This is a genomic window from Pseudooceanicola sp. NS-SX9 (assembly GCF_057380705.1).
In genome coordinates this window covers 170,068-227,082 of sequence record NZ_JBXXRN010000003.1, presented here as the reverse complement: position 1 = coordinate 227,082, position 57,015 = coordinate 170,068, and the positions used below count along the sequence as shown (strand labels likewise).

Here is a 57,015-nt window from a genome sequence, read left to right as displayed (position 1 = left end):
GAGAGACCGCGCCCCGCCCCTCAGCCCGCGCGCTTGATCAGCTTGGTGACGACGTAGGTATAATAGCGCTCGATCTGCAGGTCCTGATCCAGCAGGGTCTCCATCAGGCGCTGGTAGTCATCGACCGAAGACGTCTTGACCTGCATGATGTAATCGATCGGCCCGCTGGTGGCATAGCAGGCCTCGACCTCGGTCAGGGCAGCGATGTGGGTTTCAAAGCGCGTCATCACGGCTGCCGTGTGCCGCGCCAGCGCGATCTCGACCATGACGCGCTGAAAGCCGCTGACGCCCGCCCAGTCGACCTCGGCCCGATAGCCGCGGATGATGCCCAGCTTTTCCAGACGGTTGACCCGCGTCCAGGTCGGCGTGACACTCAGGTTGATGGCCCGCGCCAGGTCGGTCTTGCTGATCCGGCCGTCCCTTTCGAGAATCCGCAGGATCTGCAGATCGAAGGCATCCAGCCGCCCCGGGGGCGTCGTCTCTTTCATGTCGGTCGCACTTGTCACGGATGGACCCTGCCTGCGCAACGCTGTCCGGCCCTTGGGAGAAAAAACCTCAACCTTCCTGCCATATTCCGAAAAAAATCACAAGTTTCTGGTGGTTGAAAAGAAAATTCCCCGACAGCACCGGCGCTAAGCTGGGCGTGACCCGCAGGCCCTTGGCCGAGATCGCGGCTGGAAGGAAACTATATGTCTGAAATGAACAACGGGACCGGTTCGGTCTGGGCCGGAGAAGAGTCGCTGTTCTCCGAAGGGGCGGTCTGCGTGCCGGTCTACAATTCCGTCTGCTTCGGCTACGAACAGATGGACGAATGGTTCGACGTGGCGCTTGGCCGGGCGCCGGGCCACATCTATTCGCGCAACACCAACCCCACCGTCGCCGTGCTGGAGGAAAAGATCCGCCTCTTCGACGGGGCCGAGGCCGCGACCAGCTTCTCGACCGGGATGGCGGCGATCAGCAATACGCTTTTCGCCCTGCTGCACCCCGGCGACCGGGCGGTGGCGATCAAGGACACCTACGGCGGCTCGAACAAGATCTTCATCGAGTTCCTGCCGGCGCTGAACGTTGACGTGGCGCTGTGCGACACCACCGATTTCGACGCCATCGAGGCCGAGATCGCAAAGGGCTGCACGCTGCTCTATCTGGAATCCCCCACCAACCCGACGCTGAAGGTCACCGACATCGCGCGTCTGGCCAAGGCCGCCCATGCCAAGGGCGCCATTGTGGTGGTCGACAACACCTTCGCCACCCCGATCAACCAGAAGCCGCTGGCGCTTGGCGCCGATCTGGTCCTCTACAGCGCGACGAAATACCTGAACGGGCATTCCGACGTGATGGGGGGGCTGGTCTCGGGGCGGGCGGATCTGGTCCAGAAGATCTACCATTACCGCGAGATCACCGGCGCTACCCTGCACGCGCAATCGGCCTACATGATCCTGCGCGGCATGAAGACGCTGGAATTGCGGATGCGGCGCCACAATGAAAACGGCATGAAGGTCGCCACCCATCTGGCCGCCCATCCGAAGATCGAGAAGGTCTTCTACCCCGGCCTGCCCGACCACCCCGGCCATGACATCGCCGCGCGCCAGATGGCGGGCTTTGGCGGCATGATGAGCTTTGCCGTCAAGGGGGGCTTCGAGAACGTCGTGACCGTGCTGGAATCCCTGCGCTTTGCCCACAAGGCCGCCAGCCTTGGATCGGTCGGTACGCTGGCGGGGCCGCCCAAGGTCACCAGCCACGTCGAGCTGACCGCCGAGGAACGCGCCGCCGCCGGCATCCCCGAAAGCCTGATCCGCTATTCCTGCGGCATCGAGGATGCCGAGGACCTGATCGCCGATCTGGATCAGGCGCTGGCGCGCATCTGATCCCCGCCTGCCCCCTTCGGCAGATCCTGCCAGTGCAGGGGGCGGGATCGGCATCTTCGGGACGCGCAGGCGTGCCAGACTTTCCCCGCGCCCCCCGCGGGGCCCAAGGACAAAGGACAGCCCCGATGGCCCAGCCCCTTCCCCGCCCCGCCCTGCGATCCGGCGGACAGCCATGAAACCGGCTCTGCGCATCAGCGGCCTGCACAAGCATTACGGCCGGGTCCATGTGCTGCGCGGCATCGACCTGCGCGTCGAGGCAGGCCAGGTCGTGTCGCTGGTCGGCGCCTCCGGCTCGGGCAAGAGCACGGCCCTGCGCTGCATCAACTTCCTCGAAACGCCAAGCGCCGGCACCATCGAGGTGCAGGACCACGGCGTTTCGGTGGAAACCGATGCGCGCGGCAATGTCTCTTACGTGAACCGAGCCAATATCCAGCTGTTCCGCCGCCAGATCGGCATGGTGTTCCAGAACTTCAACCTCTGGCCGCACCGGACCGCGCTGCAAAACGTCACCGAGGCGCTGATCTACGTCCAGTCCCTGCCCCGCCCCGAAGCGCGCGAGCGCGCCATGGCGGCGCTGGAAAAGGTCGGCATGGCCGAGTTCGCAGCCCGCTACCCCGCCAGCCTGTCGGGCGGCCAGCAGCAGCGCGTCGCCATCGCCCGGGTGCTGGCCACCGAACCGCGGATCCTGCTGTTCGACGAGGCGACATCGGCGCTGGATCCCGAACGGGTGGGCGAGGTGCTGAAGGTGATCCGGCGGCTGGCCGAGGACGGCAACACCATCGTCCAGGTCACCCACGAGATGCGCTTTGCCCGCGAGGTCTCGGACCGGATGGCGTTCCTGCGCGACGGGCAGATCCTGCAGGACGCCCCCCCGGACGAGCTGTTCAACCATCCCGCCGATCCTGCCATCGCAAGTTTCCTGGCCCGGGTGACGGGCCAGGCCGACTGACCACCCCAACCATAAAACAAACTACAGGGAAGACCGATCATGAAAAGACTTCTTGCCACGGCTGCGGCCGTTCTGATGCTGGGCAGCCTGTCGGCGCAGGCCGAAGAGGGCGTGCTGCGCGTCGGCACCGAGGGCGACGCCCCGAACTGGAGCATGGCCAAGCCCGACGGCAGCGTCAGCGGCTTTGACGCCGACATTGCCAATGCGCTGTGCGAGCAGATGAAGCTGAAGTGCAAGTTCGTCGTGCAGTCGTTCAGCACGCTGATCCCCTCGATGGACAGCGGCCGCTTCGACGTGATCATCTCGGGCCTCGGCATCACGGACGAGCGCGCCAAGAAGATCGGCTATTCGATCCCCTATGCCACGACGCCGCAGTATTTCGCCGTCGCCAAGGATGCCCCCGCCGCCAAGGCCACCACCTTTGACCAGCTGAAGACGATGCTGGCCACCGCCAAGATCGGCGTCGTCAACGGCACCACCTACGCGGCCTTCGTGCAGAAATTCTTCCCCAAGGCCAAGATCATGACCTATGACGCCACGACGGCGGAACTGGCCGATTTCACCGCCGGCCGGGTCGATGCGGTGTTCAGCGACAGCCCCACCTGGACCGATTTCTTCAAGACGCCCGAATCCGCCGATTTCGCCCGCGTCGATGTCAAGATCGGCCCCGATACCGACAGCGAGACCCTGGGCCACGGCATGGGCGTGGGCCTGTCGAAATCCGACACCGCCCTGAAGGCCAAGGTCGATGCGGCCATGTGCCAGGTCATCAAGGACGGCAAGGTCCGCGACGCCAGCGAGAAGTGGTTCGGCGACGACTACACCATCCCGTGCAAGATGTAACAATGGCCCCGTGCCGCCGGATCCCTTCGGCGGCACGGATGGAATCCGACGCATGAACGACAGTCTGTGGACCTTTCTGATCACCGATGGCTGGGGCCTGCAGATGCTGCGCGGCGCCGGGATGACCATCGTGCTCAGCCTTATCGGGATGATCGCGGGAATGGTCATCGCCTTCCCGCTGGCGGTGCTGCGCTGGCGCAACGTGCCGGTGCTGGCCCAGCTTGTGACCTGCTATTCGATCCTGGTGCGCGGCATCCCCAGCCTCCTGGTGATCTACCTGATCTTCTTCGGCACCATCCAGCAGGTCGAGGCGCTGCTGCGCGTCTTCGGCTACAGCTCTGACGGTCAGGGGCCGGTGGAATTCCTGATGGGGGTGGCCTCGATCAGCGTGATTTCCAGCGCCTATTCGCTGGAGGTCTTCCGCGGCGCCCTGACCACCGTGCCGCGCGGCCTGCAGGAAGCGGGCTGGGCCGCGGGCTTTTCCGAGATGCTGGTGTTCCGCCGCATCGTCTTTCCGCTGGCGATGCGCGCGGCGCTCGGCGGCCTCAACAACGTCTGGCAGAACACGCTCAAGGACAGCTCGCTGATCTCGGTCGTGGGGTTCCAGGAGGTGATGCGCGTCGCGGCGCTGGCCGCCGGCATCACCCGCAGCGCGCTGGTCTTCTACCTGCTGGCCGCCTGCGCCTTCCTGGCGATCACCCTGGTCAGCCAGGCGGGCTTTGTGCTGGCGGAACGCCGGCTGGAACGCGGCCGCACAAGGGGGGCGTCGTGATGGACATGGACATCCTGCGGCAGGCCCTGCCGCTGCTGCTGGAAGGCAGCAAGACGACACTGCTGCTGACCGCGCTCGGGGTGGTGTTCGGGCTGCCGCTGGGGCTGGGGCTGGCGCTGATCCGGCTACGGCCCCGCCATCCGCTGGCCTGGGCCGGGGACCTTTACAGCGGCATCTTCCGCGGCACCCCGATGCTGGTGCAGATCTTCGTCATCTACTACGGCCTGGCCGAGGTCCACTGGATCCGCCACAATGCCGTCGCCTGGTGGGTGGTGGGCGATGCGATGCACTGCGCCGTGCTGGCGATCGTGATGAACACCACCGCCTATACGTCCGAGCTGTTCCGCACCGCCTTCCGCGCCATCCCCCAGGGCTACCTGGAGGCCGCCGATGCCTGCGGCATGTCGCGCCTGACCCGGTTCCGCCGCGTCTCTCTGCCGCTGGCGCTGCGCCAGGGCCTGCCGGCCTATGCCAGCGAGGTGGTGATCATCGTCAAGGAATCGAGCCTCGCCTCGACCATCACCGTCCTAGAGATCACCGGCTACGCCAAGCGCCTGATGAGCCAGACCTTCGCCGTGATGGAGATCTTCGTGCTGGCAGCCGCGGTCTATCTGGTGATCAACCTGGTCTGCATGGCGCTGATGCGCCTGCTGGAACGCCACTACTCTGCCCATGAAAGGCCCAGCCTGCGATGAATGCCCCCGCGATGCCCAAAGCCGCCTCTGCCCTGCCCTACTGGTGGGATGCGGCCCCGCCCCGCGACCTGCCCCCCCGGGACCTGCCGGCACAGGCCGACGTGGTGATCATCGGCGGCGGCTACGCGGGCCTTGGCGCCGCGATCCCGCTGGCGCGGGCCGGGAAATCCGTCGTGGTGCTGGAACGCGACCGCTTCGGCGAAGGCGCCTCGACGCGCAACGGCGGCATGACCAGCGGCAGCATCCGCGGCGGCTATGACGGCGTGGCCCGCCGCTTCGGCCCCGAGCGCGGCGCCGCCATCATGCGCGAGGGGCGCACCGCCCGCGAGGACCTTTATGCCTTCCTGCAGGCCGAGGGGATCGACTGCGATTTCGACCTGACCGGCGATTTCGACGGCGCGCTGACGCTGCGGCAGTACGATGCCATGGCGCGCGGCGCCGAGCGTCTGGCCAAGGTCATCGGCGTCCCAATGGAGGCCGTGCCGCAGGCGGGTGTCACGCGCTTCATCGGCACCGATCTTTATGCAGGCGGCGTGGCGCGGCGCGACTATGGCGGGCTGCATCCCGCCAAGCTGCACGCGGGCATGGTGCGGGTGGCGCAGCAGGCGGGCGCACTGCTGCTGGATCACACCGCCTGTCTGGGGATCGCGCGCGATGGCGCGGGCCAGCAGGTGACGACGGCGCGCGGGGTGATCCGCGCGGAGCAGGTGATCTACTGCGTCAATGGTTATGCCGACCGGGCGAACCGCTGGCTGCAACGGCGGCTGGTGCCGGTGCGCAGCCGGATCATCGCCACCGATCCGCTGCCGCCCGGGCTGATGGACCAGCTGATGCCGCCGCGCTTCATGTATGGCGATGCCCGTCGCCTCAGCTACTACTACCGCCCCTCGCCCGATGGCACGCGGATCCTCTTCGGCGGCCGCGACGGCACCACGGTGGGCGACCCGCAGGCGCCGACCCAGCACCTGTACGAGCAGCTGATCCGCATCTTCCCGCTGCTTTCGGGCATCGGCCTGTCGCACAGCTGGTTCGGCCATGTCGCCATGAACCGAGACATGATCCCGCGTCTTTTCACCCGCGACGGGGTGATCTATGCGACAGGCTTTTGCGGCTCGGGCGTGGTCTGGGCGCGCTGGCTGGGGACCAAGGCCGCCCATCTGGCCCTGGGCGAAAACGACGCGGCCCACAGCGCCTTCGCCGCCCCGCCGCCTGCAGCCGTGCCGCTCTATGACGGTCGCCCCTGGTTCATCCCCGCCACCGTCGCCTGGTACCGGCTGCGGGATCGGATCGAGGCGCGCTGACCCCACCCTGTTTCCGCCCGGGGCCAAGGCAGCAGGCGCTTGCCGGGCCTCCGATGAAGACGACTGCACGCTTTGGCTTGGCCGGCAGCGTTTGCCTGACCGGCCTTGCGTCAGCCACCCAGCCTGCCCTGACAGATCGCAACAGCCTTACCCGCCAGGACGCATTTGCGGAGGGATGCGGCGGCGCCTTGTACACCCATCGGCAAGGTGCAACCCCCTCGCCTGGATCCAGGCCGGGACCTCAGACGGTCCGTGGCCTGCCGTGCCAGGATTGCGTCCTTGCCACCTTCGCCAAGATGTCGGCCGCAGGACCATCCGCATCCTTTTCCGACAAGAAGACCCTTGGGGCCGGAAAATCAAGGCGGCGCTTATTGGAGAAATTTTCTCCTATAAGCGCCTCCCACCCCACGATGACATTATGTCCGATAAGGCAAGAAATACGCCTGAGCCCCACAATCAGCTCAGGACGAACTGCATGAGGATCCGAACCACAATACCGCACAGACCCGCCGCAATCGCCGGAAGGCACATGCGCCCCAGTGCAGGAACAGCGGAACAGAAGATCATCAGCCCCGGCAGGTCCAGCGGCTGGATAATGTAGGACGCTGCCCAATCCAGGGTCGCCGCAGAAAGTTTGCCATCGGCAACCAACGTGCTGGCCAGGCCGACCAGCGCGGTGCTGCCCGCCAGGATCTTGGTGATCAGCGGAACGATCAGGCTTTGGTCGACGCCGATCATCGCCAGCCCCGGGGCCGCTGCGGAAACGATCCGGGGCATCACGCCGAACTGCTCAAGACCCATCACCACCGCGAGCGACAGCAACAGCATCGGGATCAGCCCGACGACCATGCGGATTGCCTCCATGCCAGCAAGGTTGATCAGCGTCAGGATCGAACGCGATTGTCGCACGGCCTCCTCCTCGGGTCCCTCCGGGCGGATCACATCCGGGATCCTGCGGCCGAAAACGTGATAGGCCAAAGACGAGGCCACCAGCCCCCCGACGAGAGAGCCGAGAAGCGTGGTTCCGAGGTTCAGACCGAAATGGGTCAGCGGAAAGCTGGCATTCGCGGGGGCCATGCACAACACTGCGGCAAAAGCTGCGCACATGTGGCGGCGCGACACCCCTCGGCTGTCCATCACCGCCAGAGAGGCGATCGGCGCGGCAAAGCTGACGAAACTGATCTGGATCATGGAAAGGACCCCAAGTCCGGTCAGCCCGAAGGGCCGCGCGACCGGGGCCAGAAGACGGATGAGCCAGTCGAGCACTCCCTTCTCTTCGAGGATACGCATCAGAACGAGCAGAACGACCATGACGGGCAAAAGGGTATAGAGGGCCGTGTCGACGGCGCTCTTGCCCGCCTGCATGACGACGGCGATGAGGGCTTCCATGAGTGGGGGGCTCCTGCCTGGCTGGAAGGGACGCGGACATAGCCGCGCTGTTTGCCCTGTCATGCGCCCTGCCCGGCCGGATCGCAACCGTCCACCCGCGACCTGCATTCCTGCATATCTCCGCGATGGCCCTTACCCGGAAACCGCTGTTTTTCTCAGGATCGGTGATGCCTGTTTTGATCGGCCCTTGCACACTTGCATGCCCAAGCGACGCTAAAGGTACAGGCCAAAGGACCTGGGTCCAGAGGTTTCCGGGCTGATCTGGTGTCAGACCTGTTTGCCTGGCCGCTGGGCCATGTCGTGACGGTTAGGTTCCGACAACGTTCAGTATCCAGACAGCCGGGGCGAGATGACCGAAGGTCTGGTTCCTGAGAGGATGCTGACCTTCGATCCCGGTTCGATGCAGGCTTTGGCCGGGGATTTTCGGAAGGCATGCGATGGAGGGCCAGGCATCCTTGATCTGGGAATTACAGCTGTAATCATGGGACCCCTCGATTTATTACGGGTGTAATGACGCCATGCCTCGGGACCTTGTACTCTGGGGCAGCTCGGACCCAATCCGGTTTTGTGCAAAAGATCGGATCATCTGCGCCAGATATCCTGCGGGATTGCCGATCTGATCCAATCGTCCCGACATCCTGTCGAGGCATTCCAGCAAGAGCATCGCATCCATCTGGCGAAGACCATCGAGAATGCATTGTCTTCCCAAGCCAAGATAGGTCGAGAATTCAAACAGAATGCGGGTCTGGTCAACGGCGGTCGTCGGAGGGTCGGGAAAGAATTGCGGCACCGTGGTCATCTTGTGCCAGATTTCCTTGGAGGGCCTGCCTTGGCGTCTTGGGTCTATATTTGAATCTTTAGGTTTCGACTCTATGTGCCGGACAGTTTGTCCGGCATCGACGGCAGTTTCGTCCGGCGCCGGTGCTGGTTCCGGCGGGGTGTCCAGGTCGTTAAGTCGGGCTTCGAACTGCAGGAATTCGGTCAAGGTGACGTGGACGCGGCGCAGAACCGAGCGGATGGCCAGGCACAGCTCGGCGGGAACCGCTGTTTCGCCAAGCCGCCGCTGCAGGTCGCGCAGACGGGCGCTGAGGCGATTGCGGGCTTGTTTGAGACGCCGCGCATCCTCTTCGATGCGGGCGTGAAGCGCAGTCAGTTCCCGGATGCGGCCGAGCAGGGGGGCAAGGTCGATGCCATAGGCGGCAAAGATCTGACCCTCGGCATCGCGCTCTGGAAACCGTCGGCCATTGGCGCTCAGATTACGATGTACCAGGCCCAGTTCTTCCAGCCGGACCTCTCCACGGCGGAACCTGCGTTCGTCCATGCCGCAGGCCCGCGAGAGGATCTCGGAGACCTCCATGAAGCTGACATTCAGGCGCGAGGGATCCAGCGCCCCTTTGGGCAGGACCGTCAGATGGGCGCGCAGAACCAGGATGTCGCGATCCTTCAGGCCCAGTGGCTTGCGCAGGGCCGTTACCAGATCCAGCACCGCCCAGCGGTCCAGCAGGGCAGGGGCAGCGGCCGGGCAAGCCCGTTCCGCCTGCCGACGCGGCACAGCCGCGGGCATTACATGCATCATCTTTCCATTCAGACGGCACAAAACGACCGTTCACCGGAAACCGGTGTTGAAAGAGATCCCGAAACGCGCTAGACAGAATTTGCTACAAGACTGTCAGGGCTCTCCGGATCATATTCGGGGGGTCCTTTTTCTGCCTGGGTCTGCTCCTTGTTGCTCGTTCATCCTCAGGGGGAAATTACACATGTAATTTCCGGTCTTTCAGGTCAGATGCTAATTTTTTGTTTCATTTTCAGCATCTTGTGCGGCATCATTCTGCTGTGACCTGAATTCTTCGACCAGTTCCGGCAGGCGATCCTCCAGGAAATCCAGGAAGCTCGTGTCGCTGCCGCGGGCCATTTTGATCGCGATTTCGCGGGCGGATCGGGTGCTGCTGATCGCACCGTCCAGCGGCCGTACCAGGGGGGCCGGCTTTTCCCGCACGGGGGCAGGGCGGTCCTTCAGCGCCTTCAGCAGCGCCTCAAAGCGCTTGGTGCTGGCAGGCATCGCGCGCTCGTCCAGCGTGCCGGGGCCGCTGGCCTTCTGCCAGGCTTCCTCGATCCGGTCGCCATGCAGCGCCAGGGCCTTTTCCATCGTGGAAATCACCTGTTTCGGCTTCAGCCCTTGGGCCTCGATCTGCTTTTGCAGCGCCTGCCACTTGCCGCGCCCGATCGAGGGCGCATCGCCGATGGCGGCGATCACCTCGGGGCCGACGCCGCGGTAGACCCGTAGCATGAAGTTGACCAGTGTCTGGGAAATGCCCAACGACTTCGCCACAGCGTCCTGGGTATAGCCCTCGGACAGCGACAGATGCGCCAGATGGGCCCGGCCGATAAAGCTTGTTTCCAGCCGCCCGGCATTCTCGGATCCGAGGGCGCGCAGCATTTCCTCGTCCGAGATCTTGACCACGAAGCCGCGGATCGAGGGCCAGCCCAGTACGCGGGCGGCGGCCAGGCGGCGGCGCCCCACAACGATTTCATAGGGGGTCTCGCCCGAGGTCACACGGACCTTGATGGGCACCTCCTGGCCGGTGTCGCGGAACGAGGTGATCAGGTCATCAAGCCCCTCGTTCAGGTCGATGCGGTCACGGATGACGGAATCCCGGATCTGGTCGATCGGGATTTCCTGCACCGAGGCCTGGGCCAGATCCTTGAGGCTGTTGCGCATCGTCTGCATTGGCCGGGTGGCGGGCATGTCAGCGGCGGGCAGGGCGCGCGGCGGCGGTTCGGCGGCGGGGTTGGGGGCACCTTCCCCGGCAACCAGGGAATCGAACAGCTTCTTGCGTGCCATCAGTCGGCCTCCTTCACGCTGCGGCCCCAGGCCGCCTGGACCAGGTCCTCCAGCTCGCCCGCGGCCGCGTTCATGCTGGCCAGGGCGCGCTCCAGCGTCTTCTTGTTCACCGAGGTCGGCGGGATCTCGTAGATCGTTTCCTGGGTGCTGGAGGCATCCAGGATCACCGTCGACTTCAGCACCGGATTCTGCATCACGTTCTCGCCGAACATCATGCGCAGGAAATGCGCCATCTGGCTTTGCGCCCCGTCGTGCTGTTCATAGCGCGACAGCAGGTATTTCATAAAGGCCCAGTCCGTGCGGATGCCGGAATCCTCGATTGTTCTCATCAGGTTAGCTGCCAGCATCAGGAATTGCGCCATCGAGGCCACGTCGTACATCGCGGGAATGATCGTGGTCACGACACCGGTTGCAGCGGTCAGCGCCGTCAGCGTCAGAAAGCCGATCTGCGGCGGGCAGTCGATGAAGACGATGTCGTAATATTCGTCCACCGTCAGCAGCGCCTGGGTCAGACGGCTGTAGAAGGGCACACCGATCCCCTCGCCGCGCGCCGACAGCGACAGGGCGGTCTCGGTCTCGTATTCCGACAGCATGATACCGGCGGGTGCCAGATCGAGGTTCGGGAAATAGGTCTCGCGGATGATCGACTGCATCGGCACGGGATCGGAATAGGTCAGCACATCGTAGATCGTGCCGCTGTCGTTAAACTCGATCTCGGGGCGGTAGCCGAACATCGTCGTCAACGAGGCCTGCGGGTCCATGTCGACGGCCAGCACCTTGTAGCCGCGCAGGGCAAAGCGCTGCGCCATGTGGATCGTCGTGGTGCTTTTGCCCGAGCCGCCCTTGAAGTTCGCCAGCGCCACGACCTGCATGTGGTCCTTGGGGCTGCGCCGTCCGGGGCGGAAAAGATCGGTATTACGGCCTTCAACGGCCAGGTAATCGCGGATCGCGTGGATTTCCGGCGCCGTGTACAGCCTGCGGCCCCTGGCATCGAGCTCGACATCGGGGATCTTGTTTTCCGAATGCAGCTTGCGCAGGTTGGAAGGGGAGGTCCCGATCAACTCCGAGGCTTCGGCGGCGGAAAAGCTGCGCAACACCTTGGAACTGTCCGGCGCGAACGAGTTGAACATGTGCCGATTGAGCTCCTGACTCAGGCGTTCTGCCTGGGCCTGAATGTAATCGGGAAGGGTCTGGTCCCGCAGTTGGGGCGCAGTCGTGTCTGCCATCTCGCTCCTGCCATCCTCAAGTGCGCGCAAATTCGCATTTATGTTCTAATGGCGCGCATTAAGGATGTGACATGGAGGAGGCGTCATGACAACGAAAATGTCACTCCGCGCGTGAGAGGTTGCGGGGCGATCTTCATCCATATCTTCAAGAATGAATGTTAAGCATCAGAAAATAATAAATAAAACTGAATTCAGGCCTGCTGTCTGAAAAAACGCCGGCGTGGCATTCGCGGAACATCTTCGGGGGGGCGGACGGCGGTGCGACGTGGAATCGCACCCTGCGCGCCGCGGCAGGTGGTGCAGGGCGGACCCGTCAGGATTGATTCCCGCCCCGCCTAAAGCCCGTCACGCAGGATCCGGGCCCGGCTGCGGACCCCGTCGAAGGTCACTTCGGTCAGGCTGGCGGGGATGGCCTCGGGCAGCGCCGCACAGGTGACCTCGATGGCCGGTTCCAGGGCCGCCAGAACCTCGTGCAGCAGCGCCTCCATCAGCGGCAGGCCAAAGCCGCAGGCCCGCGCGGTTTCCAGGAAATGCCGCGGCGCGACCTCGTTCATGCGGTAATGCGGGCTGCGGCCGACCGCCATTGCCAGTCGCAGCCTGTTCTGCCGGATCTGCCCGTCGCGCATGGCCTTCTGCGCACTCAGCACGTCGTAGAGAGGGGTCATGCGAAAACCGCCGCCGGGCCGCAGGGCCAGGCTGAAGTTCTTTGCGTGGCCGTCGCTTGCCCCCAGCAGCCAGAACAGCACCTGGGCGCGCAGGAAGGCGGTGCGATCCTGCAGCGGCTGGTCGCTGCCCTCCAGCAGCGCCGCACAATCGACAATGCCGGGCCCGCCGTCGGTCTGGTATTTCATCGAAGGTGCCACGCCGAGCGCTTGGCAGAAATCCTCCTGAGGCAGGCGGATCAGCCGGCCATCGGGGGTGCGGCGGCGGTCGAAGCGGGTGACGACAAGGGCGCGCAGCCCGTCGAAATCGCCGATGGCCACCTCGGCGGTTTCGGCGCCCATGGCACGGCAGAAATGCATGCAGAGGTATTCGTTCTCGACGCTGTCGGAGAGGTTGATGCCATTGGGCAGCACCCCGAGCTGTGTCTTGAAAATGTGGGTCGTCGGCGTCATCCCCGAGGGCCGCAGCCACCGCCCCCCGTGCCACAGCAGCGCGGTCTTCTCCTGGGCGCCGGCGATCGAGATACGGAAATCGTCATCGGCCTGAAGGCCCAGCGGTGCGCTGGCCAGATTGCGCAGCAGCGCGGCGATGGCGGCATCATCGATCGGCTCGCCGCTGAGGGCGGCCGGCGCCGGGGGGGGCTCGTCCGAGACGAACTGCAAGGCTCCGACACAGTCGCGGCCGATCTTCTGCAGCAGATGCCAGGCATCGGTGCCTCCGGCCCGGACCCGGGCGGCCAGACGCTCGCGTATGGGCTGGTAGTCGGGCAGCAGGTTTTCCAGATAGGCGGCGACGGCGGCGCCGTGATGCGGATCCTCGCGCAGCGGCAGCGACAATGAGATCGGCATGGCATGCGGCCAGTCCAGCCAGTCCTGTGCATAGCCAAAGCGCAGCCCGGCGGCCGATTGCGTCAGCGTGCCGACCAGGCGACCGTTCAGCAGCACCTGCAGGCTGCCGCCGCGCGGACGACGGGCCATCAGAAGATGTCCTCGGGCGCAGGGCTGCCGCCGCGCGGCGCAATGCGGAATTCCAGCCCGAGCGCCGCCATCACCGACAGCAGCGTCGCCATCTTGGTGCCCGGCTCGCCGTTTTCCAGGGACGAGATCGTGGCGATGCGCAGCGCGGTGCGGGCGCTCAGATCGGCCTGGGTCAGCCCCTGGGCGCGGCGGGCCCGGCGCAGGGCCGCGCCGATCTGGTCGGCGGTGCGGGCGGTCTGGTCCATGCTGTCTCCTTTACGCTGTGGCGTAATATGTCGGAATTTACGCTTAAGCGCAAACGGAAAGAAATTACGCTGTGACGTAAATCATTATCCATACCGAAATCGGTATCGAAGTGCGGTCTTATGCATTGGTCGTCAGCCGGCCCCTTCGCTATCCACTTGGGCACCAGGCCGGGGGGAGGCCGGGGCAGGGGCGGTCAGAGACCGGTTCTGCCGGACCGGCCGGAGGCTGTCCGCCCCGGCACGATCCAGGAGGAGACCCCATGACGGAAGACACCAAGACCGGCGGGCTGTCGCGCCGCGCCATGCTTGCGGGCTTTGCCGCAGGACCCGCGTTGATCGGCATCAGCCCGGCTGCCGCGACGGCGGACGAAGCCTTCAACCTGGCCTGTGTCGACAAGGGCACGGCCACCGTGCAGGCGCAGCTGAAGGGCCGCAAGGGCACCTCGATGGTGCTGCTGGGCACTGGCGCGGGCCCGGTGCCGGGACGCGCGCGGCACATGACTTCGGTGCTGCTGCAGCATGACGACCGGGCCTATATCCTGGATTTCGGGCTGGGGGCGGTGCAGCAGTTCGCCCGCACCGGCGTGCCCTTCGGCAACATCCGCGCCATGTTCCTGACCCACATGCACCCAGACCACAATGTCGATTACGGCCCCTTCCTGCTGATCGGCTGGATACACGGGCTGAAGCCCGACGTACAGGTCTACGGGCCGCCTGCGATGGGCCAGATGACCGAAGACTACCTGCGCGCCATGAAGACCACGATCGACTTCTGGAACCAGGACTTCAAGGGCACGCCCCTGACCCATGTCGATACCCATGATCTGGAGGATCAGGGCGCGGTGATGCAGGACGAGGTGCTGAAGGTGACCTCGATGTATGTGGAACACCCGCCAGTGAAACCGGCCTTCGCCTTCCGCTTCGAATTCCCCGACAAGACCATCGTCTTCTCGGGCGATACCGTCCCGCTGGAGAAGATGGCCGATTTCGCCAGGGGCGCCGACATCCTGGTGCACGAGGCCATGTACCTGCCCGCCGTCGAGGCCGAGGTCCGCCACCAGATCGCCAATGGTCAGCATGTCACCTACGAGGGCTTCATGAACCACATGAAGGTCGACCATTCCCCGGTCGAGGACGTGGGCCGGATCGCCGCCGAGGCCGGCGTGAAGGAGCTGGTGCTGTATCACCTGACCCCCAGCACCTCCTCGATCCCCGATGCGGACTGGAGCGCGCCGGCGGCCAAGCACTTCAAGGGCCGCATCATCGTCGGCGGAGAGCTGATGGTGATCTGATCCTCAGGCGCCGGCGGCCTGCAGCAGGCTGGCCAGCACCGCCGCCCGCCGCGGCAGCTTCAGCGCGCGGCGGCGGGTGATGCCCACCGCGCCGCCGGTTTCCTCCTGGCCCAGGGGCAGCGCGACAAGGCGCCCCTCGGCCAGATCGGCCGCAACGATGCCGCGCGGCACCAGCCAGACGGCGGGCGCCAGCCTCAGGTAGGCGCGGGCGAAATCGGGGGCCGCGCTTTCGATCAGATTGCCGAAGGTGCCGGCACCCGCCGCGATCAGCAGCCGCTCGGCCACCGGGCGGATGGCGGTGCCCCTTTCGGGCAGCACGACCTCGGCCGCGATCAGGCCCTGACGCAGGGCCTCGGGGTCCGGGCAATCCAGCAGCGGATGGTTGGGCGCGACGACCGCCAGCAGCGGCTCGGTGAAGAGGGGGGTGAAATCGAGGCCCGCCATGTCTTCCGGGGCGGCCATCCGGCCCACCACGAAATCCAGTTCTCCCTGACGCAGCGCCTTCAGCAGCTGGCGGTTCGATCCGCTGGTCAGGCGGACAGGAATGTCGGGGTGGCGCAGCTTAAAGGCCCGCACCGCCTGCGGCAGCGCCTGACAGGCGGCGGTGGGCAGCACCCCCAGCTGCACGGCCTCGCGGGCGTCGCGGCGCATCCGCGCCACCGCCTGCACCCCGTCATCCAGCGCCGAGACACTGGCGCTGGCGTGGCGCAGGAAGGTTTCGCCTGCAGGTGTCAGTACGATGCCCCGGCGCGAGCGTTCCATCAGCGGCGTGCCCAGCAGGCGTTCCAGTTCGATCAGGCTGCGCGACACGGCAGGCTGGCTGACCGACAGTGCCAGTGCCGCGCCTGCCAGCGTGCCCTGACGGACGATTTCCAGAAACAGCCGCACCTGCCGCTGCGAGGGGCCCGCCTCCATGCCACACCGCCTTCTGCCGGGATTGAGGTCACGTCCCAGAGGTACGACAGCCCGGCGCCCTTGGCTAGAGCACCCGCCTTGCGCCCGGCCGCGCGGGCGGGCAGGATCGCGGCGCATGTGCCGCCGGGGGACGGATGTTCAAGACTGCGTGCCCGGCTCGGTGTTGGGCTGCAAAGGGTGGCGAAACCGGTCATACCCGGCGGCGCAGCAGTCTCCGGGCCGCCCGGCAGACCCGGCACCCGGCCCCGAAGACGGCCCGACAAAGGAACGATGCGATGAAGAAACCTGTCCCCGGAATTGCCCGCTACGATCATCCCGCCGGGGGCTGGGGGGCGCTGCGGGCCACGGCCAAGGCGGTGCGCACGCAGATGGAGGCCTCGGATGCGGCGCTGACGCTTTTGCGCACCAACAAGCCCGCAGGCTTCGACTGCCCCGGCTGCGCCTGGCCCGACAAGGAGCACACCTCGACCTTCCAGTTCTGCGAGAACGGCGCCAAGGCCGTCACCTGGGAGGCCACCAAGAAGCGCGTCCCCCCGGACTTCTTCGCCGAACACACCGTGACCGAGCTTTTGGGCTGGAGCGACCATGACCTGGAAAAGCAGGGCCGGCTGACCCATCCGCTGCGCTATGACGCCGAAACCGACCGCTACCTGCCCGTCACCTGGGACGAGGCCTTTGCCCTCACCGGGCGCATCCTGCAGGCCCAGGCCGATCCGAACGCGGTGGAATTCTATACCTCGGGGCGGGCCTCGAACGAGGCGGCCTTCCTGTTCCAGCTCTATGCCCGCGAATACGGCACCAACAACTTCCCCGACTGTTCGAACATGTGCCATGAGGCGACCAGCGTCGGGCTGCCGAAATCCATCGGCATCGGCAAGGGCACCGTGGCGCTGGCGGATTTCGACACCTGCGAGATGATCATCGCCATGGGCCACAACCCGGGCACCAACCACCCCCGGATGATGGGCACCCTGCACGAGGTCGCCCGCCGCGGCGTGCCGATCGTGGTCTTCAACCCGTTGCGTGAACGGGCGCTGGAAAAGTTCGCCGATCCGCAGAACCCGGTCGAGATGGCGACCCTTTCGGGGACCGACATTGCCTCCAGCTACCATCAGGTGAAGGTCGGCGGCGATGCGGCGGCGCTGAAGGGGATCATGAAGGCGGTGCTGGAGATCGACGCCCGCGACGGCGGCGCGCTGGACCATGATTTCATCGCTGAACATACCGAAGGGTTCGAGGCGCTGCAGGCCGATCTGGACGCCACCCCATGGTCCGACATCGAGGCCGCAAGCGGTCTGACCCAGGCCGCGCTGCGCGACGTGGCGGCGGCCTATGTGAAATCGAACGCGACGATCATCACCTACGGCATGGGCATGACCCAGCACGCCACGGGCACGTCGAACGTGCAGCAGATGGCGAACCTTTTGCTGATGCGCGGCAATATCGGCAAGCCCGGCGCGGGCATCTGCCCGCTGCGCGGCCATTCCAACGTGCAGGGCGACCGCACCGTCGGCATCACCGAAAAGCCCGGGCCCCAGCTGCTGGACCGGATCGAGGCCACCTTCGGCTTCCGGCCCCCGGCGGCCCATGGCCATGACGCGGTGGCAGCGGTGAAGGCGATCGTGGCGGGGACGGCGCGGGTGCTGATCTCGCTCGGGGGGAACCTGATCGTGGCGATGCCCGACCGCGAGCAGACCTATGCGGCAATGCAGGACCTGGACCTGACGCTGTCGATTGCGACCAAGCTCAACCGCTCGCATCTGCTGGTCGGCCGCGAGGCGCTGCTGCTGCCCTGCCTGGGCCGGACCGAGGCCGACCTGCAGAACGGCGTGCCGCAATCGGTGACGGTCGAGGATTCGATGTCGATGGTCCATGCCTCGCGCGGGCGGCTGCCGCCGGCCTCGGACCAGCTGCGCTCGGAACCTGCGATCGTGGCGGGGATGGCGCTGGCGACGCTGCCCGACACCCGCGTCGCCTGGGCCGCGCTGGTCGCGGATTACGACCGCATCCGCGACAAGATCGAGGCCGTATTCCCCGATTTCCGCGACTACAACGAACGCATCAAGGTGCCGGGCGGCTTCCGCCTGCCGCTGCCGCCGACCGAGCGCATCTGGAACACCCCCTCGGGCAAGGCGCAGTTCCTGCCCTTCCGGGGCCTGGCCGAGGATCCGCAGACCGGCGATCCGATGGTGCTGAAACTGACGACGCTGCGCAGTCACGACCAGTACAACACCACGATCTACGGCATGGATGACCGCTACCGAGGGGTCTTCGGGCGCCGCGACGTGGTCTTCCTGAATGCCGCCGATCTGGCGGCCCAGGGGCTGGAAACCGGCGATCTGGTCGAGCTGGAAACCGTCTTTGGCGATGGCCGGACCCGTCGGCTCAGCGGGTTCACCGCGGTGGAATACGATATCGCGGCGGGCTCGGTCGGGGCCTATTACCCCGAAGCCAACGCGCTGGTGCCGCTGGGCTTCCATGATCCCGACAGCGGTACACCGTCGTACAAGTCCGTGCCCGTCCGCATCCGCGCAATGCCGCAGGCATGAAGGCGCAGGCGGCCCCCCCCGGGGGCCGCCGGGTCGGCGCAGCTGCGCGGGGTGTGCCCGCCGATGCTGGCGGCGGTTGTGGTCGCAACCGGTCATCTGGCGGTCGGCGGTCCCGCAGGGGATCTGAGGCGCGGCCGGAAAGTCCATGAGGCCTTGGATTGGATGCGCCGTGACGCGGTTGATATAGCGCATGCGGCCGGTTTCGGTCGCCTGGGCGGACACTGACGTCGGTGGGGCCATGCGCGAGGCCGCCTTGCAGGGCGGCAGGTGGGGCTATCTGCCAGAGGGCCCTGCCGGCGCAGGAAACCGCCATCCATCCGCTGCGCGCGCTGACCCGGCCCTCGGCCAGGTTCCGGGGGCCAAGCGAAGCGATCAGCGGCAGACCACCGCCTGGAGGCACGCGCGGGTCAATCCGCCGGGGCCCGGCCCAGCCGCCGCAGCAGGCCCATCAGCAAAAGCGGCACCAGCGTCGTCAGCACCAGCGCGCAGAATGCCATCGCCATGCCCTCGCCAATGGAGCCCTGGTCGAATTGCCGCCAGATGTAGACCGAGATCGTCTCGAACCCCACCGGCGCCACCAGCAACGAGGCCACGAGCTCCCGGGAGGCGATGGCGAAGACCAGGATCATCGAGGTCAGCACCCCCGGCGCCATGATCGGCAGCAGGATGCGGGCAAAGGCGGTGGCGGGTCCGGCACCGCCCACCCGGGCCGCGGCCTCCAGGCTGTCCGAGACCTGCTGCAGGGCGGCCCCTGCATAGCGCACCGGCTGCGGCAGCAGCAGGCAGCCATAGGCCAGCAGCAGGATCAGCGGCGTGTTATAGGGGCTGAGCGGCAGCCAGGGCTGGTTCCAGGCCAGGATCAGCCCGACGGCAACCACGACGCCCGGCATGGCATTCGGGATCAGCGACAGCCCGTCCAGCAGGCTGCGCAGCCGACCCTGGCCCTTGACCACCGCATGGGCGGTGACGGCCCCCAGCATCCCGGTCAGCAGCGCCGCCGCCAGCCCCAGCCCCAGCGAATGGCCAAGCGCGCGCAGCCCCTCGCTGCCGTGGCCCAGAAGGGCGGCAAAGTTGGCAGTGCCCAGGTTCTGGGGGCTCAGCCCGCCAGAGAGGGTTTTCGACAACGCCGCCGCCAGGATCGACAGCACCGGCACCAGGCAGGCAATTGCGGCGACGGCAGCAAACAGCAGCGTCACCGGCAACCGCCAGGGGCCCAGGTCGCGGCGCTCGGGCGCCTGTGGCTTGCCGCCGACGGTATGGTAATCGCGCCGCGCCAGCAGCCGGCGTTGCAGCGCGAAGGCCAGCAGCGCCAGCGCCACCAGCACCAGCGACAGGGCCGCCGCCCCCGGCAGATCGATCGGCCATTCCGAGACGCGCGTCTCGATGCCGGTGACCAGCACCTCAAATCCGATGCGGCGCCCAAGCGCGGCCGGGGTGCCATATTCCTCGATCGCCATGGCGAAGACCAGCAGCAGGCTGGCGGCAATGCCGGGCGCGGCAAGCGGCAAGGTGATCCGGGCGAAGGCCCGCCAGGGCCCGGCGCCGCAGACGCGGGCGACATCGGCATAGCGGGCGCCCACGGTTTCCAGCGTGCGGGTCAGGATGAAATAGACGACGGGAAAGCTGTTCAATGCCATCAGGATCATGATCCCCGGCACCGAGAACAGCAGCCCCCCGGCCTGCAGCCCGCTCAGCTGTTGCAGAAAGCCGCGCGGCTGCAGCGTCAGGATCCAGCCGAGCGCCGCGATATAGGGCGGGATCATGAAGGGCACCAGCAGCAGCAGGTCCCAAAGCCCCGCCAGCGGCACCCGGAACAGCGCCCGCAGCGTCGCCAGTGGCAGCGCCAGCAGCGCCGTCACCAGCACCGTCCCCAGGCCCAGCAGCACGGTGTTGCCGGTCAGCCTCAGCAGCGCCGGATCGGCCAGCGTCCGCCCCAGATGCCCGAAGGGTGCCGCCAGCGACCCGCGCCCGATGTCGGGAAAGACCGCGACCAGCGTCACCGCCAGGGCCGGGATCCCGACCAGCAGCGCCAGCCCGGCGGCGGGCAGCGCGGCGAAGATCCGGCTGCCCGCCCGGCCGCCCATCAGTCGAAGATCTTGCCGAAGGTGGCCAGGACCTCGTCGCGCGATGCGGCGCCGTCGCTCGACAGCAGCTTCAGCGCGCTGATCGGCGCCCGGCCGGTGGCGATGTCGCTGCGCGCGGGCATCAGATAGGCATCGGCCACCATCTTCTGCCCGGCCTCCGACAGGACGTAATCGACGAAGGCCTCGGCCTCGGCGGCGTGGCGGGTGGATTTCAGGATCATCATCGGGCGCGGCGCGATGACGGTACCGGAGGCGGGGAAGATCGCCTCGATCTTCTCGCCCTTGGCGGCATCGGCCAGGGTGATGTAGTCGACCCCGCCGAAGACCGCCGCCTTGGCGCCCTGCAGCACCGGGTTCAGGGCGGCGGCATTGGCGCCGGCCACGATGGCACCGTTCTGCGCCAGCCCCTGCAGGACGTCGGCCTTGCCATTGGCCAGCAGCGCCTCGACCAGGGTGAAGGTCCCACCCGAGGCCGCCGGATCCGGCAGTGTCACCAGGTCCTTGTAGGCGGGCGCCGCAAGGTCCGCCCAGTCCGTGGGTCGCGGTGTCCCCGAGGTCGGGTTCCAGGCGATCACCAGCCCCGATGCCCCCTGCGCCACGGCGCCGGGCATCTTCAGGAAATCGGGCACGGTGGCGGCATTGGGGCTGGTATAGTCCAGCAGCTGACCGGCCGTGGCGAATTGCGTCGCCGTGCCCCAGGCGGCCGAGATCACCACATCGGCGGCGGGATTGGCGGCTTCTGCCTCCAGGCGGGCCATGATCTTGCCGGTGGTGGCCTGGAAGACGTTGACCTTGGTGCCGGTGGCGGCGGTGTAGCCGGCGGCCAGATCGTTGATCAGACCGCCGGGGCCGGCGGAATAGACGGTGATGTCGGCCTGGGCGCTGCCCGCGGCCAGGGCCAGGACGGCAGCAAGAAGGGTCAGTTTCATCTTGGTCACTCCGATGCGGAAGGGGTGGGGTCGGTTTCGGGGAACCAGCGCAGCGCCCCGGGGGCGATCCGCAGGTCCAGAAGGGTGCCGGGTGGCGCCGGGTGGGGGGCCAGCAGCCGGACCTCGTGGGCGGTGTCGCCCAGGGTCAGCGTCAGCGCATAGCCTGCGGTGCGCACCTGCTGGCTGCGCACCCGTGCGGGCAGGGCGCCCTGTCCGGCGGGGCAGGGGCTGAGCGCACGTTCGGGCAGCAGCACCCGGGCCCGGCGGCCTTCGGGGCCGGGGCCGGGCAACACCATGGCGGTGCCCTCGATCACCCAGTCGCGGTCGCGGCGCTGCGCGGGCAGCAGGCAGCCCAGCCGCAGGAAGGCGGCGATCGCGGCGCTGGCGGGGGCATCGACCAGATCCTGCGGGGGGGCGATCTGCGCCAGCCGGCCGCCCTCCATCACCGCGATCCGGTCCGCCAGGGCCAGCGCCTCGGCATGGTCATGGGTGACGTAGACCGCCGAAACCTGCAGCCGCCGCAGCAACGCACCCAGCTCCTCGATCATGGTTTCGCGCAGCGCCCGGTCGAGGTTTGACAGCGGTTCGTCGAACAGCACCAGCGGCGGCTCGGCGACGATGGCGCGGGCAATGGCGACGCGCTGCTGCTGACCCCCCGACAGTTCCGAGGGCCGCCGCCCCGCAAGGCCCTGCAGGGCCACGCGCTCCAGCGCGCGGGCGGTGCGCAGGGTGCGCTCGGCCGCGGGGATGCGCTGCATCTCCAGCGGGAAGGCGACGTTGCGCGCCACCGTCATATGTGGCCAGAGCGCGTAATCCTGGAACACCATGCCCAGCCCTCGGGCCTCGGGGGGCAGGGCCAGGCCGCGCCCGGCATCGGCGACGGTGCGACCGGCGATCTCGATCTGGCCGGCGACGGGCTGCGACAGGCCCGCCAGCAGACGCAGCAGCGTCGTCTTGCCCGATCCCGATCCCCCCAGCAGCGCCAGCACCTGCCCCTTGGGCAGGTCGAGGTCGATGCCATCAAGGATGCGCTTGCCGCCAAGAGCCATGCCCAGGCCCCGGACCGACAGCGCGGCAGGGGTCTGCGGCGTCATGAAGGATCCTTTCGTCATCCTGCGCGGATAGGCGCCGGGCGTGACGCTTTTGCGACAGCCGCCGGAGTTTTGCTGCCACCGCCGCGGGAAAGTTGCAGCTGCCGCAAGGTCACGCGTCCGTGACCGGTTTTGTGCGCCGGAAATCGCGGTCCGACCCGTACCACCGTCACGTAATGTATTGGCGCAATCCCTGGTCTTCCGGACGGCGGGTCCCGGCCTGCGGTGCGGTGGCCGGGCTGGCCTCTGCCGCAGAGGGGCGGTTCGGGGGGCCGGCACAAGCGAATGACCACAATGACACAGTCCTCTCCCGGCCCGACGGCCCGGCGGCGCCTTCGGCCGCTGGTCTGGATCGGCCTTCTGATCGTGGCGGCCGGCATCGGCTATACGGCCTGGCAGGCCACCCGGCCCGCCCCCACCGCCCATATGCTGACCACCACCGTGACCCGGGGCGATCTGGAAACCTCGGTGCTGGCAACGGGCACGCTGAAGCCGAAACGCTGGGTGGCGGTGGGCTCTCAGGTGTCGGGGCAGATCAAGACGCTGGACGTGACCCTGGGCGAGCAGGTGAAGGCCGGCCAGGTGGTGGCCGAGATCGACAGTGTCACCCAGGAAAACACGCTGAAAAGCGACGAGGCGGCGCTGGAAGACGTGCGCGCCCAGCTGAAGGAAGCCCAGGCGACGCTGGTCTACTACACCCAGACGCTGAAGCGGAACCAGAGCCTGAAGGGCCAGGGCGTCACCCAGGCCGATCTGGAAGAGGCCGAGATGAACGTGGCCACCACCGAGGCCCAGATCGAGCAGCTGAAGGCCCAGATCACCGAGGCCGAGGTCACCGTCAGCACCGCCCAGGCGGACCTGGGCTATACCCGCATCACCTCTCCGATCGACGGCACGATCATCGCCATCGTCAGCCAGGCCGGGACCACGGTCAATGCCAGCCAGTCGACGCCCACCATCGTCGTGGTGGCGCAGCTGGATACCATGACCGTGCGCGCCAATATTGCCGAAACCGATGTGGTCAGCGTCAAGCCCGGGCAGGACGTGTGGTTCACCATCCTGGGGGATCGCAACCACCGCTATCAGGCCAAGCTGCAGGTGATCGAACCGGCGCCCGAGGATGTCACCAGCGACAGCAGCCTGACGTCCTCCAGCTCCAGCAGTTCCTCGTCCAGCTCCAGCAGTTCCAGCGATGATGCGATCTATTACATCGGTACTTTCGACGTGCCGAACCCCGACGGCCGGTTGCTGACCTACATGACCGCGCAGGTGCATATCGTGACGGCTTCGGCGAAGAACGTGCTGCTGGTGCCGTCCTCGGCGGTCAGCAGCCGCGGCAACGCCAGCTTTGTCGACGTGCTGGGCCCCGATGGCCATCCCCGGCCGCAGAAGGTGACGGTGGGCCTTGATGATCTCAGCCAGGCCGAGATCACCTCGGGCCTGACCGAGGGCGAGACGGTCGTGCTGGGCGAGGGCGGTTCTGACAGCACCAGCAGCAATACCCGGATGCGCTCGCCCATGGGCGGGCCGATGGGCGGTGGCGGCCCCGGCGGGCCGCGTCCGTGAGGCGATGATGGACATGCAATCGCAAGACGCCCCTGCCGCCGCCCGCCCCGATGCCGTGATCGAGCTTTCGGGCCTGGGCAAGGTCTATCCGGCGGGTGATGCCGAAACCTGGGTGCTGCGCGACGTCGACCTGACGATCCGCCGCGGCGAGATGGTGGCCATCGTCGGTGCCTCGGGGTCGGGCAAGTCGACGCTGATGAATCTGATCGGCTGCCTGGATACGCCAAGCGCCGGGCGCTACCGGCTGTTCGGCCGCGATGTCTCGGCGCTGCAGGCGGACGAACTGGCCACGGCCCGCCGCGACCACTTCGGCTTCATCTTCCAGCGCTACCACCTGCTGAACGAGCTGACGGCCCTCGGCAATGTCGAGATGCCCTCGATCTACGCGGGCCTGCCGGGGCCTGCGCGCCATGACCGCGCCGGGCGCCTGTTGCAAAGGCTGGGCCTGGGCGAGCGTCTGCGCAACCGCCCCGGCCAGCTGTCGGGCGGCCAACAGCAGCGGGTTTCCATTGCGCGGGCGCTGATGAACCACGGCGATGTGATCCTGGCGGATGAACCCACCGGCGCCCTTGATACCCAGAGCGGCGACGAGGTGCTGCGCATCCTGCGCGAATTGCACGCCGAGGGGCACACGATCCTGATCGTCACCCATGACATGGACGTTGCCCGCCAGGCCGAACGCATCATCGAGATCCGCGACGGCGTGATCATCGACGACCGCGCCAACCCCGCCTTCCGGCCGCAGCCCGCCACGCAGACCGATGCGGCGCCGCTGCGTACCGCGCCCGCGGCCGGCCTTGCCAGCCACCTGCGTCAGGGGCGCGACCGCCTGCGCGAAGCCTTCCTGATGGCGCTGCGGTCGATGAACGCGCACCGTTTGCGCACCGTGCTGACCATGCTGGGGATCATCATCGGCATCGCCTCGGTGGTCTGCGTGGTGGCGCTTGGGGCGGGCTCGCGGCAGATGGTGCTGAAGAACATCTCGAACCTCGGCACCAACACGCTGGAAATCTTCGCCGGGCGCGGTTTCGGCGATCCGCATTCCGGGCGGATCACCACGCTGTCGGTCGGTGATGCCGATGCGCTGGCGGCGCTGCCCTATGTGGCGGCGGTGACGCCGACGGTCTCGACCTCGGGGGTGGCACGCTTTGGCAACAAGGAGGCCAGCGCCCTGCTGAACGGCGTCGGCGCGGGCTATTTCTCGGTCAAGGGCACCAAGCTGGTCGAGGGGCAGTATTTCACCGAAAGCGCGGTGCGCAACTATACCCAGGACGTGGTGATCGACGGCAATGCCAAGACCGCGCTGTTCGATCCGCTGCATGTCGATCCGCTGGGCCAGGTGGTCATCGTGGGCCAGGTCGCCATGCGCGTCGTGGGCGTGGTCGAGGCCCAGGCCAACGGCTTCGGCTCGTCGGGGAACCCGTCGTTCTACCTGCCTTATACCACGGTGCAATCACGGTTTCTTGGCAGCAGCTCGCTGCGTTCGATCACCCTGCGGGTGGCGGATGATGTTGACATGGACAGCGCCGAACAGGCGGTGTCGAACCTGCTGAAGCGGCGCCATGGCACGGTTGATTTCAACATCCTGAACACCGACGACATCCGCAAGACCATCACCAGCACAACCGAGACCATGACCTTTCTGATTGCGGCCATTGCGGTGATCAGCCTGGTGGTGGGCGGCATCGGGGTGATGAACATCATGCTGGTGTCGGTCTCGGAACGGGTGGGAGAGATCGGCGTGCGCATGGCCGTGGGGGCGCGGCAGGCCGACATTCTGGTGCAGTTCCTGCTGGAGGCCGTGCTGGTCTGCCTGCTGGGCGGCGTCATCGGCGTCGGCATCGCGCTGGCGGCGGGGCCGGTGATTTCGCTGTTCCAGCCGAACTATGCCTTCATCTACTCGCCGGTGACGATTCTGCTGGCCTTCGCCAGCTCCAGCCTGGTGGGGGTGGTCTTTGGCTACCTGCCTGCGCATAGCGCCTCGCGGCTGGATCCGGTGGTGGCGCTGTCGCGCTAGGCCCGCATCCCCGGCCAGGGCGCCCTGGCCGGGGGTCGATCAATCCCTGCCGGCGCCGCCCTGCCGGCGCGGCCACGGGGCATTGATCCGACGGTCATCCTGGCGCATAGAGACGGTGATGGTTCCCCTTCGGGGGAGAATAGGGAATGCGGTGCCGTGCCTTTGGGCGCCATGCCGCGGCTGCCCCCGCAACTGTAGGCGGAAAGCCGGACCGATGATGCCACTGGGCCATGACCCGGGAAGGCCGGTTCCGGCGTCGATCCGCAAGCCAGGAGACCTGCCATCGCAAACGTCACGGTGGAAGTTTCGGGCGGGGTGTCCCGGAACGCCAGGGTCGCATGGGTGCGGCGCGGCTTCTCTGCTATGACACCGGATGCGTCAGGCAGAGGAGGACCAATGCCAAGCCCCTTGTCCCGTCTTTTCAACGAAACCGCGCCCGAGCTGCGTCCGCGGCTGATCGCGATCTACGCGCTGCTGCTGGCGATGAATGCAGGCGCTTGGCTTTGGGCGCTGGTCGCGTTCTGGAACCAGCCGACGCTGCTGGGGGTCGCGCTGGTGGTCTATGGGCTGGGCCTGCGCCATGCCGTCGATGCCGACCATATCGCGGTGATCGACAACGTGACCCGCAAGCTCATGCAGATGAACCAGCGGCCCGTGACGGTCGGTTTCTGCTTTGCCATGGGTCATTCCAGCGTCGTCATCATCGCCGCGACGGCGGTCGCGGTGGCGGCGACGGTGCTGGGGGATTTCCCGGCCTTCCAGGGCGTGTCGGGGGTGATCGGCACGCTGGTCTCGGGGCTGTTCCTGCTGCTGGTGGCGGCGATGAACATCGCCATCTTCCTGTCGATCTGGCGCAACTACCGCCGGATCCGCGCCGGTGGCACCTATGTCGAGGAAGACCTGGACATGCTGCTGGGCAATCGCGGGCTGCTGTCGCGCCTCTTTCGCCCGGCCTTCCGCTTTGTCACCCGCAGCTGGCACATGTACCCTCTGGGCGTGCTCTTCGGGCTGGGCTTCGACACCGCGACCGAGGTCGCGGTTTTCGGCGTGTCCGCGGCCCAGGCGGCCAACGGCCTGTCGATCTGGGTGATCCTGGTGTTTCCCGCGCTGTTCACCGCGGGCATGTCGCTGGTCGATACCACCGACGGGGTGATGATGCTGGGCGCCTATGAATGGGCCTTCGTCAAGCCGATGCGCAAGATCTACTACAACATGACGATCACGCTGGTCTCGATCCTGGTTGCGGTGCTGATCGGCGGGGTCGAGACCCTGGGCCTGCTGCGCGAACAGTTCCATCTGACGGGTGGCTTCTGGTCGCTGGTCGCGGGGCTGGACGACAACTTCAACAACCTCGGCTTTGCCATCATCGCGACCTTCCTGCTGGCCTGGGCGGTGTCCTGGGCCATCTACCGCCTGAAACGCCTGGACGAGGTCGAGGTCCGCACCGGCTGACGCCCGGCGCGGGACATGCCCCCGCCCGAATGCAAAAGGCCGGTCCCCGGAGGGGGGCCGGCCTTCGCCTTTTCGGGGCAGGGGGTATCAGCTGCGGCGGCGCAGGTGGCTTTCCAGACGGTCCGCGCCTTGGGTGACCAGATAGGCGATGACCATGTAGATCACCACCGCCACCACGAAGGCCTCAAGGTAGTAGAAGTTCAGCGCTGCGGTCAGCTGCGACTGGGCGAAGATGTCGATCACCTCGATGGCGAAACCCAGCGACAGCGCCTTCATGATCACCATGACCGAATTCGCCAGGTCCGGGATCGCCGAGACGATGATCTGCGGCAGCATCACCCGCCGGAACAGTTGCCAGCCGCTGTAGCCCAGCGATTTCGCCGCATCCGACTGGCCGGTGTCGAAGGAATTCAGCGCGCCCTTGATCACCTCGGCCTGGAAGGCCGCGACGCAGGCCGCCAGCGCCAGCACTAGCGTCACCCAGTTCGGGATCTGGCCGGTGGTCTCGATGCCGACCAGGCTGCCCAGGAACTCAAGCGCGTCGGGCAGGCCGTAATAGGCCAGGAAGATCACCACCACCATCGGCACGCCCTTGAAGGCGACCTTGTAGGCGGTGACCAGCTGGCGCAGCACCGGGATGCGGCGGTGTTCGCACAGCGCCAGCACCCCGCCCAGCAGCGTCGACAGGATGAAGATCGTCACCGCCATCGCCAGCGTCACCGGCACGGCCGACAGGATGCTGAGGAAATCGGGAAGAAGGATGGAAGCATCGAACATGGATCAGGTCCTTTCCGTCTCAGACGCCGGCCGAGGGACGCACCGCCAGACGCGGGCCCCCGGTCACGTAGCGGGCCGAGCGGCGCTCGAACAGGCGGATGATGGCCCAGGCGATCAGGCACAGCAGCGAATAGAGCACCGCAAGCACCAGGTAGGTTTCGAACTGATACTGGTTGTAGTCGCGTTCCATCACAAGGTGGGCGGTGGCCATGACGTCGGCGGCCCCGATGTACATCACCAGCGCCACGTTGTGGATCAGGTAGATGATGGCATTGCCATAGCCCGGCAGCGCGATGTGCACCGCCTGCGGCCCGATGGTGCGGCGCAGCTTCTGCACGAAGGTGTAGCCCAGCGAATCCGCGGCCTCGTGCTGGCCCTTCTCGACCGCCAGATAGGCCGGGCGCATGACCTCGGACAGGTAGCCGCCGTGATAAAGGCTGAGGCCCACCATCGCCGCCACGTTGGAGGTGAAGATGTCGGCCATGCCGAAGGCGGAAAACAGCACCGGCAGCCCGTAGAACACCACGAACAGCTGCAGCACCACCGGCACGCTGCGCGCATAGGAGACGTAAAGATCGGCCAGCTGGCTGAGCACCGGGATCCGGCGGATCCGCAACACCGTCGCGACCAGCGCCAGGCAGAAGCCCGCGGCCATGGCCACGAACATGATGGCAAGCGTCAGCGGCAGCGCCGACAGAAGCTCGGGGAGCATCGTGCTCAGGTCCACGGACTGGCACTCCTTTCCAGAGAGAGGGGGGGCCGGTCCCCTGGGGGACCGGCGCGTCGGATCAGTCCAGCTTCATGTACTTGGCGACGTCCTCGCCAAAGTATTTCTCGGACAGCTTGTCGAGCGTGCCATCCTCGCGCAGCTCGCCCAGGGCCTTGTTGACATCGGCCACCAGCTGCTCGTTTTCCTTGCCGCGGTGGATCAGGATGTAGGTGTTGTTGGTGACGACCGGTTCCGAGGCGGTGATGTCCAGCTTCTGCTGCGCGATCACCGTGGCTTCGCCCAGGTTCGACGGCAGGATCAGCGCGTCATACTTGCCGTCCTGCACTTCCTGCAGGCGGTTCGGATAGGGCACACCCGCCGACGAGGCCGTGACCTTGACCTTGTAGTCGGGGTTATCCTTCTGCCACTGGGTCATGAACTTGTAGACGCCGCCACCGGCGCTGACGGGCACGATCTTCTTGCCGACCAGATCCTTCAGCGTCTTGATGCCGCTGTCGGAGCGCGCGTAGATCTTCATCATCGAGGCGCCGATCGGGTTCTCGGGGATCATGAACTGCTTGGCGCGGGTCGGGTTGGTATAATAGCCGCCGGTGATCATGTCGTACTTGCCGGTGGCAAGGCCGGTTTCCTGGGCGATGTCGGCGGCGCCTTCCAGCTCGAACTTGTATTGCGGCAGCTTGGCGTTGATGGCGCGCAGCACGTCGGGCTCGTAGCCCTGCGGTTCCTCGCCCAGGGCGCCCCAGGACAGCGGTTTCGATTCCGCGGCGGTGGCGATCTTGATGGTGCGCACGGCATCCTGGGCCTGCACCGCACCGGCGGCAAACGCCATCACGACGCCGCCCAGAAGGCCCATCGCCGTGCGGCGGCCAAGGGTGGAAGTGGTCTTGAACATCCCTGTTTTCCTTCTCTTTGGTTACTGGATTTTCTGTTCCGAATTCAGGAACTGCGCCAGGCGCGGGTTGGAGGGCGCCTCGAAGATCTCCTCGGGGCTGCCGTCGGCGGCGACGACGCCGCCTTCCATGAAGACGATGCGGTTCGAGATGTTGCGGGCGAACTGCATCTCGTGGGTGACCAGCAGAGAGGTGATCCCCGAAGAGGTCACGTCCTTGATCACCTTCAGCACCTCGTTGACCAGTTCGGGGTCAAGCGAGGACGTGGGTTCGTCGAACAGGATCACGTCGGGCCGCACGGCGAGCGCCCGGGCGATGCCGGTGCGCTGCAACTGGCCGCCCGAAAGCTGCGAGGGATAGTGGTCCTGCCGTTCCGTCATGCCCACCCGGTCCAGTTCGCGCAGCGCGATCTGGCGGGCTTCGTCCTTGGTCTTCTTCTGCACCACGACGAGGGGGTCCATGATGTTCTGGATCACCGTCATGTTCTTGAAGACGTTGAACTGCTGGAACACCATCGCGGTGCGCAGCCGCAGGTCGCGGATGCGGCCCCTGTCGGGGCGGGCGAAATCCATGGTGATGCCGTCCAGCGTGATCTGGCCCGACTGCGGCCGGGCCAGGTAGTTGATGCATTTCAGCAGTGTCGTCTTGCCGGTGCCGCTGGGCCCGATGATCGACACCACGTCGCCGCGGCTGACCGACAGGTTGACGCCGTTCAGGATGGTGTTGCTGCCATAGGCCAGCTTCAGGTCCTTGATTTCAAGCATGTCCGGGTCCTTTCAGGCCTGGGGCTCGGCATGGCCCAGAACGTGCATCAGCCGGTTCGCCCAGCCGAAGATCGAAATCGCGTGGATCAGGTCGATGATTTCCTCGTCGCTCAGGCCAAGGGCGCGCAGGCGGGCGATGTCGGCCTCGGTCGCCTCGGAAGGCGCGGCCGACAGCTTGCGGGCAAAGTCGTAGACCGCGCGGTGATGTTCGTCCAGATCCGCCTCGCGGTTCCAGTAAAGCGCGCTGACCACCTGGTCGTTGCCCGCCAGCTGGGAATGCCGCCGGGCATGGACCACGGCGCAATAGGTGCAGCCATTCACCATCGAGGCCCCAAGCGCCCCCAGTTCCCGGTCGGCGCGGTTCAGCCCGCCTTCGACATACATGATGGCGTTGAACAGCACGGTCCGCGCCACGTAGCTTTCCGGGTCATGCGCCAGCGTGCGCACATAGGGCGACACCTTCTTGGCCGAGGGCGTGACCTTCATCGCCTCCAGCTGCTCGGGGGTGGCCTCGGCCAGGGTGACGGGCGCGATATGGGGCACCCAGTCGAGGGGCTTCAGTTTGACCTGGGGGATCATTTGGACCTCATCAGGCGCAGGCCGGTGGCCACGCGGGTCTGGAAGTTGACATAGGCGATCAGCTCGGACAGGGCGACGATCTGGGGATTGCTCAGGCCCGCCTGTTCCAGCCGGGTGATGTCGGCGGCGGTGGCCGCGCGCGGCGTCAGCGTCACCAGATCGGCATGGCGGGCGATGGCGGCCAGAGGTTCGGGCAGGGCGGTGTCGCCGCCCGCCAGCGCCATCAGCGGATCGTCGGGGGCAAGGCCCTTCAGGTCGGCGGCATAGCCCGCCACCAGCACCGCATCGGCATTCAGCCGCGCCATGCGCAGCGCCAGCGCCAGCCGCAGCACCTGCGACAGGCCCTGATCGGCGGCAGGCGTCAGCACCGAGGCCCGGCAGGCCTCGGCGCCATCGACGAATTCGGGGCGGAAGCGGCGCGCCTTGTAGAGCGCATCCTCGGGGGTAAGGCCCGCGGCCAGGTCCATGGCATCCATCACTCGGCTCCTTCGGTCAGGGGGGAACTGTCGGTCCATTCGTCGCCCAGCAGTTCGGGGGTTTCATAGGCCTGCAACTGTGCGAAATGGCATTCCACATCAGCGGCATAAAGCGCCTCGGTGATGCCGCGCACCAGCCGGTCGGCCCCGGCGCTGACCGCCGGAATATCGCCCGAGACCTTGCCGTGGCTCAGCATCGCGGCATCGTTGAAGCAGTGGATCCGCGCCAGCATCGGGCAGGCGCCCGGGGTTTTCTCGCGGAACTCGAAGCCGGGGCCCAGGTCGGGGGCGCTCAGCAGGTGGTGGCGGTCGGGCTGCATCTCGGGGGTCTGGCGGCCGTCCTGCCAGCTGCGGATATGCGGCGCGATGGCGGCGAATTCGGCGCGGCCGGCGAAATCGTTGACGAAGCCGGTGGCGGCGATCAGGTAGTCATAGCTCTTGGCGCCCTGGGTGGTCTCGATCCGCAGGCCGGTGCCTTCGGGCTGCACGTCCAGCACCCCGCAGCCCAGGTAGAAATGCGCATTCCCATGCTGCGACACCCGCAGGGTCGAGCTGTGCGGAGGCGGTGTCTGGGTCTGGGCGGAATAGTCGAAGAAGCGCCATTTCCAAAGGTCGGGCAACGCCTGCATCCCCAGCACCAGCCCCTGGCTGCCGATGCCGGTCATCTTGTTGATGCGCGGCATCTCCTTGCGGCGGATCAGCAGGTCGACGGCACCGGCGCCGGCCTCCAGCGCGGTCGCGGCATTGTCCATCGCCGAGGCCCCCGCCCCGATCACCGCGACCGACTTGCCCTTCAGCGCGGCAAAGTCGATGTCATCGGCCGAATGCGCCCAAAGCGCGGGGTCGAGGTCGCGCAGGAAGCCCGGCACCGCCTTGCCCCCCAGACCCGACCGGCCCGTCGCCAGCACCAGATGGCGCGTCAGCACGCGGGGGGTGTCGGCGCCCTCCAGCGTCAGGGCGATCAGATCGCCCTCGGCCGCGATGGCGGTCATCCGCACGTCGTTCACCACCGGCAGATCCAGCACCCGGCGGTACCAGCGCAGGTAATCCATCCACTGGCCCTTCGGGATCTTGCCCAGCTCTTCCCAGGCCTGGGTGCCCCATTGCGCGGTGAACCAGGCGCGGAAGGTCAGCTGTGCCTGACCCAGGGCCGGGCCGGTCAGCGTCTTGGGCGAGCGCAGCGTCTGCATCCGCGCGAAGGTCTCCCACGGGCCTTCCAGCCCGGCGGGGGCGGCGTCATAGGCCACGACATTGCGGATGCCGCCAAAGATCAGCCGGGCGGTGGCGGCCAGCCCGCACATGCCGGCGCCGATCACCACCACGTCGCGCACCGCCGCGCCGTCGTGGTGGCGTTCGGGCACCCAGGCCTTGGCAGGCAGGTCCAGGTTCACGAGGTCGCGGGCCAGCTGCGCTTCCAGCGCCTCCAGCCCCTGCGCCCCGTCGGCAAGTGTGGCGTGATGCGTCATCAGTCCGTTCCGTGCGGGAGTGTCGAGGGCGTGCCGGCCACCAGCGCCCCGGCCTGGGCCGGGTCAAGCTGGGTGAAACCGGCGATGATCCGGGCGGCCAGGGCTTCGACCTGGTCGATGAGGGCCAGCGCGGTCTGGCCCGGGGTGCGGTGCGGCGCGGCCAGCACGCCCCAGTGGAAGGGCACGTCGACATCGATCGGACGCACCACCACCCCGGGCAGGCTGACCCCCCAGGCCGAAACCGGGTCGATGATCGCCGCCGCCCCGGTGCGGGCAACGATCTGCAACGCCCCGTAAGAGATATTGGTGCGTATCACCGGCCCGGTGCGCACCCCGTGCGACTGCAGCACCCTTGCCACATGCATCTGGAACCGCAGCGGGTTCAGCATGGTGGCCATGGGCTTGTCCTGCAGCGCCGCGACCGGCACCACATCTTGCGCGGCCAGCGGATCGTCGGCGGCCAGCGCGATGGCATTGGGCGCGCGGTAAAGGCGCAGCACATCCAGCCCCGGCGTGTCGAGGGGCAGGCTGGAAAAGCCGATCTCGGCCCGGCCCGCACGGACCTCCTGCGCCACGACCGAGGGCAGGAACTGGCCGATGTGGATCTCGTGCGGCAGGCGGTCCCGGCCGAGGATCCGCAGCGCCTCGGGGATCAGCCCGGTGCCCACGGCCGAGGTCGTGGCGATCTGCAGGATCCGGCCCTTGCCGGCGGCGATGGTGCGCGCCCGCGCGGCCAGTTCCGAAAACGACATCAGCAGGCGGCGGGCCTCTTCCTCGAACGCCAGCCCCTCTTCCGACAGCTGGATGCGCCGGCCGGTGCGCAGCAGCAGGGCAAAGCCCAGCTCGGCCTCCAGATCCTGGATCGTGCGCGTCACCGAAGGCTGCGAGCGCCCCAGAAGCGCCGCCGCCCGGGTGATGCTGCCGCTGTCAGCCACGGCCAGGAAGGTCAGGAGGTCGCGGGTTTCCATCGTCTCTTTATAGTCATAATGAATACATCTATTCGTTTCATTCAGAAACGGCATCTGTCAAGCCAAAGCCGTCCTGCGGGCAGGCCAGATGTCCCCAGGGTCAAGGATCGGGCAGCAGGACAGGCGCCGCCGGCCGTGCCGGAGACGTCAGGTCAGGTTGGGATCGGTTTCAGGCAGGCGGCCTTGCGGGGGCCGGTCAGCGGATCTGGCGTTTCGCCAGCCGGCGGGCCAGGGTGCGGCGGTGCATCCCCAACCGCCGGGCGGCCTCGGAGATGTTGAAATCGGTGTCGCGCAGCACTTCCTGGATGCGCTCCCATTCGCCCACATGCACCCCGCCCGAGGCCTGGCCCAGCGGCAGGGTCGGATCGCCCTCGCGGCGTTCGAAGGCGGCCTCGATCTCTCGGGCGGTGGCGGGTTTGGCCAGGTAGTAGACGGCGCCCAGCTTGATCGCCTCGACGGCGGTGGCGATCGAGGCAAAGCCCGTCAGCACCACGATATGCGGCGGCGGATCCAGCGCCGCGAGGTCCTGCACGCATTCCAGGCCACTGCGCCCGGGCAGCTTCAGATCGACCAGCGCGCAGTCGGGCACCTTGTCCTGCGCCAGCGGCTGCGCCTCTTCGGCCGAGCGCGCGACGCGCACGGCAAAGCCGCGCCGGCGCATGGAACTGGCCAGGGTCTCGGCCAGCGCCTCGTCATCCTCGACGATCAGCAATTCGCGCGGGGGCTGGTCGGTGTCAGGCATCGGGCCTCTCCTGAAGGGTATGGGCGGGCAGGGTCAGGCGCACCCGGGCGCCGCCTTCGGGGGCATTGTCGAGCGACCAGTGTCCGCCCAGCCGGCGCATCGTGTTGGCCACGAGGTACAGGCCGAAGCCGCGGCCGGGATTGCCCTTTTCGGCCTGCACGGGCTGGATCGGGCGCTCCAGCACGGCGGCGGGAAAGCCCGGGCCGTTGTCGTGCAGCGTCAGCGCGATACTGCCATCGGGGGTGATCGCGGCACCGATCCGCAGTGCCGTCGCCCCGGCCTGGCGGGCATTGTTGAAGATGTTGCGCAGCGCCTGTTCCAGCAGCGATTCCACCAGCACAGGCTGCTGCATCACCGGCCCCTCGGGCAGGGTGATGTCCAGGCCGCCACCGTCGTCGTCCCAGACCTCGACCGCCTCGATCAGGAAGGCGCCCAGGGGGACACGCTCGGCCGCCTCGAACCGGTCGAGGCCGGTGGTGAACAGCATGTCCGACACGATGCTGCGGCAGCTGGCCAGCTGGGATTGCAGCCGGGCCAGCATCTCGGGGGCTTCCTCGGCCGAGGGCAGGCCCACGTCGGCCCAGTCGTCCAGCGTCACCGCGACCGTGGTCAGCGGCGTGCCAAGTTCATGCGCGGTGCTGGAGGCCATCATGCCCAGGCGCACGAAATGCTCGTCCTCGACCAGCTTCTGGCGCAGGGCAGAGATCTGGGCGTCGCGGGTCGCCAGGTTGGTCTGGATGCCGCGCACGATCCAGGTCAGCAGCGCCACCGACAGCACGAAGCTGACGAACATCCCCTGCAGGTGCAGCGTCATGAAGCTGGTGGCCTCGGCCAGACCGCCGGTCAGCACCAGCGGCCGGCTGTGCCACAGCAGCCACAGGTTCGCGGCGATGGTCGCCCCCAGGATCAGCAGCACCCGCGGCATCGGGATCAGCACCAGCCCCAGCATCACCTGCAGGATGAACAGCGTCACGAAGGGGTTCGCCGCCCCGCCCGAGAAGAACAAAAGCGCCGTCAGCGCGCCGACGTCGATCATCAGCTCGAAGGTCACGGTCCAGCTGCGCACCGCCCAGCCGCGGCGGCAGCGCCAGGCGGCAAAGCAGTTGACCACCGCCGATCCGGCCATCACCGCCAGCATCGGCCCCAGCGGCAGCACCGCATGCAGCACCGTCGAGGCGACGATGATCGTGCCCAGCTGCCCCAGCAGGGCCAGCCAGCGCAGGTTGATCAGCAGGCCCAGGTTGCGGCGGGCGGCATCCTCGGCCAGGGCGCGGATGGCGGCGTCGGGGCCCGGGGGCGGTGGTGTCGGCGTTCCGCGCCGGGGTTTCGCGGGCAGCATGAGGGGCAGAAATCCTGTGCTCAAGGCGGGCCCCCTGAGGGGCCGGGGCCGTCTTCGGTCGTCCTCATACCTTTTGCACCCCGAGGCGCAGATGTCGACCGGCCAGCGCCAGAGCCTGCGGGCGGTGGCTGACCAGAACCACGGTGCGCCCCGCGATCAGCACCCGCAGGGCGTCGATGACCAGCGCTTCGGTCTGCGCATCCAGCCCCTCGGTCGGCTCGTCCAGCAGCAGGATCGGCGCATCGCGCAGCAGCGCCCGGGCGATCGCCACCCGCCGGGCCTGCCCGCCCGACAGCCGCGCCCCCAGTTCCCCCAGCCGCGTCGCCAGACCCTGCGGCATGGCGCGCACGTCGGGGCCAAGCTGCGCGTCCTCCAGCGCCTGCCACAGCCGGTTGTCGGATGCATCGGGCGCCGCCAGCCGCAGGTTTTCCGCCAGCGTCGCGTTGAACAGATGCGCCTGCTGGTCGACCACCGCGATTTGCGCGCGCAGCGTGTCGTCGGAAAGCTGCCTCAGGTCGCGGCCGCCCAGGGTGATGCGGCCCGCGTCGGGATCGCGGAAGCGTTGCAGCAGCTCCAGCACGGTGGTCTTGCCGGCGCCGGTGGGGCCGGTCAGCGCCAGGCACGTGCCCTCGGGCAGATCAAAGCTCAGGTCTTCCAGCACCGGGCGGCCGGGGCCGTAGCCAAAGCTGACATGCTCGGCCCGCAGGGCGTGGCCACGGGGCGTCTGCGGGGCGGCGGGTTCGGTGACGGCGGGCGCCTGGTCGGTCAGCGCAAAGATCCGCCGGGCCGAGGCCAGCGTCGCATCCCAGGCGGCAAAGGCGCCGGGCAGGCCCGAGACGGCCTCGATCGCGGCCATCGAGCCCAGCACCAGCAGCGCAAAGACCGGCCCCTGCATCAGATGCGCCGAGGTCGCGGGGATCAGCAGCAGGACGGTCGCCAGCGTCATCAGCTGCCCGACCGCGCCCGATGCCGCGCTGCCAATGGCTGTGGCGCGGGCGCTGCGGCGCTCGGCCCGGATGAGGGCTGCGGAGGCTGCCAGGACCCCGGTCCGCTGGGCATCGAGGGCGCCCAGCATCTGCAGTTCCGCATAGCCCCGGGTCAGGTCGGCGGCATCCGATTGCAGGCGGGCGCGGGCGCGGGTCAGGTCGGGTCCGGCGCCAAGGGTGGCGCGGCGCACCGCCCAGGGCAGGGCGAGGCCCGCCAGCAGCAGCCCAAGGGCGATGACCCCGGCGACGGCCCCGGAAAACACTGCCGCCGCCGCGATGATCACCCCCGAGGAGATCAGCGCCGCCAGCGCCGGCCCCAGGATCCGCAGGTGAAAATTGTCGAGCGCGTCGATGTCGCCGCGGATGCGCGCCAGCAGGTCGCCATGGCGCAGGCCCTGCAGCCGGGCGGGCGCCAGCGGCACCATCGCGGTGTAAAGCCAGGGCCGCAGCCGCGCGAGGATCCGCAGCGTGGCCTCGTGGCTGACCAGCCGTTCCAGATAGCGCGCGCCGCTGCGCAGCAGCGCGAGGCCCCGGATCGCGGCGGCGGGCAGGAAGAATTCCAGCGTCATCCGGCCCAGCCCCGCCAGCGCCATGGCGGTGATGAACCAGCCCGACACCGCCATCAGCGCCACGTTCGACAGGATCACCGTCACCGACAGGGCGACGCCAAGGGCGATGCGGCCGCGCTGCGGACGGCAAAGCCTGAGCAGGCGCAGAAAATCAGACATGGGCGGCCTCCGGGGTGGGTTCGCGGCCAAGGGTCAGGATGCGGTCGGCGGTGGCGGCACAGGCGGGATCATGGGTGACGATCAACAGTGCGGCCTGCGGATGGGCGGCGCGCAGCCCCGCCATCAGCCGGGCGGCGGTGTCGGCATCAAGGGCGGCGGTGGGTTCGTCCAGGATCAGCAGGCGGGGGCTGCGCACCAGCGCGCGCGCCAGCGCCACGCGGCGGATCTGGCCGCCCGACAGGCCCGCGCCGCCTTCGCCCAGTTCCGTGTCCAGGCCCTGGGGAAGGGCGGCGATCACGTCCTCGGCGCAGGCGTCGCGCAGGGCGCGGTGCAGCTGCGCACCGGGGGCCTCGGGGACGCCAAGGCGGATGTTCTGCGCGATGGTGCCGGCAAACAGCGTGGGGCGCTGCGGCAGCCAGCCGATCCGCGCCTGCCAGTCGGCGCTGCGATAGTCCGACAGGGCGTGGCCGTCGACCTCGATCCGGCCCGCCTGCGCCTCCAGCAGCCCCAGCAGCAACCGCACCGCGGTGGTCTTGCCGGCGCCGCTCGGCCCCATCAGCGCCAGGGCCTGACCGGGGGCCAGATCGAACGACAAGGGCGCCAGCCCCGCGCCTTCGTCATGGTGATACGACAGATCCCGCACCGAGATCCGCAGCGGCGCATCGGCGGGCAGCGGCAGGCGGTCGTCCTGCGGCGGCGCATCGGGCAGATCCAGCAGCGCTCGCAGCCCTTCGGCGGCGCCAAGGGCGGTCATCCGGGCGTGGTAATGCTGGCCCATCTCGCGCAGGGGGCGGAAGAATTCGGGCGCCACCAGCAGCGCGAAAAGGCCGGGCAGAAAGGCGATCTGGCCGTAATACAGCCGGAAGCCCACGTAGACCGCGACCATGGCCACCGCGATGGTCGCGAAGAATTCCAGCACCAGAGAGGACAGGAAGGCCACCCGCAGCACCTGCATCGTGGCCTCGCGATAGCCCTCGGACATGGCGGCGACCAGCGCGGCCTCGCGGCGCGCCGCACCCAGCTGGCGCAGCGTCACCAGCCCCGACAGCCGGTCGAACAGATGCGCGCCCATCAGCAGCAGGCGCTGCCACTGGCGCCGGTTCAGCGCTTCGGCGCCGCGGCCCACCACGATCATGAAGACCGGCACGATGGGGGCGCAGATGGCCAGGATCAGACCGGTGATCCAGTCGAAAGGAAAGACCGCCGCCAGCACCAGCAGTGGCACCATGGCGCCGATGATCTTCTGCGGCAGGTAGGCCGCGAAATAGTCCTGCACGGCATCGACGCCCTCGGACAGAAGGCCCGCGACCTCGCCCGAGGGGCGCGCCTGCATCGCCACGGGGCCCGCGGACGAGATCCGGCCAAGCACCGCCTCACGAAGTGCCTGCCGGATCTGCGCCCCGGCCTCGAAGGCCGTACCCTGACGGATCCCGTCCATCAGGGTCCTTCCCACGATCGTCCCCGCAACAAGGGCGATCTCGGGGATCTGTTCCAGGATCCCCGAACCCTGCAGCACGGTTCCGGCGATGAGACGCGCCAGGGCCCAGGCCTGCAGGATGGTCAGCGCGGCCGAAAGCCCGGCCGCACCGATCGACAGCCCCAGCATCCGCCCCCCCCTGGCGCGGAAGGTGCCAAGCCAGCGTTCCGTGGCCTTCGAGGCCGCGTCATGGGTGGGTCGGATGCGGGACATGTCGGTCAGCTCGTCTTAGTGGTGGGCATAGGCCACCAGCTTGGTGATCCGCGCCCGGAAGACCCAGATCTGGTACCAGTTGTACATCACCATCACCGGCAGGAAGCCCCCCATGGTCATGGTGAAGGTGATCAGCGACACCTGCGGGCTGGCGCCGTCACGGATGCTCCAGGTGTGGGGGACCAGCCAGGGGTGCAGGGTGGCCAGCATCCCCACGCCCATGATCAGCAGCGCGCCGCAGTACCAAAGGATGGCGCCCATGTCGTCGTCGCGCAGCGTGGCGCGGCGGACCTTGTCGATGCAAGCCAGCGCCAGCAGCCCCAGGATGCCCCAGACCCAGAAGTAATGCCCCAGCCACTTGGCCCGGGCCCAGTCAAAGATCGACAGGCTCCAGATCAGGGTGATCACGACGGATCCGATGGCCAGCCAGAAGATCGTCGCGGTCCAGCGCGCGGCGTCGCGGCGGATGGGTTCGGATTTCTCGAAGCGGGCGCGCACGAACAGCACCCCCGACAGCAGCACCGCGACCACCGCCGCGATCCCCGTCCAGACCGAGAAGGCCGAGACGAAGTCGAAGGCGCCGCCGTCGAAATGCGGCACCTGTCCGGGGGTATGGGTCAGCGGGAAGCCCTTGAGCGAGGCGCCCACGCTCATGCCGCCGAAGAAGGTGACGGTCAGGCTGGACAGGCCAAAGACCCGGTCGCCGAAGCGCTGCCATTTCTCGGATGCGATGTGGCGGAATTCCAGCGTCACCGCGCGCGCCATCACGCCCCACAGCACGAAGGCCAGCGGCACCATCAGATAGTGGAAGGCCGAGCCGTAGACGAAGGGGAAGGTCCCGAACAGGATCCCCCCCGCCACGATCAGCCAGGTTTCATTGGCGTCCCAGGTGCCCGCCATGGCGGTCATGATGGCGCCGCGCTCATCGTGATCGCCCACGAACAGGCCAAAGATCCCCGCCCCCAGGTCCGCCCCGTCGAGCGCGATGTAAAGCAGCACCGCAATCCCCAGGGCCAGCCACCAGGCGTTGGCCAGGAAATATTGCATGTCGTCCAGATGGTTCATCGTTCCGGTCCTTTTCCGCCGCTTCAGACGGGACGGTAGTATTCGGGGTGGGGGGCCTCGCCCGCGGTGGGCAGGTCCAGATCCCCCAGGGTTTCATGCCCCGAGGTGGCGATCGGGCTGGTCAGGTCGGGACCCAGGCGGCAGACCTTCAGCAGGTACCAGATCGTGCCCAGCACCACGGCGCCCTCGAAGATCGCGAAGCCCACCAGCCAGAACGAGGCAAGCGCGGTGGACATGTGGCTCATGCCGTCCTCGGTGCGCATCAGGCCGTAGACGATCCAGGGCTGGCGGCCGATCTCGCGCGTCCACCAGCCGGCGATGACGGCGATGTAGGGCAGCGCCACCGCGGCCGAGCACGCCAGCAGGAACCTGCGGTTGGTCGCGGCGAGCGTCTCGGACAGCCGCCCCTTGGCCCACAGCCAGCAGCCGTAAAGGCCCAGCAGCATCAGCGCGCCGCCGATCGCGGCCATGGCGCGGAAGCTGTAGAAGGGCAGCAGCACCGGCGGGCGGTCGGCCTTGTCGAAGCTGTTCAGCCCCTCGACCTTGCCGTTCCAGGTCTTGGTCTCGATCAGCGACAGGGCATGGGGGATCTTGATCGACCACGCCAGGCCCGTGCCGTCGGCCTTGGGCCAGCCGATGACGTTCCAGGCGTTGTTGACATGGCCGTCCTTGTCATAGGTGTCGTACTGGCCTTCCATGGCCGCCAGCGCCGCGGGCTTGTTGTGCAGCACGTTCTCGCCCAGCACGTCGCCCATGTAGACCTGGGCGGCGGCCACCACCGCCAGCGCCACCAGGCCCCATTTCAGCGGCCGCAGGAACAGGTCGGTGTGGCGCTGCTTGAAGACGAACCAGGCGCAGACCGCGACGACGAAGCACAGCGACAGCTCGAACGCGGCCAGCAGCATGTGCGGGAAGGCGGCAAAGACGTTGGGGTTCAGCAGTGCCGCGAACCAGTTCGTCACCTGGAAGACGCCGTCCTTCAGGGTCACGCCCGTGGGGGTCTGCATCCAGCTGTTGGCAACCAGGATCCACATCGCCGACAGCGTCGACGACAGCGCCACGTTGAAGGTCGCGAACAGGTGCATCTTGCGGCTGATCTTGCCCCAGCCAAAGATCATCAGGCCGATGAAGCCTGCTTCGTACATGAAGGCGGTGATGGTCTCGTAGCCCAGCACCTGACCGAAGAACGGCCCTGCTGCCTGGCTGAACGGCCCGTAGAGGATGCCGAAGGCCATCTCCATGGTGACGCCGGTGGCGACACCGGCGCCGAAGTTGATGATGAAGAGCTTCTCGAAGAAGCGGCACAGCCGGTACCAGCGTTCATCATCGGTCTTGAACCACAGCGCTTCGGAAATGAAGAGCAGCGCGGCCAGGCCGATGGTCAGCGGCGGAAACAGGATGTGGACCGAGGAGATCAGCGCGAAGTCGATCCGCGAGATCATTGTGCTCAGTGCGTCTGGCGTCATGCCGGACCTCCGTTGGCGGGGCGCGCACGGCTTCCCCGCGCCCGTGTGGGTCACGGACGCGCAAGGCTCTTGGTCCGGCGCGGGGGCGTCGGGCGGGGCGGGAGGGAGGCAACGCCTGGGTTGCTGTCGGATCGGTCCTAGGAGGGGGGGCGGGGGGGACACATTGGACAAATTGTCCAACCACGATGTATCTTTGTCGCCTGCCGTGACGGCAAAGGGGGGCGCCCGGGATGCCGCCGGATGGGAAGACAACACATTGTCTTGAAACGAATATATTATTATGCGGGCGGTTTGGCCGCGCGCGCCGTCCCAGGTGGAAACGGGGCGCGCGGCCTCGCAGAATGGTGATCAGGCGGCGGCGTGGGTGATCCGGCCGTCGCAAATGGTCATCCGGGCCGAGACCCCTGCCAGATCTTCGGGCGCCAGCGTGTCCAGATCCTGTTCCAGCAGCACAAGGTCTGCCAGATAGCCCGGTTTCAGCATGCCCTTGCGGTCCTCGCGGAACTCGGCCCAGGCGCCGCCAAGGGTATAGGCCTCAAGGGTTTCCTCAAGGCTCAGGGCCTGGTTCGGCAGGCCCGGTGCCATCGGGCCGCGGGTGGCGGCAGCCCTGAGCGTCAGCGCGGGATCCAGCGGCACGATCGGCCAGTCGGTCGAGCAGATCATCCGCACGCCGCTGTCCTTCAGCGCCCGGGCGGGAAAGGCGGTGGGCCAGCGCTGAGGCCCGATGCGCTGCAGGTAAAGACCGGGGTCGCCGTCCGGCACATGCAGCGGCTGCATCGAGGCCGCCACCCCCAGGTCCGCAAAACGCGGCAGATCGTCGGGATGCAGCGTCTCGATATGCTCGATCCGGTGGCGGCTGTCGCGGCGGCCGTTGCGGGCGGCGGCGGCCTGATAGGCATCAAGGACCATCCGCACGCCGCCATCGCCGATGGCATGGATCGCCACCTGGAAGCCCAGGCGGTCGGCCTCGGCCACGGTGGCGTTCAGGGCTTCGGTGCTCAGCAGCGGATCGCCGTTTTCGTCCGGCGCATCGCCGTAGCCGCCCAGCATCACCGCGGTCCCGGTCTCGACCACGCCGTCGATGAACAGCTTGATGAAATCCGAAGTCAGCCGGTCGCTGGTGAAGCGGTCGCGCCAGACGGCGGCGCGGGTGGTGAAATCGGACAGCGGGGTGACGTTCTTGCAGTTGAAGGGCACGCGCATCCGCACCGGCAGGCCATGCTGTTGGTCGATCTCTTCCAGCAGTTCCAGCGTATAGAGGTTGCCGTCCATGTTCTGCATCGAGGTGATGCCCAGGGATGCGGCATGCAGCAGCCCGCGGTGCAGGGTCTGGCGGTCATGGGCGCGCTGTTCGGGGGTGACGCCTTCGGGCTCGCCTCCGGTCAGCATGCCGATCCCCTCGCGGTAGCCCGAGGCCGACAGGATGCGGACGGGGGCGATGGCCTCGCCCTCGCGCAGCTCTCCGGTGGCCAGGCCGTCCGCGTCCAGCACGATCTCGTTGCCGATGCTCAGCGGGCGGCCGTGCAGGATGCCTGCGGCCTGAAGGGCTGCGGTGTTGGCCCAGGCGGTGTGGTTGTCGAAGGCGGTCATCAGCAGCGGGCGGTCGGGCAGGATGCGGTCCAGAACCTGCCGGGTGACGGGCTGGCCGGGCCCGAGGATTTCGTAGGCGGTGAATTCGGCGCAGATCAGCGGCAGGTCGGGATGGGCATCGGCATAGGCGCGCACCCTTGCTGCCAGGGTGTCAAAGCCCCGCACCCCCAGCAGGTCGAGGTGTGACAGCCCCACCGCCCCCACGAAGGCATGGACATGGGCGTCGTTGAACCCGGGCAGCAGGCTGCGCCCGCCCGCGTCGATCAGCCGGGTTTCGGCCCCCGCGAGCGCCAGCACGGTTGCGTCATCGCCCACCGCCAGGATGCGGTTGCCGGCCAGGGCCACGGCGGTGGCACGGGGAAGATCGGGATCCATGCTGCGCACGCGGGCATTGTGCAGGATCAGGGAGGGGGTCCTTGGGGTCATCGTCGTCCCTATTGCAGATGGAAAGGGCCGGCCCGAACGGGGGCCGGCCCGGGATGTGTCGGAAACGGGCAGCTTATTTCTGCAGCTCGGTCCAGATCTTGGTGTAGATCGCATTGACCTCAGGCGGGCAGGAGGGCACGAACTGCCCCGCAGCCTTCAGATCATCGGGGATGTTGATCTCGGGGGCGTCTTTCATGTCGGCGGGCATGTATTGTTCCGAACCGGCAATGCCGTTGGCATAGCGCGCGAAGGCCGAGATCAGCGCGGCGTTCTCGGGCTCCATGATGAAGTTCAGGAACAGCTTGGCGTTGTCGACGTTCTTGGCGTCCTTGAGGATGGCGGCATTGTCCATCCAGATCGGATAGCCTTCCTTGGGATAGCCATAATGGATGTCGGGGTTCTTCAGCCGCGAGCGGAAGGACGAGCCGTTCCAGTTGGTGCCGCCCAGGACATCGCCCTTGGCATAGGTGTCGATGGTGCCGTAATCCATCGACAGCCACTTGGGCTTGGCCTTCATCAGGTCGTCGCGCACCTTCTTGAGGACGGTCATGTCGTTGGTGCAGGCCTTGCCGCCCTCATAGAAGATTGCAAGGGTCATCACATCCGACATCTCGGGGATGACGTTGATCTTGCCCTGCAGCTCCTTCGGGGGATCCATGAAGATGGCCGAGGTGTTGATGTCGCCCTTGTAGGCCGAGGTGTTGACGCTGACGCCGGTGGTGCCCCATTGCCACGGCACCGAATAGTGGCGGCCCGGATCGAAGGGCACGTCCACCCAGCGGGGATCGACGTTCTTGAAGTTCGACATCTCGTCGGGGCGGCTTTCCAGCAGCAGCCCTTCCTTGATCCAGATCGGCAGCACGTTCGAGGTCGGCACCACGATGTCGAAGCCCGACCCGCCCTGGCGCACCTTGGCCAGGGCGGTGTCGTTGGAATCGTAATCGGTGATGGTCACCTTGACGTCGTACTGCTTCTCGAATTTGTCGATCAGCTCGGGGTTGGTGTAGTTGCCCCAGTTGTAGATGTTGAGGACACCTTCGGCCTGCGCCAGGCCCGCCTGGGCGATCAGCGCCACCGCCGCGGCGGCAATAAGGGACTTGGTCATGAAACGCTCTCCTGTCTGGAAGGGGGGACGCGGCTTTGTGCCGTCATGGTTGGCTCAGGTCTTCTTGCGATTGCCGAGCAGGGTGAAGGCGACGATCAGGATGATCGACAGCGCCAGGAAGGCCGTGGAAATGGCGTTGATTTCCGGGGTGATGTTGCGGCGCAGCTGACCCAGCATGTAGGTGGGCAGGGTGTCCTGGCCGGCGGATTTGACGAATTCGGTGATCACCACGTCATCAAGGGAAATCACGAAGCACAGCATGAAGCCCGCAATGATCCCCGGCGTCAGCAGCGGCAGGGTGACATGGCGGAAGCACTGCCAGCGGCTGGCGTAAAGATCGCGTGCCGCGGATTCCAGCGTCATGTCCATGCCCGACAGGCGGGCGCGGATCGGCATATAGGCGAAGGGCACGCAGAAGGCCGCATGGGCCAGGATCAGATAGCCAAGCCCGGTGTAGCCGGTCCAGACCTTCAGCCGCGCCACCACGATCAGCAGCGCCACGGCGGTGACGATTTCGGGCACCATCAGCGGGATGGTCAGCAGCAGCACCTTGGTCTGCATGCCACGGTAGCGCCTGGTCCGGGTGGTGGCCAGTGCCGCCAGCGTGGCCGCGACCGTGGCCAGACCCGCCGCGGCGACGGCAATCTGCAACGACAGGATCGAGGCTTCGATCACCTCCTCGTTATGCGCGGCCGAGACGAACCAGCGCAGCGAGAACCCCTCCCAGATCGCGATCGAGGTCCCGGCATTGAAGGCAAAGACCACCAGCACCGCGATCGGCAGGTACAGCAGCAGGAAGCACAACAGGGTGACAAAGCCAAAGCCCGGCATCGCCCTGGTATCGAAATGACGCATCATGCCTCGGGGCCTCCGCTGCGGTCGTTGCGCTGGAAGATCAGCATCCCGATCACCACCAGCACCACCAGGGTGATCGACAGGGCCGCGCCCAGCGGCCAGTTGCGGCCCTGGCCGAACTGCAGGTCGATCAGGTTGCCGATCATCAGCGTGCTGCCGCCACCCAGCACCCGCGGGATCACATAGGTGCCAAGGCAGGGGATGAAGACCAGCGTCGCGCCCGCCACCAGCCCCGGCTTGACCAGCGGGATCACCACCTGGGTCAGCACTTTCCAGCGGCTGGCGTACAGGTCATAGGCGGCCTCGGTCAGGCGAAAGTCGAACTTCTCCATCGTGGAATAAAGCGGCAGCACCATCAGCGGCAGGTAGACATAGGTCATCCCCACCAGGATGGCGAAATCGGTGTAAAGCAGCTGCAGCGGCTGGTGGATGATCCCCAGTTTCATCAGGACCAGGTTGATGATGCCCTCGGCGCGCAGCAGCTGCTGGATGGCGAAGGTGCGGATCAGCAGGTTGGTCCAGAACGGCACGGTGATCAGCAGCAGCAGCAGCGCGCGCGTCTTGGGGCTGCGGCCCGCCATGTAGAAGGCGGTCGGAAAGCCCATCAGCAGGCACAGCACCGTGGTCAGCGCCGACAGCCGGATGCTGCGCCAGAAGATCGACAGGTTGGCATCCGAGATCGACACGGTGCCATCAAAGATGTCCTTCGAGAAGAGGACGTTGAACCACCCGTCGAGAGAGAATTTCCACACCACGTCGCCGTAGTCGCCGGGCGTCAGGAAGGAATAGAGGACGACGATCACCAAGGGGCCCACGCCCGCCAGCAGCACGATCAGCAGCGCGGGCGTGCTCAGCCACCAGCGGCGGCGCAGATCGGCGCGCGCGAGGGTGGCTTCCAGTTCGGTCAGGCTCTGCTCTGCCATGTCAGTCCCTCAGGATCCGGGTCGAGAGCGCCTCCAGCGCGACGCCCGTGCGGGCGCCGACCTGGGGCAGGGCGGCCTGGGCCTCGCGGTTCTGGCGGCGCACCACCATCGGCGTGCCGCCCTCCAGCGTCAGGTGGAAATGGGTGTCGGTGCCGAAGTAGACGATTTGATCAATTGTGCCATTCAGGCCCCCCGGGGTGGGATCGGCCAGGGCGGTGTTCTCGGGGCGCACGGCCAGGGTCACGGCCTGGCCCGCAGCCACCGGATGCGGCGCCTGGGCGGAGATCACAGTGCCGCCCGCCAGCGCCACCTGCACCGCGCCCGTCCCGCCCGAGACGACATGGCCCGACAGCAGGTTGGTCTCGCCGATGAAATCGGCGACGAAGCGGTCGACGGGGTGGTTGTAGATCTCGTGCGGGGTGCCGACCTGGCGCAGCGCGCCTTCGGACAGCACCGCGATGCGGTCCGACATGGTCAGCGCCTCTTCCTGGTCATGGGTGACGAAGACGAAGGTGATGCCCGTCTCCATCTGCAGCCGCTTCAGCTCTATCTGCATGTTCTTGCGCAGTTTCTGGTCCAGCGCCGAGAGCGGCTCGTCGAGCAGCAGCACCGAGGGGCGCGGCGCCAGCGCGCGGGCCAGCGCGACCCGCTGCTGCTGGCCGCCCGAAAGCCGCGTCACCAGCTGGTCACCGCGCCCGGTCAGTTGCACCAGCGCCAACATCTCGTCCACGGTGCGGGCGATCTCGGCCTTGGGGCGGCCCAGCATCTTCAGCGCAAAGCCGATGTTCTGCGCCACCGTCAGATGCGGGAACAGCGCGTAGTTCTGGAACACCGTGTTGATCGGCCGCTGGTTCGGCGGCATCCGGGCGATGTCCTGGCCATCCAGCAGGATCTCTCCGCGCGAGGGGGTCTCGAACCCGGCGAGCATCCGCAGAAGGGTGGTCTTGCCGCAGCCCGATGGCCCCAGAAGGGTGAAGAATTCATTCCCGCGGATCTGCAGGTCAATATGGCCGATGGCGGTGAAGGTGCCGAAACTCTTGCCGATTCCGGAAAGGGTTATGGCGCCGTCACCGGCAGTTGGGCGGGTGGTGTCCAGCATGTCGTCTTCCCTGATTGGCCCGTCCCGAACCATTGCAGGGCACCCGCAGCGGAGCTGTAAAGAGCCTTCTGGGGGTTTGATTTCCAAATATGATCAAAAGCCTGTCGTCGCGCGGCAGGGGACCGTTTCTGCACAAGCGATGTGCAGTTTTGTTACCGCCCCTAGTAGCCGCTGCCGCGGTCGACCAGATTTTGCAACGGCCGGGCCTGTTGCAGGTGCAGCACGTTGGCGGCGATCTGTTCGGCGATCCGCGCGGGCTTGGTCAGGGCCGCCATGTGCGGTGTCACCAGCACCCGCGGATCGGACCAGAGGGGGTCTTCGGGCGGCAGGGGTTCCTGGGCGAAGACATCCAGCACCGCGCCGCCCAGATGGCCCTCGGCCAGCAGTGCCAGCAGGTCCTGCGGCACCAGATGCTCGCCCCGCGAACACAGCACCAGCCCCGCGCCCTGCGGCAGGCGCTGCAGGCGGGCGCGGTCCAGGATGCCGCGGGTCTGGGGGGTCAGCGGCAGCAGGCAGATCAGCACGTCGGATTGGCCCAGCACATGGTCCAGCCCCTCGGGGCCGCTGTGGCAGGTGACGCCCGGCAACTCATGGGCATGGCGTGCCCAGCCGCTGACCGGATAGCCCTGACCGGCAAGGCGTGCTGCCACCACCCGCCCGATCGCCCCCAGCCCCAGCACCCCCACCCGGCACTGCGCCGCCGGGCGCTGCGCAAAGCGCTGCCATTGCCGCGCCCGGGCCGAGGCGACGATCCGGTCAAAGCCGCGCTGGAACCACAGCACTGCCCACTGACAGTATTCCGCCATCGCCACCGCCAGGTCCTCGTCGCGGATGCGGCACAGCGGCAGGCCGGCGGGCAGCTGCGGATCGGCCATCAGATTGTCGACGCCCGCGCCGATGGAATGGATCAGCCGCAGGTTCGGCATCCGCGCCAGGGTGCCCGGCTCGGGGTTCCAGCAGATCGCGACCTCGGCCTGCAGGGCCTCGGGGTCGGGCCAGTGCAGGATGCGGGCCTGGGGCAGGGCGGCCTGCAGGCGGGGCTCCAGGAAGGCCAGCGGGACATCGCGGTTGATCAGCGCCAGGCGCATCGGGGTCTCCTTCGTCTTCGGTGTCGGGGCAGGATGCCTGCGCGGCGGGCGGCCCGTCGTCGGGCGCGGGCGAAGCTTCGTCGCGTTCCGGCCAAGGCGGCGGGGGCCCTCTGGCGGGCTGACCCGGCGCAGGCATCACTTGGCCCGAACGCGGCATTCGGCCCCCGAACCCCGCGTATCATCCCAGATCATGACGGCCAGCAGAGCCGCCGCCCCAACCGGAGAGGACTGGACGATGAAGAGACGCGATTTCACCAAGTTGCTGATGGCGGCCGGGGTCAGCGTGCCGGCGCTGCGGCTGTTCGATGATGGCGCCGCCTATGCGCAGGGCTCGGAAACCGGGCTGACGGCGATCATCCAGCCCGAGCCGCCGCTGCTGAACCTGGCGCTGAACCAGCAGATCCCCGTGGGCACCGTCGGCGGCAAGCTGTTCGAAAGCCTGCTGTCCTATGATTTCGACCTGACGCCCCGGCCGCAGCTGGCCGACAGCTGGGAGGTGTCGCCCGACGGGCTGCGCTATACGTTCCATCTGGTGCGCGATGCCAAATGGCATGACGGCACCCCCTTCACCGCCGCCGATGTGGTCTTCAGCTGCGATGTCCTGCTGAAAGAGGTCCACCCCCGCGCCCGCGGCACCTTCGAACGCTGCGACAGCATCACCGCCCCCGATGACCACACCGTCGTCTTCACGCTGAAGGAACCCTTCGGGCCCTTCCTGCTGGCCTTCGAGACCTCTTCCGCGCCGATTCTGCCGAAACATGTCTACGAGGGCACGGATTTCCACAACAACCCCGCCAACACCCAGCCCATCGGCACCGGGCCCTTCAAGTTCGCCGAATGGAACCGTGGCAGCTACATCCGGCTGCAGGCCTTCGAGGATCATTATCACGGCAAGCCGGGTCTGTCGGATATCTGGTACAAGGTGATCCCTGACGGTGCCTCGCGTTCGGTGGCGATGGAAAGCGGGCAGGCGCAGCTGTCGCAGTTCGGCGATATCGAACCTTTCGACGTGCAGCGCCTGGCCGCCCTGCCGAACCTTGAGATGACGACCAAGGGCTACGAATTCTTCAGCCCGGTCCTGTGGTACGAGGTCAACCTGCGCCGCGCCCCCTTCAACGACCTGCGGTTCCGCCAGGCGATGATGTACCTGCTGGACCCGACCTTCATCGTGCAGCGGATCAACTTTGGCCTGGGCAAGCCCGCCACCGGGCCGGTGGCCTCGACGACGAAATTCTACGAACCCGACGTGACGGCCTATCCCTTCGATCCCGACAAGGCCAATGCCCTGCTGGACGAGATGGGGCTTAAGCCCGATGCCAACGGCACCCGCGTCACCATCCGCCATCTGGCCGTGCCCTTCGGCGAGATGTGGCAGCGGCTGGCCGAATATTTCCGCCAGGCGATGAAGAAGGGTGGCATCGAGGTGGTGCTGGAAAGTTCGGACGTGGCGGGCTTTGCCCAGAAGGTGTCGAACTGGGAATACGACACGACGACCAACATGCTCTATCAGTTCGGCGATCCGGCCCTTGGGGTGGCGCGCAGCTACATCAGCTCGAACATCCGCAAGGGGGTGATGTTCTCGAACACCCAAGGGTATCAGAACCCCGAGGTGGACGATCTGTTCGCCAAGGCCGCGTCCTCGCCCGACGAGGGCGAGCGCAAGGCGCTGTATTCCAAGGCGCAGAAGATCCTGGTCGACGAACTGGCGGTGCTGTGGATGACCGAGCAGCAGTATCCCACGATCCACGACAAGAGCGTGAAGGACCTGATCACCACGGCGACGGGCGCCAACGGCAACTTCGAAGCCGCGCATTACGGCTAAGATCATGCTGGGACGTATTGCCATCAGGCTGGCGGGGATCGTGATCGCGATCCTCGTCATTGCCACCCTGAATTTCGTGCTGGTGCGCGCGGCCCCCGGCGATCCCGCACAGGTCATCGCCGGCCAGTCGGGCGCCACGGATGCGGCCTTTCTGAAACAGGTGCGCGCCGAATACGGGCTGGACCAGCCCTATGTGGTGCAGCTGGGCAGCTACCTGAAAAAGGTCGTGACGCTGGATCTGGGCTATTCCTACCGGCAGCGCCAGCCGGTCGCGGTGCTGATCGGCCAGCGGCTGGGACCGACGCTGCTGCTGACGCTTTCGGCCTTCTTCCTGGCGCTGATCGGCGGGGTCGCCTTCGGGGCGCTGGCGGGGCTGCGCCACGGCAGCTGGACCGATCTTGTCATCTCGCTGGTGGCGCTGATCTTCTATGCGACGCCGGTGTTCTGGCTGGGGCTGATGCTGGTGCTGGTGTTCTCGATCCAGCTGAACTGGCTGCCCGCCTTCGGCTATGCCGACATGCGCGCCGAGGATTTCTCGGCTCTGGGGCGGCTTTGGGACCTGCTGCGCCACCTGACACTGCCGGCGCTGACGCTGGCGGCGATCTACATGGCCGTCTACACCCGGCTGATGCGTTCGGCCCTGATCGAGGTCGCGGCCGAGGATCACGTCAAGACCGCCCGCGCCAAGGGCCTGAGCGAAGGCGCGATCCTGCGCGGTCACATGCTGCGCAACGCGGCGCTGCCGGTGATCACCTTCGCGGGGATGCAGGTGGGCGCGCTGGTGGGCGGCGCCGTGGTGGTCGAGACGGTGTTTTCCTGGCCGGGGCTGGGGCGGCTGACCTTCGATGCGGTGACCGCCCGCGATTACCCGGTGCTGCAGGGCCTGTTCCTGGTGATGTCGGTGCTGGTGATCGCGGTGAACCTGCTGACCGACCTGCTGCACCGGCTGGTCGATCCGCGTCTGGCAGCAAGGTGATCCCATGAGACAGATCCTGAAGACCTTCCTGACACGTCCCGCCGGGCTGATCGGCGTGATCCTTCTGGCGCTGGTGTGCCTGATGGCGGTGCTGGCGCCGGTGATCTACCCGGCCTCGCCCTGGGACATGGCGGGGATGCCCTTTGATCCGCCCGGACAGGACGGCATGGTGCTGGGCAGCGACACGATGGGGCGCGACATTGCCTCGGGGGTGATGCACGGGGCGTCGGTGTCGTTGCTGATCGGGGTGGCGGCGACGCTGGCGGCGCTGGTCATCGGCGTGACGCTGGGGGCGGTGGCGGGCTTTGCGGGCGGGCTGACCGACACGCTGATCGTGCGCCTGACCGAGATCTTCCAGACCATCCCGAACTTTGTGCTGGCGATCCTGCTGGTGGCGATCATGACGCCGTCGATCTGGACGATCATCCTGGCGATCGGGCTGGTCAGCTGGCCGCCGCTGGCCCGGCTGACCCGCGCCCAGGTGCAGGCGGTGGCGCGGCGCGACTTCGTGCAGGCGGCGCGCTGTCAGGGGCAGTCGGCGCTGTCGGTGCTGCTGCGCCATGTGCTGCCCAATGCCGTTTCTCCGATCATCGTGACCGGCTCTCTGACCGTGGCGGCCGCCATCCTGATCGAGGCCGCGCTGTCGTTCATGGGCCTGGGCGATCCCAACCACATGAGCTGGGGCTACATGGTCGGCGCCGGGCGCACCGTGATCCGCCAGGCCTGGTGGATCAGCGTTTTCCCGGGCCTCGCCATCCTGATCACCGTCGTCGCCATCAACCTGGTCGGAGAGGCCCTGAACGACGCCCTGAACCCGAGGATTTCCCGCGCATGAGCCTGCTTTCCCTCCGAGACCTCTCGATTGCTCTGCCGCCGGGGGCTGACCGCTCCCATGCCGTGCGGGGCATCAGTTTCGACATCAGCCCCCGTCAGACCGTCTGCCTGGTGGGCGAAAGCGGCTCGGGCAAGTCGATGATCGCCCATGCGCTGCTGGGGTTGCTGCCGCCCAAGGTGCGCCCCGATGGCGGGCAGGCGCATTTTCAGGGGCACGACCTGCTGGCCTTGTCGCAGGCGCAGATGCGGGCGCTGCGGGGGCAGGGGATCGCGATGATCTTCCAGGAGCCGCTGACCGCGCTCAACCCCCTGAAGAAGGTCGGCGCGCAGGTGGCCGAGGCGATCCGCGTCCACGATCCCGCCCTGCCGCGCCCTGAGGTGGCCGCCCGCGTCGAGGCGCTGTTCGACCGGGTGGGCCTGCCTGACCCCGCGCGGCTGCAGGGGGCCTTTCCCTTCCAGCTGTCGGGCGGCCAGCGCCAGCGGGTGATGATCGCCATGGCGCTTTCGAACAACCCCCGGCTGCTGATCGCGGATGAACCGACGACGGCGCTGGACGTGACCACCCAGCGGCAGATCCTGGACCTGATCCGCGACCTGCAGCAGGAACGCGACATGGGGGTGCTGTTCATCACCCATGATATCGGCGTGGTGGCCGACATGGCCGACCGGGTCGTGGTGCTGCGGCAGGGGCGGATCGTCGAAGAGGGCCCGGCCGCGCAGGTGCTGCACCATCCCGCGCAGGATTACACCCGGATGCTGCTGGACGCGGTGCCGGGGCGGGGCGCCTTCCGCACCCGCCGCGAAACCCCCGAGACGCTCTTGGAGATCAAGGCGCTCGGCAAGACCTTCGTCACCCCGCAGGGGCCGTTCCGGCCGCCGCGGCAGGTGGTGGCGGCGGACCGGCTGACGCTGAAACTGCACCGGGGCGACACGCTGGCGGTGGTGGGCGAAAGCGGCTCCGGCAAGTCGACGCTGGCGCGGATGGTGCTGCGGCTGATCGAACCGGATGACGGCGCGATCCTGTGGCAGGGCGCAAGGGTGCGCGACATGGGCCGGGGGGCGCTGCGCGACTACCGGCGCCGGGCGCAGATCGTCTTTCAGGATCCCTGGGCCAGCCTCGATCCCCGCCTTGCGGTGGGCGAAAGCATCATCCGCGGTCCCATGGCCTTTGGCACCCCGCGTGCGCAGGCCATCCGCGATGCCCGCCGCTGGCTGGACCGGGTGGGCCTGCAGGCCAGGGCCTTCGACCGCTTTCCCCATGAATTCTCGGGCGGGCAGCGCCAGCGGATCTGCATCGCCCGGGCGCTGGCCCTGCAGCCAGAGCTGCTGATCGCGGACGAGGCCGTCAGCGCGCTTGATGTCTCGGTGCAGGCGCAGGTGCTGGACCTGCTGTCGGGCCTCAAGGCCGAGATGGGCCTGTCGATGCTGTTCATCACCCATGACCTGCGCGTCGCCCGCGAGATCGCGGACCGCATCGTGGTGATGCAATCCGGCCGGATCGTCGAGGAAAACGCCGCGCAGGCGCTCTTTGAGGCGCCCGCCGACCCCTACACCCGCCGCCTGCTGGAGGCGGTCCCGGGACGCGCCTTCTTCGCGCGCCGCACCCCATCCCTGAAAGGAGCCACCGCATGACCCTTGATCTGCCCGCCGCCACCGATCCCTTGGATGTCCTTGACCCCGAGATCGCCGAATTCGTCCGCCGCTCGGTCGAGGCCGGGCGCGGATACCCGCCGCGCGAAAGCCTGACGCCGCCGCAGGCCCGCCTGCTGGCGCTGGAAACCCGCCGCCAGTGGTACGAGGGCGGCCCGGTCATGGCCCGCACCGAGGAACAGATGATCCCGACCCGCCACGGCCCCCTGAGGATGCGCATCCACCGCCCCGAGGGCATCACCTGCAAGGGCGCCTTCCTGTTCCTGCCGGGCGGCGGGTGGACGCTGTTCTCGATCGACACCCATGACCGGTTGATGCGCGAATATGCCGAGGCCGCGAAGATGATCGTCATCGGCATCGACTATTCCCGCGCCCCCGAGGCCAAGTTCCCCCAGCCGGTCGAGGAACTGGACGATGCGCTGGACTGGCTGTTCGCCAATGCCGCCGATCTGGGATTTGATGGCGACCGTCTGGCGATGGGCGGCGACAGCGCGGGCGCCAACCTGACCACCGGCCTGTCGGTGAAGCGTCGCGACGAGGGCAAGAAGCTGCCCGCCGCGATGGTGCTGAACTATGGCTCTTACGACATGGGGCTGATCAAGACTTCCATCATGAAATACGGCAGCGGCGCCTATCTGCTGTCGACCCACATGATGCTGTGGTTCACCATGCAGTACATCAACAGCCCCGATGACATGCTGCACCCTTGGGCCTCGCCGCTCAGGGCCGACACGCTGGCCGGGCTGCCCAAGGCGCTGATGGTGATCACCGATTGCGACGTGCTGCATGACGACCAGATCCGCTTTGCCGCCGCGCTGAAGGCCGCGGGCGTACCGGTGACGGACCGGATCTATGCGGGCACCGTGCATTCCTTCCTCGAGGCGATGTCGATCTCGGGGCTGGCGCGGCGGGCGATCCGGGAAACCGCCGACTGGCTGATCGCCGAGGTGGGCTGATGTACACCCCCGCCGCCTATGCCGAAACCGATACCGCCCGCCTGCATGGCTTCATGCGGGACTGGAGCTTTGCGACGCTGGTCTCGCAATCCCCCGAAGGGCCGATGGCGACCCATCTGCCGGTGCTGACCGATCCCGGGGGCGCGGCGGGCTTGGGGGTGCTGCACACCCACATGGCCCGCAACAACCCGCAGTGGCAGGGCCTTGAGGGGCAGGAGGTGCTGATGATCTTCCAGGGGCCGCAGTCCTATGTCTCGGTCGATTGGTACGACAACCGGCTGACCTATCCGACCTGGAACTATGGCGCGATCCATGCCCGGGGCACCGTCCGGCTGGAACGCGACCCCGAGGCGCTGCGGGCGCTGCTGGCCCGGGTCGTCGCCCGCTATCGTACCCCCGATACGCAATGGTCCTTCGAGGCCATGCCCGAAGAGATGACCGCCCCCCGCCTGCGCGCCATCATCGGCGTCACCCTCGAGGTGACGCGGCTGGAAGGCAAGCTGAAGTACAATCAAGACAAATCCCCCGCCGACCGGGCGGGGGTGCGCGCGGCGCTGCAGGCCTGCCCCGAAGGCCGGGCCACCGCCCGGATCATGCAGCAACTGGAGACCTCTGATGACTGACCCCTGGAGCTGGACCGCCAGCCGTCTGGCCCGTGCCATTGCCGCAGGCGAGCTGAGCGCGCTGGAGGCCACCACCAGCGCGCTCGATCACATGGCGCAGGTGAACCCCGCGATCAATGCCGTGGTCGATCCGCTGCCCGAGGCGGCGCTGCAGGCGGCGCGTGCCGCCGATGCCGCGCGCGCGGCTGGCACGCCGCTGGGCCCGCTGCATGGGGTGCCGGTGACGGTGAAGATCAACGTCGATTACGCGGGGCGGGCCACCACCAACGGCGTCGTGGCCAATGCCGATGCGATCGCGGCCGAGGACAGCTCGGTCGTGCGCAACCTGCGGGCGGCGGGCGCGGTGATCCTGGGGCGCACCAACACCCCCGCCTATTCGATGCGCTCGTTCACCTCGAACGACCTGCACGGGCATACGCGGAACCCGCATGATCCGGCGATCACGCCGGGCGGGTCCTCGGGCGGGGCGGGATCGGCGGTGGCGGCGGGGATCGGCGCGGTGGCCCATGGCAACGACATCGGCGGATCGGTGCGCCACCCGGCCTATTGCTGCGGCGTCTACGGGCTGCGCCCGACGGTGGGGATCGTGCCCGCCACATCGCCCAGCCAGCCGGAACGCAAGATCGTCTCGCATTTGGCGGCGGTGCAGGGGCCCTTGGCGCGCTCGGTCGAAGACATCCGGCTGGCGATGCTGGCGCTGTCGCGGCCCGATCCGCGCGATGTGATGCAGGTGCCCGCAG

49 protein-coding genes and 1 riboswitch (1 of these 50 only partly in view) are annotated in these 57,015 nt (G+C 67.4%); of the genes, 18 read left to right on the top strand and 31 right to left on the bottom strand.

Annotation, left to right across the window (positions count from 1 at the left end):
- Positions 1-20: 20 nt before the first annotated feature.
- Complete coding sequence (locus AC2ITM_RS19595; protein ID WP_486470045.1) at positions 21-488, bottom strand: Lrp/AsnC family transcriptional regulator; 468 nt, start codon at positions 486-488, stop codon at positions 21-23.
- Between the two features lie 201 nt (positions 489-689).
- Here AC2ITM_RS19595 and AC2ITM_RS19590 point away from each other — a divergent pair, with 201 nt between their 5' ends.
- From AC2ITM_RS19590 to AC2ITM_RS19565, 6 genes are all read left to right on the top strand, one after another.
- Positions 690-1,865 carry a cystathionine gamma-synthase family protein gene (locus AC2ITM_RS19590; protein WP_486469837.1) on the top strand — a complete coding sequence of 392 codons (1,176 nt, stop codon included), beginning with the start codon at positions 690-692 and terminating at the stop codon, positions 1,863-1,865.
- 172 nt (positions 1,866-2,037) lie between these two features.
- The gene (locus AC2ITM_RS19585; protein ID WP_486469836.1) at positions 2,038-2,814 is read left to right on the top strand and encodes an amino acid ABC transporter ATP-binding protein; all 777 of its coding nucleotides are present in this window, start codon (positions 2,038-2,040) and stop codon (positions 2,812-2,814) included.
- Between the two features lie 39 nt (positions 2,815-2,853).
- On the top strand, positions 2,854-3,657 hold the full coding sequence (locus AC2ITM_RS19580; protein WP_486469835.1) for a transporter substrate-binding domain-containing protein: 804 nt from the start codon (positions 2,854-2,856) through the stop codon (positions 3,655-3,657).
- A gap of 52 nt (positions 3,658-3,709) precedes the next feature.
- Positions 3,710-4,429 (top strand): ABC transporter permease, encoded by a 720-nt coding sequence (locus AC2ITM_RS19575; RefSeq protein WP_486469834.1) that lies wholly within the window; start codon positions 3,710-3,712, stop codon positions 4,427-4,429.
- Positions 4,429-5,124 carry an ABC transporter permease gene (locus AC2ITM_RS19570; protein ID WP_486469833.1) on the top strand — a complete coding sequence of 232 codons (696 nt, stop codon included), beginning with the start codon at positions 4,429-4,431 and terminating at the stop codon, positions 5,122-5,124. The genes AC2ITM_RS19575 and AC2ITM_RS19570 overlap by 1 nt, the downstream gene beginning before the upstream one ends.
- An 11-nt stretch (positions 5,125-5,135) precedes the next feature.
- Complete coding sequence (locus AC2ITM_RS19565; RefSeq protein ID WP_486469832.1) at positions 5,136-6,425, top strand: NAD(P)/FAD-dependent oxidoreductase; 1,290 nt, start codon at positions 5,136-5,138, stop codon at positions 6,423-6,425.
- Between the two features lie 456 nt (positions 6,426-6,881).
- On the opposite strand, the gene AC2ITM_RS19560 is transcribed toward AC2ITM_RS19565, so the two are convergent.
- The 6 genes from AC2ITM_RS19560 to AC2ITM_RS19535 all read right to left on the bottom strand — a co-directional run bounded on the left by AC2ITM_RS19560 (position 6,882) and on the right by AC2ITM_RS19535 (position 13,767).
- Positions 6,882-7,814, bottom strand: coding sequence for a nucleoside recognition domain-containing protein (locus AC2ITM_RS19560; RefSeq protein ID WP_486469831.1), 933 nt, complete (start codon positions 7,812-7,814; stop codon positions 6,882-6,884).
- A 499-nt stretch (positions 7,815-8,313) separates the two neighbouring features.
- Positions 8,314-9,390, bottom strand: a complete 1,077-nt coding sequence (locus AC2ITM_RS19555) for a helix-turn-helix domain-containing protein (RefSeq protein WP_486469830.1) — start codon at positions 9,388-9,390, stop codon at positions 8,314-8,316.
- A gap of 210 nt (positions 9,391-9,600) precedes the next feature.
- Complete coding sequence (locus AC2ITM_RS19550; protein ID WP_486469829.1) at positions 9,601-10,656, bottom strand: ParB/RepB/Spo0J family partition protein; 1,056 nt, start codon at positions 10,654-10,656, stop codon at positions 9,601-9,603.
- The gene (gene repA / locus AC2ITM_RS19545; protein ID WP_486469828.1) at positions 10,656-11,786 is read right to left on the bottom strand and encodes a plasmid partitioning protein RepA; all 1,131 of its coding nucleotides are present in this window, start codon (positions 11,784-11,786) and stop codon (positions 10,656-10,658) included. Before repA ends, AC2ITM_RS19550 begins: the two co-directional genes overlap by 1 nt.
- Positions 11,787-12,217: 431 nt before the next feature.
- Positions 12,218-13,522 (bottom strand): type II toxin-antitoxin system HipA family toxin, encoded by a 1,305-nt coding sequence (locus AC2ITM_RS19540; RefSeq protein WP_486469827.1) that lies wholly within the window; start codon positions 13,520-13,522, stop codon positions 12,218-12,220.
- A complete protein-coding gene (locus AC2ITM_RS19535) occupies positions 13,522-13,767 on the bottom strand; it encodes a helix-turn-helix domain-containing protein (RefSeq protein ID WP_486469826.1) in 246 nt (81 codons plus the stop codon). The genes AC2ITM_RS19540 and AC2ITM_RS19535 overlap by 1 nt, the downstream gene beginning before the upstream one ends.
- Before the next feature lie 260 nt (positions 13,768-14,027).
- Between AC2ITM_RS19535 and AC2ITM_RS19530 the strand changes: the two genes are divergently transcribed.
- Complete coding sequence (locus AC2ITM_RS19530; RefSeq protein WP_486469825.1) at positions 14,028-15,059, top strand: MBL fold metallo-hydrolase; 1,032 nt, start codon at positions 14,028-14,030, stop codon at positions 15,057-15,059.
- A gap of 3 nt (positions 15,060-15,062) precedes the next feature.
- On the opposite strand, the gene pcaQ is transcribed toward AC2ITM_RS19530, so the two are convergent.
- Positions 15,063-15,974, bottom strand: coding sequence for a pca operon transcription factor PcaQ (gene pcaQ, locus AC2ITM_RS19525; protein ID WP_486469824.1), 912 nt, complete (start codon positions 15,972-15,974; stop codon positions 15,063-15,065).
- 275 nt (positions 15,975-16,249) lie between these two features.
- Here pcaQ and AC2ITM_RS19520 point away from each other — a divergent pair, with 275 nt between their 5' ends.
- Positions 16,250-18,523, top strand: a complete 2,274-nt coding sequence (locus AC2ITM_RS19520) for an FdhF/YdeP family oxidoreductase (protein WP_486469823.1) — start codon at positions 16,250-16,252, stop codon at positions 18,521-18,523.
- A 407-nt stretch (positions 18,524-18,930) separates the two neighbouring features.
- Here the strand turns inward: AC2ITM_RS19520 and AC2ITM_RS19515 are convergent, their stop codons facing one another.
- The 3 genes from AC2ITM_RS19515 to AC2ITM_RS19505 are packed head-to-tail and all read right to left on the bottom strand — an operon-like array spanning position 18,931 to position 22,630.
- On the bottom strand, positions 18,931-20,607 hold the full coding sequence (locus AC2ITM_RS19515) for an ABC transporter permease (protein WP_486469822.1): 1,677 nt from the start codon (positions 20,605-20,607) through the stop codon (positions 18,931-18,933).
- Complete coding sequence (locus AC2ITM_RS19510; protein WP_486469821.1) at positions 20,607-21,536, bottom strand: extracellular solute-binding protein; 930 nt, start codon at positions 21,534-21,536, stop codon at positions 20,607-20,609. The genes AC2ITM_RS19515 and AC2ITM_RS19510 overlap by 1 nt, the downstream gene beginning before the upstream one ends.
- A 5-nt stretch (positions 21,537-21,541) precedes the next feature.
- Positions 21,542-22,630 carry an ABC transporter ATP-binding protein gene (locus tag AC2ITM_RS19505; protein ID WP_486469820.1) on the bottom strand — a complete coding sequence of 363 codons (1,089 nt, stop codon included), beginning with the start codon at positions 22,628-22,630 and terminating at the stop codon, positions 21,542-21,544.
- A gap of 291 nt (positions 22,631-22,921) precedes the next feature.
- Here AC2ITM_RS19505 and AC2ITM_RS19500 point away from each other — a divergent pair, with 291 nt between their 5' ends.
- From AC2ITM_RS19500 to AC2ITM_RS19490, 3 genes are all read left to right on the top strand, one after another.
- The gene (locus AC2ITM_RS19500; protein ID WP_486469819.1) at positions 22,922-24,193 is read left to right on the top strand and encodes an efflux RND transporter periplasmic adaptor subunit; all 1,272 of its coding nucleotides are present in this window, start codon (positions 22,922-22,924) and stop codon (positions 24,191-24,193) included.
- 13 nt (positions 24,194-24,206) lie between these two features.
- A complete protein-coding gene (locus tag AC2ITM_RS19495; protein WP_486469818.1) occupies positions 24,207-26,210 on the top strand; it encodes a MacB family efflux pump subunit in 2,004 nt (667 codons plus the stop codon).
- Positions 26,211-26,312: 102 nt separating this feature from the next.
- Positions 26,313-26,509: riboswitch (cobalamin riboswitch) on the top strand.
- 97 nt (positions 26,510-26,606) lie between these two features.
- The gene (locus tag AC2ITM_RS19490; protein WP_486469817.1) at positions 26,607-27,662 is read left to right on the top strand and encodes a HoxN/HupN/NixA family nickel/cobalt transporter; all 1,056 of its coding nucleotides are present in this window, start codon (positions 26,607-26,609) and stop codon (positions 27,660-27,662) included.
- Positions 27,663-27,749: 87 nt separating this feature from the next.
- Here the strand turns inward: AC2ITM_RS19490 and AC2ITM_RS19485 are convergent, their stop codons facing one another.
- The 20 genes from AC2ITM_RS19485 to AC2ITM_RS19390 form a co-directional block, all read right to left on the bottom strand.
- Positions 27,750-28,439 (bottom strand): amino acid ABC transporter permease, encoded by a 690-nt coding sequence (locus AC2ITM_RS19485; protein WP_486469816.1) that lies wholly within the window; start codon positions 28,437-28,439, stop codon positions 27,750-27,752.
- Positions 28,440-28,458: 19 nt separating this feature from the next.
- Complete coding sequence (locus AC2ITM_RS19480) at positions 28,459-29,166, bottom strand: amino acid ABC transporter permease (RefSeq protein ID WP_486469815.1); 708 nt, start codon at positions 29,164-29,166, stop codon at positions 28,459-28,461.
- 61 nt (positions 29,167-29,227) lie between these two features.
- Positions 29,228-30,061 carry a transporter substrate-binding domain-containing protein gene (locus AC2ITM_RS19475; RefSeq protein ID WP_486469814.1) on the bottom strand — a complete coding sequence of 278 codons (834 nt, stop codon included), beginning with the start codon at positions 30,059-30,061 and terminating at the stop codon, positions 29,228-29,230.
- Between the two features lie 21 nt (positions 30,062-30,082).
- Positions 30,083-30,823, bottom strand: a complete 741-nt coding sequence (locus tag AC2ITM_RS19470) for an amino acid ABC transporter ATP-binding protein (RefSeq protein WP_486469813.1) — start codon at positions 30,821-30,823, stop codon at positions 30,083-30,085.
- 12 nt (positions 30,824-30,835) lie between these two features.
- A complete protein-coding gene (locus AC2ITM_RS19465) occupies positions 30,836-31,402 on the bottom strand; it encodes a peroxidase-related enzyme (protein ID WP_486469812.1) in 567 nt (188 codons plus the stop codon).
- The gene (locus AC2ITM_RS19460) at positions 31,399-31,881 is read right to left on the bottom strand and encodes a CMD domain-containing protein (protein ID WP_486469811.1); all 483 of its coding nucleotides are present in this window, start codon (positions 31,879-31,881) and stop codon (positions 31,399-31,401) included. Before AC2ITM_RS19460 ends, AC2ITM_RS19465 begins: the two co-directional genes overlap by 4 nt.
- On the bottom strand, positions 31,878-33,344 hold the full coding sequence (locus AC2ITM_RS19455) for an NAD(P)-binding domain-containing protein (RefSeq protein WP_486469810.1): 1,467 nt from the start codon (positions 33,342-33,344) through the stop codon (positions 31,878-31,880). The genes AC2ITM_RS19460 and AC2ITM_RS19455 overlap by 4 nt, the downstream gene beginning before the upstream one ends.
- The gene (locus AC2ITM_RS19450) at positions 33,344-34,312 is read right to left on the bottom strand and encodes a LysR family transcriptional regulator (RefSeq protein ID WP_486469809.1); all 969 of its coding nucleotides are present in this window, start codon (positions 34,310-34,312) and stop codon (positions 33,344-33,346) included. Before AC2ITM_RS19450 ends, AC2ITM_RS19455 begins: the two co-directional genes overlap by 1 nt.
- Positions 34,313-34,508: 196 nt before the next feature.
- Positions 34,509-35,054, bottom strand: a complete 546-nt coding sequence (locus AC2ITM_RS19445; RefSeq protein WP_486469808.1) for a response regulator transcription factor — start codon at positions 35,052-35,054, stop codon at positions 34,509-34,511.
- Complete coding sequence (locus AC2ITM_RS19440) at positions 35,047-36,417, bottom strand: ATP-binding protein (protein ID WP_486469807.1); 1,371 nt, start codon at positions 36,415-36,417, stop codon at positions 35,047-35,049. Before AC2ITM_RS19440 ends, AC2ITM_RS19445 begins: the two co-directional genes overlap by 8 nt.
- Before the next feature lie 40 nt (positions 36,418-36,457).
- On the bottom strand, positions 36,458-38,107 hold the full coding sequence (gene cydC, locus AC2ITM_RS19435) for a thiol reductant ABC exporter subunit CydC (protein ID WP_486469806.1): 1,650 nt from the start codon (positions 38,105-38,107) through the stop codon (positions 36,458-36,460).
- A complete protein-coding gene (gene cydD, locus AC2ITM_RS19430; protein ID WP_486469805.1) occupies positions 38,100-39,797 on the bottom strand; it encodes a thiol reductant ABC exporter subunit CydD in 1,698 nt (565 codons plus the stop codon). The genes cydC and cydD overlap by 8 nt, the downstream gene beginning before the upstream one ends.
- Positions 39,798-39,812: 15 nt before the next feature.
- Positions 39,813-40,862, bottom strand: coding sequence for a cytochrome d ubiquinol oxidase subunit II (locus tag AC2ITM_RS19425; protein WP_486469804.1), 1,050 nt, complete (start codon positions 40,860-40,862; stop codon positions 39,813-39,815).
- A 23-nt stretch (positions 40,863-40,885) separates the two neighbouring features.
- On the bottom strand, positions 40,886-42,328 hold the full coding sequence (locus AC2ITM_RS19420) for a cytochrome ubiquinol oxidase subunit I (RefSeq protein WP_486469803.1): 1,443 nt from the start codon (positions 42,326-42,328) through the stop codon (positions 40,886-40,888).
- A gap of 348 nt (positions 42,329-42,676) precedes the next feature.
- A complete protein-coding gene (locus tag AC2ITM_RS19415) occupies positions 42,677-44,344 on the bottom strand; it encodes an amidohydrolase (RefSeq protein WP_486469802.1) in 1,668 nt (555 codons plus the stop codon).
- Positions 44,345-44,417: 73 nt separating this feature from the next.
- Positions 44,418-45,449 (bottom strand): ABC transporter substrate-binding protein, encoded by a 1,032-nt coding sequence (locus AC2ITM_RS19410; protein WP_486469801.1) that lies wholly within the window; start codon positions 45,447-45,449, stop codon positions 44,418-44,420.
- Between the two features lie 54 nt (positions 45,450-45,503).
- A complete protein-coding gene (locus tag AC2ITM_RS19405; RefSeq protein WP_486469800.1) occupies positions 45,504-46,307 on the bottom strand; it encodes an ABC transporter permease in 804 nt (267 codons plus the stop codon).
- Entirely contained in the window at positions 46,304-47,227 is a 924-nt protein-coding gene (locus AC2ITM_RS19400) for an ABC transporter permease (protein WP_486469799.1), read from the bottom strand. The genes AC2ITM_RS19405 and AC2ITM_RS19400 overlap by 4 nt, the downstream gene beginning before the upstream one ends.
- A 1-nt stretch (position 47,228) precedes the next feature.
- The gene (locus AC2ITM_RS19395; RefSeq protein ID WP_486469798.1) at positions 47,229-48,326 is read right to left on the bottom strand and encodes an ABC transporter ATP-binding protein; all 1,098 of its coding nucleotides are present in this window, start codon (positions 48,324-48,326) and stop codon (positions 47,229-47,231) included.
- A 161-nt stretch (positions 48,327-48,487) separates the two neighbouring features.
- Positions 48,488-49,414 carry a 2-hydroxyacid dehydrogenase gene (locus AC2ITM_RS19390; protein WP_486469797.1) on the bottom strand — a complete coding sequence of 309 codons (927 nt, stop codon included), beginning with the start codon at positions 49,412-49,414 and terminating at the stop codon, positions 48,488-48,490.
- A 235-nt stretch (positions 49,415-49,649) separates the two neighbouring features.
- On the opposite strand from AC2ITM_RS19390, the gene AC2ITM_RS19385 reads away from it, so the two are divergent.
- The 7 genes in view from AC2ITM_RS19385 to AC2ITM_RS19355 are tightly spaced (at most 4 nt apart) and all read left to right on the top strand, a layout consistent with a single transcriptional unit that may run on beyond the window.
- Positions 49,650-51,236, top strand: a complete 1,587-nt coding sequence (locus tag AC2ITM_RS19385) for an ABC transporter substrate-binding protein (RefSeq protein ID WP_486469796.1) — start codon at positions 49,650-49,652, stop codon at positions 51,234-51,236.
- A gap of 4 nt (positions 51,237-51,240) precedes the next feature.
- Positions 51,241-52,212: an ABC transporter permease gene (locus AC2ITM_RS19380; protein ID WP_486469795.1), complete on the top strand. Its 972-nt coding sequence runs from the start codon at positions 51,241-51,243 to the stop codon at positions 52,210-52,212.
- A gap of 4 nt (positions 52,213-52,216) precedes the next feature.
- Entirely contained in the window at positions 52,217-53,047 is an 831-nt protein-coding gene (locus AC2ITM_RS19375) for an ABC transporter permease (RefSeq protein WP_486469794.1), read from the top strand.
- The gene (locus AC2ITM_RS19370) at positions 53,044-54,678 is read left to right on the top strand and encodes an ABC transporter ATP-binding protein (protein WP_486469793.1); all 1,635 of its coding nucleotides are present in this window, start codon (positions 53,044-53,046) and stop codon (positions 54,676-54,678) included. Before AC2ITM_RS19375 ends, AC2ITM_RS19370 begins: the two co-directional genes overlap by 4 nt.
- Positions 54,675-55,652, top strand: coding sequence for an alpha/beta hydrolase (locus tag AC2ITM_RS19365; protein WP_486469792.1), 978 nt, complete (start codon positions 54,675-54,677; stop codon positions 55,650-55,652). The genes AC2ITM_RS19370 and AC2ITM_RS19365 overlap by 4 nt, the downstream gene beginning before the upstream one ends.
- A complete protein-coding gene (locus tag AC2ITM_RS19360; RefSeq protein ID WP_486469791.1) occupies positions 55,652-56,275 on the top strand; it encodes an FMN-binding negative transcriptional regulator in 624 nt (207 codons plus the stop codon). Before AC2ITM_RS19365 ends, AC2ITM_RS19360 begins: the two co-directional genes overlap by 1 nt.
- Positions 56,268-57,015, top strand: partial view of an amidase gene (locus AC2ITM_RS19355; protein WP_486469790.1) — the 5' portion only. 683 nt of this gene lie beyond the right edge of the window; 748 of the gene's 1,431 nt are visible here — the first part of the coding sequence; the start codon lies at positions 56,268-56,270; its stop codon lies off the right edge, out of view. The genes AC2ITM_RS19360 and AC2ITM_RS19355 overlap by 8 nt, the downstream gene beginning before the upstream one ends.

Coding starts and splice junctions, on each gene's coding strand:
- AC2ITM_RS19595 (WP_486470045.1), bottom strand. CDS start 488: ATGAAAGAGACGACGCCCCCGGGGCGGCTGGATGCCTTCGATCTGCAG.
- AC2ITM_RS19590 (WP_486469837.1), top strand. CDS start 690: ATGTCTGAAATGAACAACGGGACCGGTTCGGTCTGGGCCGGAGAAGAG.
- AC2ITM_RS19585 (WP_486469836.1), top strand. CDS start 2,038: ATGAAACCGGCTCTGCGCATCAGCGGCCTGCACAAGCATTACGGCCGG.
- AC2ITM_RS19580 (WP_486469835.1), top strand. CDS start 2,854: ATGAAAAGACTTCTTGCCACGGCTGCGGCCGTTCTGATGCTGGGCAGC.
- AC2ITM_RS19575 (WP_486469834.1), top strand. CDS start 3,710: ATGAACGACAGTCTGTGGACCTTTCTGATCACCGATGGCTGGGGCCTG.
- AC2ITM_RS19570 (WP_486469833.1), top strand. CDS start 4,429: ATGGACATGGACATCCTGCGGCAGGCCCTGCCGCTGCTGCTGGAAGGC.
- AC2ITM_RS19565 (WP_486469832.1), top strand. CDS start 5,136: ATGCCCAAAGCCGCCTCTGCCCTGCCCTACTGGTGGGATGCGGCCCCG.
- AC2ITM_RS19560 (WP_486469831.1), bottom strand. CDS start 7,814: ATGGAAGCCCTCATCGCCGTCGTCATGCAGGCGGGCAAGAGCGCCGTC.
- AC2ITM_RS19555 (WP_486469830.1), bottom strand. CDS start 9,390: ATGATGCATGTAATGCCCGCGGCTGTGCCGCGTCGGCAGGCGGAACGG.
- AC2ITM_RS19550 (WP_486469829.1), bottom strand. CDS start 10,656: ATGGCACGCAAGAAGCTGTTCGATTCCCTGGTTGCCGGGGAAGGTGCC.
- repA (WP_486469828.1), bottom strand. CDS start 11,786: ATGTTCAACTCGTTCGCGCCGGACAGTTCCAAGGTGTTGCGCAGCTTT.
- AC2ITM_RS19540 (WP_486469827.1), bottom strand. CDS start 13,522: ATGGCCCGTCGTCCGCGCGGCGGCAGCCTGCAGGTGCTGCTGAACGGT.
- AC2ITM_RS19535 (WP_486469826.1), bottom strand. CDS start 13,767: ATGGACCAGACCGCCCGCACCGCCGACCAGATCGGCGCGGCCCTGCGC.
- AC2ITM_RS19530 (WP_486469825.1), top strand. CDS start 14,028: ATGACGGAAGACACCAAGACCGGCGGGCTGTCGCGCCGCGCCATGCTT.
- pcaQ (WP_486469824.1), bottom strand. CDS start 15,974: ATGGAGGCGGGCCCCTCGCAGCGGCAGGTGCGGCTGTTTCTGGAAATC.
- AC2ITM_RS19520 (WP_486469823.1), top strand. CDS start 16,250: ATGAAGAAACCTGTCCCCGGAATTGCCCGCTACGATCATCCCGCCGGG.
- AC2ITM_RS19515 (WP_486469822.1), bottom strand. CDS start 20,607: ATGGGCGGCCGGGCGGGCAGCCGGATCTTCGCCGCGCTGCCCGCCGCC.
- AC2ITM_RS19510 (WP_486469821.1), bottom strand. CDS start 21,536: ATGAAACTGACCCTTCTTGCTGCCGTCCTGGCCCTGGCCGCGGGCAGC.
- AC2ITM_RS19505 (WP_486469820.1), bottom strand. CDS start 22,630: ATGACGCCGCAGACCCCTGCCGCGCTGTCGGTCCGGGGCCTGGGCATG.
- AC2ITM_RS19500 (WP_486469819.1), top strand. CDS start 22,922: ATGACACAGTCCTCTCCCGGCCCGACGGCCCGGCGGCGCCTTCGGCCG.
- AC2ITM_RS19495 (WP_486469818.1), top strand. CDS start 24,207: ATGCAATCGCAAGACGCCCCTGCCGCCGCCCGCCCCGATGCCGTGATC.
- AC2ITM_RS19490 (WP_486469817.1), top strand. CDS start 26,607: ATGCCAAGCCCCTTGTCCCGTCTTTTCAACGAAACCGCGCCCGAGCTG.
- AC2ITM_RS19485 (WP_486469816.1), bottom strand. CDS start 28,439: ATGTTCGATGCTTCCATCCTTCTTCCCGATTTCCTCAGCATCCTGTCG.
- AC2ITM_RS19475 (WP_486469814.1), bottom strand. CDS start 30,061: ATGTTCAAGACCACTTCCACCCTTGGCCGCCGCACGGCGATGGGCCTT.
- AC2ITM_RS19470 (WP_486469813.1), bottom strand. CDS start 30,823: ATGCTTGAAATCAAGGACCTGAAGCTGGCCTATGGCAGCAACACCATC.
- AC2ITM_RS19465 (WP_486469812.1), bottom strand. CDS start 31,402: ATGATCCCCCAGGTCAAACTGAAGCCCCTCGACTGGGTGCCCCATATC.
- AC2ITM_RS19455 (WP_486469810.1), bottom strand. CDS start 33,344: ATGACGCATCACGCCACACTTGCCGACGGGGCGCAGGGGCTGGAGGCG.
- AC2ITM_RS19450 (WP_486469809.1), bottom strand. CDS start 34,312: ATGGAAACCCGCGACCTCCTGACCTTCCTGGCCGTGGCTGACAGCGGC.
- AC2ITM_RS19445 (WP_486469808.1), bottom strand. CDS start 35,054: ATGCCTGACACCGACCAGCCCCCGCGCGAATTGCTGATCGTCGAGGAT.
- cydC (WP_486469806.1), bottom strand. CDS start 38,107: ATGTCTGATTTTCTGCGCCTGCTCAGGCTTTGCCGTCCGCAGCGCGGC.
- cydD (WP_486469805.1), bottom strand. CDS start 39,797: ATGTCCCGCATCCGACCCACCCATGACGCGGCCTCGAAGGCCACGGAA.
- AC2ITM_RS19425 (WP_486469804.1), bottom strand. CDS start 40,862: ATGAACCATCTGGACGACATGCAATATTTCCTGGCCAACGCCTGGTGG.
- AC2ITM_RS19420 (WP_486469803.1), bottom strand. CDS start 42,328: ATGACGCCAGACGCACTGAGCACAATGATCTCGCGGATCGACTTCGCG.
- AC2ITM_RS19415 (WP_486469802.1), bottom strand. CDS start 44,344: ATGACCCCAAGGACCCCCTCCCTGATCCTGCACAATGCCCGCGTGCGC.
- AC2ITM_RS19410 (WP_486469801.1), bottom strand. CDS start 45,449: ATGACCAAGTCCCTTATTGCCGCCGCGGCGGTGGCGCTGATCGCCCAG.
- AC2ITM_RS19405 (WP_486469800.1), bottom strand. CDS start 46,307: ATGATGCGTCATTTCGATACCAGGGCGATGCCGGGCTTTGGCTTTGTC.
- AC2ITM_RS19400 (WP_486469799.1), bottom strand. CDS start 47,227: ATGGCAGAGCAGAGCCTGACCGAACTGGAAGCCACCCTCGCGCGCGCC.
- AC2ITM_RS19395 (WP_486469798.1), bottom strand. CDS start 48,326: ATGCTGGACACCACCCGCCCAACTGCCGGTGACGGCGCCATAACCCTT.
- AC2ITM_RS19390 (WP_486469797.1), bottom strand. CDS start 49,414: ATGCGCCTGGCGCTGATCAACCGCGATGTCCCGCTGGCCTTCCTGGAG.
- AC2ITM_RS19385 (WP_486469796.1), top strand. CDS start 49,650: ATGAAGAGACGCGATTTCACCAAGTTGCTGATGGCGGCCGGGGTCAGC.
- AC2ITM_RS19380 (WP_486469795.1), top strand. CDS start 51,241: ATGCTGGGACGTATTGCCATCAGGCTGGCGGGGATCGTGATCGCGATC.
- AC2ITM_RS19375 (WP_486469794.1), top strand. CDS start 52,217: ATGAGACAGATCCTGAAGACCTTCCTGACACGTCCCGCCGGGCTGATC.
- AC2ITM_RS19370 (WP_486469793.1), top strand. CDS start 53,044: ATGAGCCTGCTTTCCCTCCGAGACCTCTCGATTGCTCTGCCGCCGGGG.
- AC2ITM_RS19365 (WP_486469792.1), top strand. CDS start 54,675: ATGACCCTTGATCTGCCCGCCGCCACCGATCCCTTGGATGTCCTTGAC.
- AC2ITM_RS19360 (WP_486469791.1), top strand. CDS start 55,652: ATGTACACCCCCGCCGCCTATGCCGAAACCGATACCGCCCGCCTGCAT.